54 protein-coding genes and 2 pseudogenes (1 of these 56 cut by a window edge) are annotated in these 55,597 nt (G+C 63.6%); 23 read left to right on the top strand and 33 right to left on the bottom strand.

Features of this window, described 5'->3' with window-relative positions:
• The 3 genes in view from AC1DYO_RS26800 to AC1DYO_RS26790 are tightly spaced (each overlapping or abutting the next) and all read left to right on the top strand, a layout consistent with a single transcriptional unit that may run on beyond the window.
• Positions 1-724 carry the 3' portion of an ABC transporter permease gene (locus AC1DYO_RS26800; RefSeq protein ID WP_477267453.1) on the top strand. It extends 113 nt beyond the left edge of the window, so the window shows 724 of its 837 coding nt (coding positions 114-837); the start codon falls outside the window, past its left edge; its stop codon occupies positions 722-724.
• Positions 721-1,503 (top strand): ABC transporter ATP-binding protein, encoded by a 783-nt coding sequence (locus AC1DYO_RS26795; protein ID WP_477267426.1) that lies wholly within the window; start codon positions 721-723, stop codon positions 1,501-1,503. The genes AC1DYO_RS26800 and AC1DYO_RS26795 overlap by 4 nt, the downstream gene beginning before the upstream one ends.
• Positions 1,500-2,504 carry an ABC transporter substrate-binding protein gene (locus tag AC1DYO_RS26790; protein ID WP_477267425.1) on the top strand — a complete coding sequence of 335 codons (1,005 nt, stop codon included), beginning with the start codon at positions 1,500-1,502 and terminating at the stop codon, positions 2,502-2,504. Before AC1DYO_RS26795 ends, AC1DYO_RS26790 begins: the two co-directional genes overlap by 4 nt.
• A 47-nt stretch (positions 2,505-2,551) precedes the next feature.
• Here the strand turns inward: AC1DYO_RS26790 and AC1DYO_RS26785 are convergent, their stop codons facing one another.
• Together AC1DYO_RS26785 and AC1DYO_RS26780 are read right to left on the bottom strand one after the other, a co-directional pair.
• Positions 2,552-3,499, bottom strand: a complete 948-nt coding sequence (locus tag AC1DYO_RS26785) for a tetratricopeptide repeat protein (protein ID WP_477267424.1) — start codon at positions 3,497-3,499, stop codon at positions 2,552-2,554.
• 135 nt (positions 3,500-3,634) lie between these two features.
• A complete protein-coding gene (locus AC1DYO_RS26780; protein WP_181062168.1) occupies positions 3,635-4,297 on the bottom strand; it encodes a LexA family transcriptional regulator in 663 nt (220 codons plus the stop codon).
• A gap of 79 nt (positions 4,298-4,376) precedes the next feature.
• Between AC1DYO_RS26780 and AC1DYO_RS26775 the strand changes: the two genes are divergently transcribed.
• From AC1DYO_RS26775 to AC1DYO_RS26765, 3 genes are all read left to right on the top strand, one after another.
• Entirely contained in the window at positions 4,377-4,748 is a 372-nt protein-coding gene (locus AC1DYO_RS26775) for a hypothetical protein (protein ID WP_477267423.1), read from the top strand.
• Positions 4,749-4,830: 82 nt separating this feature from the next.
• A complete protein-coding gene (locus tag AC1DYO_RS26770) occupies positions 4,831-5,508 on the top strand; it encodes a GcrA cell cycle regulator (protein WP_477267422.1) in 678 nt (225 codons plus the stop codon).
• Positions 5,509-5,791: 283 nt separating this feature from the next.
• Positions 5,792-6,391, top strand: a complete 600-nt coding sequence (locus AC1DYO_RS26765; RefSeq protein ID WP_477267421.1) for a DUF6456 domain-containing protein — start codon at positions 5,792-5,794, stop codon at positions 6,389-6,391.
• 68 nt (positions 6,392-6,459) lie between these two features.
• Here the strand turns inward: AC1DYO_RS26765 and AC1DYO_RS26760 are convergent, their stop codons facing one another.
• The 6 genes from AC1DYO_RS26760 to AC1DYO_RS26735 form a co-directional block, all read right to left on the bottom strand.
• A complete protein-coding gene (locus tag AC1DYO_RS26760) occupies positions 6,460-6,774 on the bottom strand; it encodes a hypothetical protein (protein ID WP_477267420.1) in 315 nt (104 codons plus the stop codon).
• A 300-nt stretch (positions 6,775-7,074) separates the two neighbouring features.
• Positions 7,075-8,355: a DUF763 domain-containing protein gene (locus AC1DYO_RS26755; RefSeq protein WP_477267419.1), complete on the bottom strand. Its 1,281-nt coding sequence runs from the start codon at positions 8,353-8,355 to the stop codon at positions 7,075-7,077.
• 77 nt (positions 8,356-8,432) lie between these two features.
• A complete protein-coding gene (locus AC1DYO_RS26750; RefSeq protein WP_477267418.1) occupies positions 8,433-9,197 on the bottom strand; it encodes a GIY-YIG nuclease family protein in 765 nt (254 codons plus the stop codon).
• Positions 9,194-10,375 carry a DNA cytosine methyltransferase gene (locus AC1DYO_RS26745; RefSeq protein ID WP_477267417.1) on the bottom strand — a complete coding sequence of 394 codons (1,182 nt, stop codon included), beginning with the start codon at positions 10,373-10,375 and terminating at the stop codon, positions 9,194-9,196. Before AC1DYO_RS26745 ends, AC1DYO_RS26750 begins: the two co-directional genes overlap by 4 nt.
• Before the next feature lies 1 nt (position 10,376).
• Positions 10,377-10,790, bottom strand: a complete 414-nt coding sequence (locus AC1DYO_RS26740; protein WP_477267416.1) for a very short patch repair endonuclease — start codon at positions 10,788-10,790, stop codon at positions 10,377-10,379.
• 107 nt (positions 10,791-10,897) lie between these two features.
• Positions 10,898-12,850: an acyltransferase family protein gene (locus tag AC1DYO_RS26735; RefSeq protein WP_477267415.1), complete on the bottom strand. Its 1,953-nt coding sequence runs from the start codon at positions 12,848-12,850 to the stop codon at positions 10,898-10,900.
• 403 nt (positions 12,851-13,253) lie between these two features.
• Here AC1DYO_RS26735 and AC1DYO_RS26730 point away from each other — a divergent pair, with 403 nt between their 5' ends.
• The 3 genes from AC1DYO_RS26730 (at position 13,254) to AC1DYO_RS26720 (ending at position 14,533) form a co-directional block, all read left to right on the top strand.
• Positions 13,254-13,607 carry a cupin domain-containing protein gene (locus tag AC1DYO_RS26730; RefSeq protein WP_477267414.1) on the top strand — a complete coding sequence of 118 codons (354 nt, stop codon included), beginning with the start codon at positions 13,254-13,256 and terminating at the stop codon, positions 13,605-13,607.
• A gap of 199 nt (positions 13,608-13,806) precedes the next feature.
• A complete protein-coding gene (locus AC1DYO_RS26725; protein ID WP_477267413.1) occupies positions 13,807-14,001 on the top strand; it encodes a hypothetical protein in 195 nt (64 codons plus the stop codon).
• A gap of 49 nt (positions 14,002-14,050) precedes the next feature.
• A complete protein-coding gene (locus tag AC1DYO_RS26720) occupies positions 14,051-14,533 on the top strand; it encodes a pyridoxamine 5'-phosphate oxidase family protein (RefSeq protein WP_477267412.1) in 483 nt (160 codons plus the stop codon).
• Positions 14,534-15,119: 586 nt separating this feature from the next.
• Here AC1DYO_RS26720 and AC1DYO_RS26715 read toward each other — a convergent pair.
• The 13 genes from AC1DYO_RS26715 to AC1DYO_RS26655 form a co-directional block, all read right to left on the bottom strand.
• Entirely contained in the window at positions 15,120-16,190 is a 1,071-nt protein-coding gene (locus tag AC1DYO_RS26715) for a sensor histidine kinase (RefSeq protein WP_477267411.1), read from the bottom strand.
• 773 nt (positions 16,191-16,963) lie between these two features.
• Positions 16,964-17,794: a metal ABC transporter permease gene (locus AC1DYO_RS26710; RefSeq protein WP_477267410.1), complete on the bottom strand. Its 831-nt coding sequence runs from the start codon at positions 17,792-17,794 to the stop codon at positions 16,964-16,966.
• Positions 17,778-18,572: a metal ABC transporter ATP-binding protein gene (locus tag AC1DYO_RS26705; RefSeq protein ID WP_477267409.1), complete on the bottom strand. Its 795-nt coding sequence runs from the start codon at positions 18,570-18,572 to the stop codon at positions 17,778-17,780. Before AC1DYO_RS26705 ends, AC1DYO_RS26710 begins: the two co-directional genes overlap by 17 nt.
• Positions 18,573-18,614: 42 nt before the next feature.
• A complete protein-coding gene (locus AC1DYO_RS26700) occupies positions 18,615-19,496 on the bottom strand; it encodes a metal ABC transporter solute-binding protein, Zn/Mn family (RefSeq protein WP_477267408.1) in 882 nt (293 codons plus the stop codon).
• A 418-nt stretch (positions 19,497-19,914) separates the two neighbouring features.
• Positions 19,915-20,793, bottom strand: coding sequence for an intradiol ring-cleavage dioxygenase (locus AC1DYO_RS26695; RefSeq protein ID WP_477267407.1), 879 nt, complete (start codon positions 20,791-20,793; stop codon positions 19,915-19,917).
• A gap of 5 nt (positions 20,794-20,798) precedes the next feature.
• Entirely contained in the window at positions 20,799-22,553 is a 1,755-nt protein-coding gene (locus tag AC1DYO_RS26690) for an FAD-dependent oxidoreductase (RefSeq protein ID WP_477267406.1), read from the bottom strand.
• Entirely contained in the window at positions 22,546-23,634 is a 1,089-nt protein-coding gene (locus AC1DYO_RS26685; protein WP_477267405.1) for a branched-chain amino acid ABC transporter permease, read from the bottom strand. The genes AC1DYO_RS26690 and AC1DYO_RS26685 overlap by 8 nt, the downstream gene beginning before the upstream one ends.
• Before the next feature lie 207 nt (positions 23,635-23,841).
• Positions 23,842-24,708 carry a branched-chain amino acid ABC transporter permease gene (locus AC1DYO_RS26680; protein WP_477267404.1) on the bottom strand — a complete coding sequence of 289 codons (867 nt, stop codon included), beginning with the start codon at positions 24,706-24,708 and terminating at the stop codon, positions 23,842-23,844.
• A 232-nt stretch (positions 24,709-24,940) separates the two neighbouring features.
• Complete coding sequence (locus AC1DYO_RS26675; protein WP_477267403.1) at positions 24,941-25,642, bottom strand: ABC transporter ATP-binding protein; 702 nt, start codon at positions 25,640-25,642, stop codon at positions 24,941-24,943.
• A complete protein-coding gene (locus AC1DYO_RS26670) occupies positions 25,642-26,361 on the bottom strand; it encodes an ABC transporter ATP-binding protein (RefSeq protein ID WP_477267402.1) in 720 nt (239 codons plus the stop codon). Before AC1DYO_RS26670 ends, AC1DYO_RS26675 begins: the two co-directional genes overlap by 1 nt.
• A gap of 173 nt (positions 26,362-26,534) precedes the next feature.
• Positions 26,535-27,815, bottom strand: a complete 1,281-nt coding sequence (locus AC1DYO_RS26665) for an ABC transporter substrate-binding protein (protein ID WP_477267401.1) — start codon at positions 27,813-27,815, stop codon at positions 26,535-26,537.
• 22 nt (positions 27,816-27,837) lie between these two features.
• Entirely contained in the window at positions 27,838-28,899 is a 1,062-nt protein-coding gene (locus tag AC1DYO_RS26660) for a maleylacetate reductase (RefSeq protein ID WP_477267400.1), read from the bottom strand.
• Positions 28,896-29,765: a dioxygenase family protein gene (locus AC1DYO_RS26655; RefSeq protein ID WP_477267399.1), complete on the bottom strand. Its 870-nt coding sequence runs from the start codon at positions 29,763-29,765 to the stop codon at positions 28,896-28,898. Before AC1DYO_RS26655 ends, AC1DYO_RS26660 begins: the two co-directional genes overlap by 4 nt.
• 90 nt (positions 29,766-29,855) lie before the next feature.
• Between AC1DYO_RS26655 and AC1DYO_RS26650 the strand changes: the two genes are divergently transcribed.
• The 3 genes from AC1DYO_RS26650 (at position 29,856) to AC1DYO_RS26640 (ending at position 33,423) form a co-directional block, all read left to right on the top strand.
• Positions 29,856-30,806, top strand: coding sequence for a LysR family transcriptional regulator (locus AC1DYO_RS26650; RefSeq protein WP_477267398.1), 951 nt, complete (start codon positions 29,856-29,858; stop codon positions 30,804-30,806).
• Between the two features lie 226 nt (positions 30,807-31,032).
• Positions 31,033-31,767 (top strand): class I SAM-dependent methyltransferase, encoded by a 735-nt coding sequence (locus AC1DYO_RS26645; RefSeq protein ID WP_477267397.1) that lies wholly within the window; start codon positions 31,033-31,035, stop codon positions 31,765-31,767.
• 111 nt (positions 31,768-31,878) lie between these two features.
• Entirely contained in the window at positions 31,879-33,423 is a 1,545-nt protein-coding gene (locus AC1DYO_RS26640) for a winged helix-turn-helix domain-containing protein (RefSeq protein WP_477267396.1), read from the top strand.
• A gap of 57 nt (positions 33,424-33,480) precedes the next feature.
• On the opposite strand, the gene AC1DYO_RS26635 is transcribed toward AC1DYO_RS26640, so the two are convergent.
• Positions 33,481-33,774: a hypothetical protein gene (locus tag AC1DYO_RS26635; protein WP_477267395.1), complete on the bottom strand. Its 294-nt coding sequence runs from the start codon at positions 33,772-33,774 to the stop codon at positions 33,481-33,483.
• Between the two features lie 165 nt (positions 33,775-33,939).
• Between AC1DYO_RS26635 and AC1DYO_RS26630 the strand changes: the two genes are divergently transcribed.
• The 8 genes from AC1DYO_RS26630 to AC1DYO_RS26595 all read left to right on the top strand — a co-directional run bounded on the left by AC1DYO_RS26630 (position 33,940) and on the right by AC1DYO_RS26595 (position 42,619).
• A complete protein-coding gene (locus tag AC1DYO_RS26630) occupies positions 33,940-35,487 on the top strand; it encodes a winged helix-turn-helix domain-containing tetratricopeptide repeat protein (RefSeq protein ID WP_477267394.1) in 1,548 nt (515 codons plus the stop codon).
• 231 nt (positions 35,488-35,718) lie between these two features.
• The gene (locus tag AC1DYO_RS26625; RefSeq protein ID WP_477267393.1) at positions 35,719-36,603 is read left to right on the top strand and encodes a helix-turn-helix domain-containing protein; all 885 of its coding nucleotides are present in this window, start codon (positions 35,719-35,721) and stop codon (positions 36,601-36,603) included.
• 68 nt (positions 36,604-36,671) lie between these two features.
• Positions 36,672-36,839: a hypothetical protein gene (locus AC1DYO_RS26620; RefSeq protein ID WP_477267392.1), complete on the top strand. Its 168-nt coding sequence runs from the start codon at positions 36,672-36,674 to the stop codon at positions 36,837-36,839.
• Positions 36,836-37,900 carry an ABC transporter substrate-binding protein gene (locus tag AC1DYO_RS26615; RefSeq protein WP_477267391.1) on the top strand — a complete coding sequence of 355 codons (1,065 nt, stop codon included), beginning with the start codon at positions 36,836-36,838 and terminating at the stop codon, positions 37,898-37,900. The genes AC1DYO_RS26620 and AC1DYO_RS26615 overlap by 4 nt, the downstream gene beginning before the upstream one ends.
• Positions 37,901-38,052: 152 nt before the next feature.
• Complete coding sequence (locus AC1DYO_RS26610; RefSeq protein WP_477267390.1) at positions 38,053-38,874, top strand: ATP-binding cassette domain-containing protein; 822 nt, start codon at positions 38,053-38,055, stop codon at positions 38,872-38,874.
• A complete protein-coding gene (locus tag AC1DYO_RS26605; protein WP_477267389.1) occupies positions 38,871-40,130 on the top strand; it encodes a sugar ABC transporter permease in 1,260 nt (419 codons plus the stop codon). Before AC1DYO_RS26610 ends, AC1DYO_RS26605 begins: the two co-directional genes overlap by 4 nt.
• Positions 40,131-40,158: 28 nt before the next feature.
• On the top strand, positions 40,159-40,887 hold the full coding sequence (locus AC1DYO_RS26600; protein ID WP_477267388.1) for an SDR family oxidoreductase: 729 nt from the start codon (positions 40,159-40,161) through the stop codon (positions 40,885-40,887).
• A 121-nt stretch (positions 40,888-41,008) separates the two neighbouring features.
• The gene (locus tag AC1DYO_RS26595; RefSeq protein WP_477267387.1) at positions 41,009-42,619 is read left to right on the top strand and encodes an FGGY-family carbohydrate kinase; all 1,611 of its coding nucleotides are present in this window, start codon (positions 41,009-41,011) and stop codon (positions 42,617-42,619) included.
• 27 nt (positions 42,620-42,646) lie between these two features.
• On the opposite strand, the gene AC1DYO_RS26590 is transcribed toward AC1DYO_RS26595, so the two are convergent.
• Complete coding sequence (locus tag AC1DYO_RS26590) at positions 42,647-43,930, bottom strand: cytochrome-c peroxidase (protein WP_477267386.1); 1,284 nt, start codon at positions 43,928-43,930, stop codon at positions 42,647-42,649.
• Positions 43,931-44,137: 207 nt separating this feature from the next.
• Here AC1DYO_RS26590 and AC1DYO_RS26585 point away from each other — a divergent pair, with 207 nt between their 5' ends.
• Positions 44,138-45,682 carry an acid phosphatase gene (locus tag AC1DYO_RS26585; protein WP_477267385.1) on the top strand — a complete coding sequence of 515 codons (1,545 nt, stop codon included), beginning with the start codon at positions 44,138-44,140 and terminating at the stop codon, positions 45,680-45,682.
• Between the two features lie 25 nt (positions 45,683-45,707).
• Here AC1DYO_RS26585 and AC1DYO_RS26580 read toward each other — a convergent pair.
• The 9 genes and pseudogenes from AC1DYO_RS26580 to AC1DYO_RS26540 form a co-directional block, all read right to left on the bottom strand.
• Positions 45,708-45,812: pseudogene (locus AC1DYO_RS26580) on the bottom strand (phosphatidate cytidylyltransferase); the annotation flags it as partial.
• Positions 45,813-45,869: 57 nt separating this feature from the next.
• A complete protein-coding gene (locus tag AC1DYO_RS26575; protein ID WP_477267384.1) occupies positions 45,870-46,613 on the bottom strand; it encodes a hypothetical protein in 744 nt (247 codons plus the stop codon).
• A 124-nt stretch (positions 46,614-46,737) separates the two neighbouring features.
• Entirely contained in the window at positions 46,738-47,664 is a 927-nt protein-coding gene (locus AC1DYO_RS26570; RefSeq protein WP_477267452.1) for a phosphatidate cytidylyltransferase, read from the bottom strand.
• Positions 47,665-47,704: 40 nt separating this feature from the next.
• Positions 47,705-48,373 (bottom strand): lysophospholipid acyltransferase family protein, encoded by a 669-nt coding sequence (locus AC1DYO_RS26565; protein ID WP_477267383.1) that lies wholly within the window; start codon positions 48,371-48,373, stop codon positions 47,705-47,707.
• A 3-nt stretch (positions 48,374-48,376) separates the two neighbouring features.
• On the bottom strand, positions 48,377-48,811 hold the full coding sequence (locus tag AC1DYO_RS26560) for a hypothetical protein (RefSeq protein ID WP_477267382.1): 435 nt from the start codon (positions 48,809-48,811) through the stop codon (positions 48,377-48,379).
• Between the two features lie 10 nt (positions 48,812-48,821).
• Positions 48,822-50,168, bottom strand: coding sequence for a phosphatase PAP2/dual specificity phosphatase family protein (locus AC1DYO_RS26555; protein WP_477267381.1), 1,347 nt, complete (start codon positions 50,166-50,168; stop codon positions 48,822-48,824).
• Positions 50,169-50,172: 4 nt separating this feature from the next.
• Positions 50,173-51,954, bottom strand: coding sequence for a bifunctional alpha/beta hydrolase/class I SAM-dependent methyltransferase (locus AC1DYO_RS26550; RefSeq protein WP_477267451.1), 1,782 nt, complete (start codon positions 51,952-51,954; stop codon positions 50,173-50,175).
• A gap of 41 nt (positions 51,955-51,995) precedes the next feature.
• Entirely contained in the window at positions 51,996-52,598 is a 603-nt protein-coding gene (locus AC1DYO_RS26545; RefSeq protein ID WP_477267380.1) for a CDP-alcohol phosphatidyltransferase family protein, read from the bottom strand.
• Between the two features lie 198 nt (positions 52,599-52,796).
• Positions 52,797-53,288, bottom strand: a complete 492-nt coding sequence (locus AC1DYO_RS26540) for a hypothetical protein (RefSeq protein WP_477267379.1) — start codon at positions 53,286-53,288, stop codon at positions 52,797-52,799.
• A 59-nt stretch (positions 53,289-53,347) separates the two neighbouring features.
• Between AC1DYO_RS26540 and AC1DYO_RS26535 the strand changes: the two are divergent.
• Positions 53,348-53,797: pseudogene (locus AC1DYO_RS26535) on the top strand (NADAR family protein); the annotation flags it as partial.
• Positions 53,798-53,943: 146 nt separating this feature from the next.
• On the opposite strand, the gene AC1DYO_RS26530 reads toward AC1DYO_RS26535, so the two are convergent.
• Complete coding sequence (locus AC1DYO_RS26530; protein WP_477267378.1) at positions 53,944-54,435, bottom strand: hypothetical protein; 492 nt, start codon at positions 54,433-54,435, stop codon at positions 53,944-53,946.
• 75 nt (positions 54,436-54,510) lie between these two features.
• On the opposite strand from AC1DYO_RS26530, the gene AC1DYO_RS26525 reads away from it, so the two are divergent.
• A partial coding sequence (locus AC1DYO_RS26525) for an ISAs1 family transposase (RefSeq protein WP_477267377.1) occupies positions 54,511-55,597 on the top strand: 1,087 nt, incomplete at its 3' end.

The raw sequence follows: 55,597 nt of genomic DNA, 5'->3' as shown, positions 1-55,597 counted from the left end.
CGCCCGCTATGGCGGCGTCGCCCCCACCATGCTGCCGGCGCCGTCCCGCGTGCTGCTGCAGGCCTGGGAGAATCGCGCCGCCCTTGCCGAAAACACGCTTCCCACCATCCGCGCCACATCAGCCGGCTTTGCCTGCTCGTTGGTCGCTGCCTTCGTGCTTTCGGCGCTGGTCGATTTTCTGGCCCCGCTGCGCCGCGCGCTCTTTCCGCTGCTGATCGTCAGCCAGACCTTGCCGCTGGTGGCGATCGCGCCGCTCATCGTGCTGTGGTTCGGCTTCGGGTTGATGCCAAAAATCCTGCTTGTGGCGCTCGTCACCTTCTTCCCGATGATGGTGGCGCTGGTCGAGGGTTTTGCCGCCACGAGCACGGAGATTTCGCAGATGCTCGCCGCCATGGGGGCGGGGCGCTGGCGCATTTTCTGGCTGGCGCGGCTGCCCTCGGCGCTGCCCTATTTCTTCGCCGGGCTGCGCATCTCCATCACTTACGCCGTCGTCGGCGCGATCTTCGCCGAATATGCCGGAGCGGCGAAAGGGCTGGGCATCTACATGCTCAACGCCAAGAACAATTTTCGCCCCGATTTGGTGCTCGCCGCGGTCGCCGTCAGCGCCGCGCTCACGCTCATCTTGTTCGGCATTGCCGTGCTCGTCCAGCGTCTCGCCATGCCTTGGGAAAATGCGGGGAGCGATAGCGACGACCGAAAGCGTTCGGGAGAGAGCCGCCAATGAAACGGCTCGAGCTCCGGGACATCAGCAAAAGCTTCGGCGCGCTCGAGGTGCTCGCCGGCATTTCGCTTCACGTCGCGGCCGGCGAGTTCGTCTCCATCCTCGGCCCCTCCGGCGCCGGCAAGTCGACGCTGTTCCAGCTGCTCACCGGCGCGCTGAAAGGCGGGGGAGACATGCGCTTCGACGGCGCGCCCTTGGATGGCAGCCCTTTCGCCTTCATGCCACAGCGCGACGCATTGATGCCGTGGCGGCGCGTCATCGACAATGTAACGCTGGGGCTGGAAGTCCAGGGCGTGTCGCGACGGGCCGCCCGGGAGCGAGTCGCGCCGCTGTTCGCCGAGTTCGGCCTTGCCGGTTTCGAGCGAGCCTGGCCGGCGGAACTCTCCGGCGGCATGCGCCAGCGCGCCGCGCTTCTGCGCACCGTGGTGCAGCAGCGCGACATGCTGCTGCTCGACGAGCCCTTTGGCGCGCTGGATGCGCTGACACGCGCGGCCATGCAGCGCTGGCTGGAAGGCATGTGGCGGCGTCATCGCTGGACGGCGTTGCTGATCACCCATGATGTGCGCGAAGCCGTCTATCTCTCCGACCGCATCTATCTGATGTCGGCGCGGCCGGGCCGCATCATCGGCGAGATCGCCGTGCCGCTGCCGCGACCGCGTACCACAGGCAGCGATGCCGCGCGCCAAGCCGCCGCACTCGAAGCCGAAATCCTCGACACGCTGCTCAATCCCGGTGCCGACCGAGCGTCGTTCCCGCAGACCGCTCAAAGGAGATCATCATGACTGAATTCACCCGCCGGCAAGCCTTGCTGCTGACGCTGGCTGCCGGACTGCCGCTTGCCTCGCGCGCTCATGCGGCTGTGCAAAAAATCACCGTCGCGCTCGACTGGACGGTCAACACCAACCACATCGGCCTGTTCGTTGCCCGCGAAAAAGGTTTTTACGACGAGGCCGGCCTCGACGTCGAAATCCTGCCCTATGGCGATACCGGAGCCGGCACGCTGGTTGCCAACCGCATCGCCAATTTCGGCATTGCCGGCGTCGGCCTGTTCACCCAGCGCGCCGCCGGCGCCGATCTCAAGGCGGTCTACGCCGTGGTGCAGCAGGAGACCGGCCGGCTGGTCTTCAACGCGGATCGCAGCGAGATCAAGAGCCCCAAAAATCTCGACGGTCTGACCTATGGCGGCTTCGGCAGCGCCTGGGAAAACACGCTGATTTCGACCATCATCCGCCACGATGGCGGCAAGGGCAGTTTCGAGACCGTGACGCTCGGCACCTCGGCCTATGAGGCGCTGGCCAACGGATCGGTCGACTTCACGCTAGAGGTCTCGACCTGGGAAGGCGTCGATGCCGAACTGAAGGGTATCAGGCAGCGCAACTTCCGCTATGCCGATTATGGTGTGCCCGACGAGCACACCACTGTCATCGCCTCCAGCGATACCTATCTCCAGGCAAACCCGAAAGCGGCATCGGCCTTCGTCGAGGCGACGCGGCGCGGCTATCAGTTCGCCGTCGATCATCCGCGGGAGGCTGGCGACCTGTTGATCGCTTCCAACAAGGATGCGCTGACCGACCCGGCGCTGATCCACGCCTCGCTGAAGATGCTGGTCGATGGGCACTTCCTCAGAAGCGAGGCCGGCGCCATCGGCACTATCGACAAGGGCAAGATCGAGGCGATGGGCGGCTACCTCTTCAGTGCCGGCATCCTGCTTGACGCTGATGGCAAGGCGCTGAAGGAACGGCCAGATTTCGCGGGCTATTTCAGCAATGCGTATCTGGGGTAGGGAGCAATCTCCCTGCCGCCAAAGGTGAGATGCCTGAGAGCTCAGCCTCACTTCGCCCCGAGGCTGAGCGCTTTCTTGCGATCGGCCTCGGCGCGGATGGGGTTGCCTTTTGCCTCCCAGGAGCGAGCTCGGGCGCCATAGACATCGGCATAGGCCGGATTGATGCCTGCCGCCTGATCATAGTCGATGATGGCCTGGTCGTGGTCGCCCTTGTGCGCCCAGGCGAGACCCAGTGCATAGTAGGCATCGGCCAGCTTGGGATCGAGGTTTACCGCCTTGGCGTAATCGGCGATAGCGCGGTCGTCGTCGCCCTTGTTGAACCAGGCAAGGCCCCGGCCATAATAGCCATAGGCACCTGTCGGATCGAAGCTGATTGCCTGCGTGTAGTCGGCGACGGCGCGATCGTAATCGCCGCTTTGCCCCCAGGCCGCGCCGCGGGCGTAATAGGTATCGGCCTGTTCTGGATCAATGCTGATCGCCTGGGTGTAATCAGCGATGGCGCGCTCGTAATTGCCCTTGGACGACCAGGCGGCGCCTCGGTTCTGGTAGACGTTGGCGCCGCCAAAACCGAAGCTGATCGCCTGGTTGAAGTCGGCGATAGCCCGGTCATTGTCACCCGTGTTCGACCAGAAAACGCCGCCATTGTAGTAGGCAACGGCAAATCTCGGATTGATGTCTATCGCACGCTCGTTATCGGCGATGGCGCTGGCGTAGTCGCCTTTTGCCGCCCAGGCGTAGGCGCGCTTGAAGTAAGCCATCGCCCGTTGGTCGGAGCGCCCGGCCTTGTCCTCGATGATGTGGGTGCAGGCTTCGATCCGCCGGGCTGGGTCGGCCGGATTGCCAATGCAGGCCGCATAGGTGAAGCCGGCTGCCAGGGCAAAGATGCCCCGGACATCCACGACAACGAGACCCGCCAGCAACAGCAGCAACGGTGTCCGCCATTTTCGAACCAGCCGGATCAACCGGCTCTCGGCCGCGCCTTCCGCGCCTGTCATTTGCCGGTTCTCCCCCGAAAACCATTGAGCCTCTGCCAATGGCTGGCAGCCGCTCGTCATGCAAGCAGAAATTGTCGCGTCAAGGAAGAGCAATCGCTACGATGAATGCAGCAACCCAAGTCCTGAGCCCGCCCCTCACATATCGATCATCGAGCGCTTCACCCGCCCGATGATGGTGATGGCGCCTTCCAGCGCCGGCGGCGGGATGTCCATGTAGGAGGCCGGCTGGAAGGGCGGGTTCTCGTTGGGGCGATAGCGCTTGTAGGTGGCCTGGCCGCTTTCGTCCGAAATGACGTAGCAGCCATTGGTCACCAGCCGCTTGTCCCTGAGGTTGACGAAGATGATCGAATCCGGCGGCGAGATCTTGTTCATCGACGGGCCGTCGACGCGCAACGCGATCCACTGGCCCTGCTCGAGATCGGTGGTGGGGATGGTCGGATAATCGCTGAGATTGGCCACCATGTCCTGGCTGCCGAGTTCGCCGGCGCTGATCCACGACACGATAGGCACGTCGACCGTGGCCAGCGACGGCATCGGGATCTGCCGGCCCGTTTCGTCGAAGCCGAAATGGCCGCCCGCAAGGCTGCCGCCCTCGCCATTGAACAGCAGCCAGCCGGGATCGACGCCGAACAGGCGGCCATATTTCTCGGCTGCCTTGCGCGACAGCGGCCGGTTGCCGTTCTCGTGGCTGATCAGCGTGTTCTTGTTGATATCGCGCAATGCCCGCGCGGCATCGCTCGGCGAGGCATAACCCGCCTCCGCCCGTGCCTGCTGCAATCTGTGCCTCGGTTCCTGCATCGTACAAATTGCCTGAAATTATCGTCCAATACGTACGATTTTGCTTGCGTACGTTTCGTACATATCGTACGCTTAGCGCATGATCGAACAAACCGCAAGCGTTTCCGCAGGCATCGTCAGCTTTCTCCAATCGTCCGGGCTGTCCTCCTCCCCGGTCCGGACGCAAGCCGGGGCTTTTGCCCCGGATCCGGTCGACCTCCCCCTGTCGATCGGAACGGCCGGAGCCGTTCCTCTCCCGGCTCCGGCCACCTTTTTGCCCGATGGCACCAGCGGCGCGCCGGGGGCTGCTGCCGTCGGGCAGGGCATCTCCTGCATCCGCACGGAAGACGGCACCGTCATCCTGTTCGACCGGCTGACGGGCAGGGCGGTGTCCGGCCTCACCAAAGCGGCGGCCGAAGCCGCGTTGCGGCGCCTCGCCGCCGACTCCCTGCCGGCCGCCAGCACCGCCTGACCACAGCGAACCAGACGCTTTGAACCTTTGTGCGGCCTTCGTACCGGGCCGCTTGCCTTTGCGCGCAATCAATGGATCCGACATGACTGCCTATACCGACACCGAATTGCAGGAGATCGCCGTCTGGCTCAGGGATGGCCTGTCGGCCACCAGGATCGCCGTCCGCTTTACGGCGCTGCGCGGCAGCCCGGTCTCGCGCAACGCCATCATCGGCATCGTCCACCGCAACAGCGCCCTGAAGACCATCGGCTTTGCCAATCCCAAGGGTGGCAGGTCCGGCGGGAGACCCAGGAAGAATGCCACAGGGAAGACTGCGGCCAACGAGAATACGGCCGGGAAGAATCAGCTGAGCAAGCCCGCAAGGCAGGCCGAAGTTTCGAAGCAGCCCGTCAGACCGGTCACCAAACCGACCCGTCAGCCACCGGCCAAGTCTATGCCGCCGACCCCGCCGGCGCGTTCGATCCTGGGTGAGGGGCGGCTTGTGGTGGATGGCGAAATCTACCGCTTCAAGCTGCCGGCGCCGCGCCCCGCCGCCATCGGACGCCAGCCGCATGTCGCCGCCATGCGCTTCATCGACTGCCTGTTCAACCGCTGCCGCGCGCCGCTCGACCTGACGCTGGAAGAAGACCCGGAGAAAGATGCTCCCGGCAGCCGGCCGGGGCTGGAGATGCTGTGCTGCGGCCTGCGCACAAGGGCGCTGAAGAGCTACTGCGCCTATCACCAGGCGCGCTTCCACCGGCCTGTGGTGGAGACGGTGTAAGCACTAGTGCACCGAGGCGCAACGCATCGGTGCCGGTAGACTGGCGATGAGTAGCGATAGGTCGACGGGACAGCGCCCCCTCTGTCCTGCCGGACATCTCCCCCACACGGGGGGAGATTGGCAGCCTCGCCGCAGCGCTCAGTCCTGCAGCATTCGAGATTGGCGAAAGCCGGCGCGACATCCGATCTCCCCCCTCGTGGGGGAGATGCCCGGCAGGGCAGAGGGGGGCGCGAAGGAAAGCCGGCCTTTCCAGCTCAACAATTCACCCCACAAGGATCATCCGATGAGCAAGAAAACCGCACAGAAAGCCAAACCACCAAAGCTGCCCAAGGACGAGGCCGAGCAGGTGCGCATCCGCCGCGAGATCGGCCATGATTTCGCGCTGAAGGATGATCGCTTCGGCCGCAAGCGGCTGAGCGCTGGCACGCAAGAAGCGCGTCGCGTCTATGAGGTCTCCAATGGCGGCTACACCGCCACCGGTGGCGTCGTGCGGGTGCGCAATGTCGATCCGCTGGTCGGCATCACCTCGCTGACCCGCCAGCAGCGCGAGGCCGGCCAGCGGTTTCGCGATGATTTCGAGCGCGCCTCGCGCGACGGGCTGCGGCCGATGCTGTGGGAGGAGCGCGTCGATGCCAGCCGGATCGGTGGCGGCATTCCCGACCGCGTGATCAACGCCGGCCGCGCCTATACCGGCGCCAGTGCCGCATTGGCCCACTGGGAACTTGCCGACACGGTCCGCAACATCTGCCTCGAGGGCCAGTCGGTGAAGGCGCTCGCCGAGCGTACCGGCGAGGGGCGGGATGTGGTGGTGAAGCTGCTGAAGGTCGGGCTCGACCTGCTGGCCGTGCACTACGGGATGATGCTGATGCGGAAGCCGCGATAAGGCCGGTGGTTCGCGCAGACAAAGCGGCCGGCCGACAGCTGCCGGCCGGACCGTTTCACGCTATCGGATCACCACTCGCAAACGCGGATTTCCTCAACGATCCTGTGATGATGGCGCCAGTGCTTGACCAACTCTATGCGGCAGTGGCGATGATGCCTGTGATACCGGTGATACCTGAAGCCGTTATCGTAGGCATCATACTGGTAGTACGGGCGAGGAGCGTAGTAGCGATCGCCGTAATAGTCGCGATAGCCGTCATTGTAGTAACCGTCATCGTAGCCGTTACCGATGCCGATCACGATGCGCCCGCCGGCATTCGCCGGGGCGATCATCGCCGCCGCTGCGGCGATAGCGATAGTCGAAGCAAGCAGGAGCTTTCTCATGGCTGCCTCCTGTTCAAGGTTGAGCTAATATAACTCCCGGGACACGACCTCGTTCCATAGTTCTGCAAGATGTGAACAACCCCTGCGCGAGCATTACGGGATGAGGGTAGCCAGCGTCACCGCCTGTCGGCATCAGCTCTCCATTTTTGAACCAACCACTAACCCCGCAAAACAGGCACTTAGAGAGGTTCGGTGAATCAGGCTCTGAACCGGGTGATGCCTCTGAGAGCGTCTACGCCAAGGACAGTGCCGCCCCTCATCCGCCTGCCGGACATTGAGGGGCGGCGCTGACGGACCATCTTAAACGCCTTTCTTGATCGTCCCCGTTGGCTCACCATTCTCCGGCGCCTTCTCCCACCCGAACACGCTGCGCCCGCCGAGCAGATGCGACTGGTCGAACTCGCCGGCGACGATCTCCTTCAGGCTCGGCCCGGTGACATAGCGCTCCAGCCTTCGCGCCTCGCCATCCAGCCGCTGCAGCGCGCCAAGCTCTTCCTCGCGGCCGAGCTTTGCCTTGCCGACGGCCGATTTCAGCACCGCGATCGTCTCGTCATAGACTTTCAGCGGCACCGGGAAGGGGTGCCGGTCTTTGCCGCCATGGGCGAGCGAGAAGCGCGCCGGGTCGGAGAAGCGGCAGGGCGCGCCATGCACGACTTCCGCCACCATGGCCAGCGCCCGAATTGTGCGGGCGCCGACGCCGGGCACCAGCAGCAGTTCGGGAAAATCGGCCGGCCCGCTTTCGATGGCCGCCGAGATGTTGCCGTGCAACCGGTGCATGACAATGTCGCTCTCGCGCACGTCGTGGTGTGCCGGCATCACCAGATTGGGCAGCATCGGCTGCGCGGCTGCTTTCGCAGGCGGTGCATTCGGCGGCGGCTCCAACACGACAAGCTCGTCAAGTATCCGCTCCGGGCTCATGGTCTTCAACAGGTTGAGCTGGCTGCTGCGCGATGGCTCGGCGCGGTGGTCTGTCAGGTTGACGATCTCGCCCTGGGTTTCGCCCTCGATCGCCGCATGTGGCTGGTCGACGAAGCTTGTCAGCCCTTCCGACAGCCAGTGATAGCGGCGCGCCTGGCGGCTGTCGCCATTCATGCCTTGCTGCACCACCACCCAGCGGCTGTCGTCGGTGACGATGAAACCGTGCAGATAGAGGTCGAAACCGTCCTGCACGGCCGCGCTGTCCACCTTGGCGACCAGCCGGCTGGCGGTGGCGAGCGCGGCGCCATCGATGCCGACGCGCTCGCCGATCGCGATCAGCTCCTGCGGGGTCTTGCGCGAATGCGCGCCGCGCCCGCCGCAGACATGGATGCCGAGCTCGCCGGCAAGCGGGTTCAGCCCGCGCTTCAGCGCGCCGACGACCGAGGTGGTGATGCCGGAGGAATGCCAGTCCATGCCCATGACGGCGCCGAAGGACTGGAACCAGAAGGGATGCGCCAGCCGCCGCAACAGCTCGTCGCGGCCATAGTGGTGGATGATCGCCTCGCACAGCACCGCGCCCAGCCGCGTCATGCGCTCGCCCAGCCATGTCGGAACCCGCCCGCCATGCAGCGGCAGGTCCGCACTGCCGCTTCGCTGCGTCAAAGGTTTGCCTCCGTGGATACCGGCACTACAAGACCGAAGTATAGGCAAGAGTATGCCGTATTTCCTTAGCTCGCGGCCTATGCGTTCGAAGCCGCAATTACTTCCGCGTGAGGATAGTCGCGCTCCTCTTTGTAAAGAATGATGTAGCCTGGCAATGCCGTCGCCTGCCACCCCTGCGGCAATGCCGCAACGATGTAGCGGATCACTGATCGCGGGGTCATAGGGCCGCTCAATACCGTCAGTGTTGTTCCTTCGAAATCGGCGTGTGGCGCTCTGCTGCGGCCTCCACTCCCTTGATAACGGAACGTATAGGGCAAGGCATCCTTGAGCCGCGCCAGTGCGCTCGCGGCCGTTTCGTCGTCGTCAATGGCGAAAGCCAACTCCCGATCAATATCGATCGGAAACTTGGCGTCATAGTTCTTAGGATCGACCTTGGTAGTGTCGCGCTCTCGTCCAGGATCGTTGGAGCCGAACCCGCTTCCATTCCAATCAATCGCCCTCACGCCGCCGTAGTGGCGGATGAGATCCGATTCTAAGTCTACCGCGGTAAACACAAAAATGCGCACCGCCTTGAAACTTACGCGCGCTGGATCGAGTCCGACACGATGCATGATCTTACGCGCGTGACGCGTTAGCCGCTTATGGAGCCCAGCCTCGGCGTCGGTCTTGCCAACATAGACGAGGCGACCATCAAGTAGGAGTTGGTAAACGCCCTGCTCCTCGGGGACTTCACGCAAATTTTCGGCGTTGAGAGGGGCAGTATCAAGACCATCAAGCACCTCGATCAGCCGCGCCAACAAAGCGCCTGGCAGATCGAATTCGAACTCGGTGTAAGCCTTCATTTAAGGAAGTCCGATCCCCCGAAAAGGAGATGACGTTTCACGCTGAGCGCGATGATGCTCGCTAGCTCCACTGGCACGGCATTGCCGAGCTGGCGCATAGTTTCGGACCAAGCTCCGTGAAAACGAAACCCATCCGGAAAAGTCTGTAAGCGGGCACTTTCCCGTACGGTGAAGTAACGCACGCTGCCATCTGGCCGCAGCAACATATTCTCTCCACCCGGCACACCATGGACACCCGCCTTTAAGGTCTTAGCCGGCTCGTCGAGTGGGCTTCCGGTGTGGCCGGGATAGGATCTGGCACCTGGCTGGAAGCGGTGATTGTGATACTTGGCGGCATCTCGCGACTTGTGTTCGGGATCGGGCAGGTCATCTATCGCGTCTCGCGTCGTACGCCATGGCTCTGTCCTTGGTTTGCTGTCGAGTCGCGCCTCGCGTTCCCCATGTCGATCGGCGATCTTGCGATCAGCTTGGCGAACCTTATGCCGGTCCCAATAGTTGCCCTTCGTTTGATCCCAAATCAGGGCGTCAAGGGAGTGCGTTTCCACCGGAAACGACCATTTGATGTCTAGGTCATTGCGGAAGCCAATGAACACTACACGCTCTCTGCGTTGAGGAATGCCGTAGTCCGCCGCATTCAGGACTCGATAGACGACCCTGTACTCTAGGCCGCTTGGGCCACGATGGCCGGTATGGTGCTTCTCGAGCCGTCGTAGGTGACTTTCCCAATCTCCGTCATTTTCAGAGGTCAGTTCGGGGTAGGTCATTTGCAGGACAACGTAGGAAAGGTACGTCGCGAAGCTCGCGCGAGTCAGCCCTTTTACATTCTCGAATATGAAGGCCGGCGGCTTGGTTTCGCGCACGGCGCGAACAGCTTCTGGCCACATATCGCGGGAATCCAAATGGGCGCGGTGCTTACCACCCAGCGAAAACGGCTGACAGGGCGGACCGCCAGTGACTAGATCGACCTTGCCTTCATATTCGCGGAAATCCACGCGCCGAACATCGCCCTCGATGGGCTCTGGCCAATCTCCAACCAAGCCGCGACCGTCAGCACGGTTTTCGCGAATGGTGTCGCAGCACCACCGGTCCCATTCGATGACAGCTTGTGGTGCGAAGCCGGCACGGCTGACTCCCATGCCAAGCCCGCCAGCGCCCGCGAAGAGCTCGATCGATTTCATGCTATTCCCCTACGAACTGGCGCAGTTTGTTCTCTAATTGTTCACTCTGCCGCAATTCGCATTCCCAGACAACAAGCACGTTCCAGCCGAGTCGCTTTAATGCCTCTTGATGGCGTGCATCGCGTTCGGCGTTAGCCGAAAGCTTCGGTTCCCAAAAATCCAGCCTCGACTTTGGAAGGCGAGCGAGGCGACAGGCTGGATCGCGATGACGATGCCAAAAGCATCCATGAATGAAAATCGCCTTCTTGCGTTGTCCAAAGACAATGTCGGGCTTTCCAGGCAATTCAGCTCGGTGGAGCCGATATCGATAGCCCATTCGATGAAGGAGACGACGCACGACCATCTCAGGCTTCGTATCCCTTCCATGGATACGGCCCATGCGCTCGCTGCGTTCGTGCGGCGTTAGACTGTCCATGGCCCCGTCATCTGTTGATTCGCTTGAAGAATGGTGTTTCGTTTTCCACCGATTGGAAAGAGGCTACCACACCTGCCGATGGGCCGTGATGGCAAGAGGCTTCTCCCCTACCTCACCCTCTCAACCACCGCCTTCTCCACCGCCGGCTCGAGCGTCTCCGCGAACGGCGTCGCCAGGTGGTGCTGGTCGCGATAGGCGATCTTGCCGTTGATGAAGACGTGGCACGTCCTGGCGTCGCAGAACTGGTTGGTCATGTCGATGTAGCTGGCGCCGGGCACGGTGTGCACGATGTCGCGCTCTATCGCCGCGTTCGCGTCGTTGGCGGCATAGGTTCGCTTCTGGTCGCACAGCGACGGCCTCTGCCCGCGCCACAGCGCGCGCGACACGCAGGTGTCGACGTGATCGTCGTTGAACGGCACGTCGCGGATGACGGCAACCTTCAGCCCGGCCTGGCTGAACGCGGTGAGCGTCGCGTGCAGGCCGGCGCGCCCGTCGGCCTCCTGGCTTTGGGGCGCCTGCATGCCGGCTGACATCTTGTCCAGGCTGATCAGTGCGATCTCCGAGATCACCACCAGGTTCGGCCGCGCGGCGATGATCTGCCGGATCGATTGCGCGCGCCATTGATCGCATTCGGTGTAGTTCCGCTTCAGCTTGGTCGCCCATACCGTCAGCCGCGAGGCGCGGCAGCCGGATTTGAGCCAGGTGACGACCTTGGTGTCGTTCTTCTCGGCCGCCTCGATCAGCGGCGTCGACCAGTGGTCGGCATGCGAGTCACCGAACAGCGCTATCGAGCGCCCGGCGTCCTTGTTGCCGAACACGCAGGCCTTTGGCGTCACGGTCTCATAGGAAAGAATACAGCCGGCCGCGCGCGCGGTAGAGGGGCGCGCGGCGCTGGCGGCGATGCTGCGCTGCTCTGGGTCGAGATCGCTGACGGCAAGCCTGGCATTGGCGTAGGTGGCTGCGACGCCGGTGCCGGTGAGGAGGATGGCCGGCACCAGCGCCCGCGCCGCATTGGCCATCAGCCAGCCGTTGCGGCGGATCGGGTTCTCCACGACGTGATAGGTAAGGACAGACAGCGCCAGCGCCAGCGCCAGGCAGCCGAGCCGCTGCAGCGGCGAAAGCTCGGGCACCAGCATCGAGGCATAGACGATCACCGGCCAGTGCCAGAGATAGAGCGAGTAGGAGAGCTTGCCGACCCACTGCAGGGGCGGCAGCGCCAGGACGGCACTGGAGCCATTCCCGACGCCGGCCGCTCCCGCCAGCAGCAACAGCACGGTGCCGGCCACCGGCATCAAGGCCATGAAGCCAGGGAAGGGGGCCTCCTCGTTGAAGGAGAGATAGGCGCCGGCAATCAGCGCCAGACCGAGCCATGCCAGCGGCGCGGCGAGCTGCGGGCGCTCACGCCAGAATGCCTGCGGCACCATGGTCGCCAGCCCGCCGGCGGCGAACTCCCAGGCGCGCAGCGGCGAGAAATAGAAGGCCCAGGGCTGCGCCGTGGTGGTGAGCCATGCACAGGCGGCAAACGAGATGAGGCCGGCAATGCCGATCACCAGGATTGCGCCGCGCTTGCCGGGGCGGAGCCACATGGCGAACAGCAGCAGCGCCGGCCAGGCGAGATAGAACTGTTCCTCCACCGACAGCGACCAGAAATGGATGAAAGGGTTGGTGGTCGCATCGGCCGCGAAATAGTCGAACGACCAGCGGATCAGCCACAGATTGATCATGTAGGCCGAGGCAAACATGGCGCCCCTGGAATAGAGCGACTGTTCCTCCGGCGACAGGATGAAGGCGCCGGCGACGAGCGTAGCCAGGATGACGAACAACGACGCCGGCAAAAGCCGCCGCGCGCGCCTGGCATAGAAGCGCCACAGGTTCAGCCGGCCGGTCTCGGCGATTTCGGCGAGCAGATGGCGGGTGATCAGGTAACCCGAGATGACGAAGAAGATGTCGACGCCGGTGAAGCCGCCGGGCAGTCCGCTGAAGCCGAAATGGAAGGCGATCACGCCCGCCACCGCCAGTGCACGCAACCCTTCGATATCAGGCCGGAACGATGCTGACACGATCGAAACCTCGTGTAGTTCGTTTAAAACCCACCCTGGCAAAGGGTCGACCCCATGCGCCGATATCGCAATGCAACAAATCTAACGCAGTGCAACATAAGGGGAGATTCTTCCTTCTCCCCGTTCACGGGGAGAAGGTGCCGGCAGGCGGATGAGGGGCAGCGCCGACGCTGTTCCAGTAAGGCCTGCGCCCTATTTATCCCTTGCGGAATTGGCAGAATGACGAGCGTTCGCGCCGCCCCTCATCTGGTTGCCGCCATCTTCTCCCCGTGAACGGGGAGAAGGACGCTCTCATCGCCGCTTTCGCCAAATCTCCGACATTTGCGGTCGGCCCTTGCGTTGCTCCCGCCATGCGCATCGGCTATCCAACCGGCAGCCAATGCAGTTCAAACGGAGCCATCCCATGACCAACACCACCATCCTCAAATTCGGCGCTGTCGAGCATGCCGATGGCGAAGATCTGCCGGGCTGGATCGTTGTCGAGGGCAGGCCGACCATGCAGACCGCCGTGCAGCACACCACCGCCGACGGCAAGGTGATGTCGGGCACCTGGCGGGCATCGCCCGGCACCTACCACGTCACCTACACCGACTATGAGTTCGTGCACATGATCGCCGGCCGCATCATTATCACGCCGGATGGCGGCGAGCCTGTCGAGGTCGGCCCCGGCGATGCCTTTGTCGTCGAAGCCGATTTCAAGGGCACCTGGAAGATCATCGAGCCGGTGACCAAGCACTTCGTCGTCAGGGTTGCCTGATCGGCGGTAACAGGTGGCGGCGGCAGGCTTTATCGCCCAAGATCGGCGCAGGCCTGTGCGGCGTGCGTTTCGACGCTGGTGCCAGAGACATGGCCGGCGACACCACAGTTCTACGCCTATCGGCCCATTAGCCGAGTCATTCCGCTCGCGGTGGAACCGATCGCCATCTCCGGCGGTTGTGTCCACAGGAAGGCGGCCCATGCCCCTCACGGTTCGAACCACACTCTGCGAAATCCGCGACGACCTCCATGCCTTACGCAGGACGGTGGCTGCGCGCGGCCAGATCGAGACCATCCAGGCCATCGATGCGCTGATCGGCGTCGCCGAAGGCGAGGCGATCCGCGCCATTCGGCGCATCGATCTCACGGCTCGGCGCATCGATCTCGCGGCCTGATTTTCAACGCAAACACTTTCAACGAAAACAAATATCGACGGGAAGAACAATGGACATCAGGGAGATGACGCAGCAGGAATGCACCGCCATGCTGAAATCGGCCAGGCTCGGCCGACTGGCCTGCATTCGGGACAACAGGCCTTACGTGGTGCCGATCCACTTTGCCTTCGGCGACAATTTCATCTTCAGCTTCTCGCTGCCGGGCAAGAAGGTCGAATGGATGCGTGAGAACCCGCATGTCTGCCTGCAGGTCGACGATGTCGGCAGCGTCCATGGCTGGAAGAGCGTCGTCGTCGACGGCCTGTTCGAGGATCTGCCCAAGGCGCCTGCACTCGACAGCACGATTCCCGCCAGGGATCAGCAGATCCCTGCATCCAATCATGACCGGGAATTTGCCTGGTCGCTGCTGCAGAAGCACGCCAATTGGTGGGAGCCGGGCGCGTTGAAACCGGGCGAGCAGGCCGGTTCGGGCAGCCATCTGTTCTACCAGATCAGGATCGAGACGATGTCGGGGCGGCAGGCGTATCGCTAGGCGCCACGCCCGAGATGGGCACCAGTCGCCGGCGAGGCCCTCACGGCAGTTGGAACGTCTTGGCGCTCCACCGCGTTTATGTCCATCAGGAGTATCAAAAACAAATGGCTGTTCAAACGGACTACCGAACGAATAGAGCCGACTATGCGATTGCAGCAAAGCCGAAGCTGACTGGCACTGCTGTTGCGGCTGAGGCGAAAAAGAAGGCGGTGCGACTTAACGATCAGCTCAACGATCAGCGTTCCGCCAGACTGTCAGCAAATCCATCGGATACGTCGGACAAACCCAAACCCAGATCGCGCGGTTAGTTCTCGGCGCCAAACGTGCGCCTTGAGGCCGAAACCAGTTCATCACCGAGGACTGTGAGACCGGGCCGAGCGTTGCGTCGTTCCATTTCGGACAAGACAGGAATTCCTAGGTGGAAGGCGCAAAAAAACCCGCGTCCGGAGGGGGCCAGGAGGCGGGTTCTTTAACGACCAAGCGCTTTGGGACGCTCGATGTATCTATCAACATATCAGTGCGGTTTTTGTTCCATTCGATCGAGGCGTCAGCTTGGCTGAGCTTGGGTTTCCCGAGATGGATCACGCTACGCCGCGCGCGGTATCCGCGACATAAACGTCGCCCTGGTTACCGACACGGTGGTGCCGTTGGAGTCACTGATGACATCCACCCGGGCCTCAAGCTGTTTGACCAGCGCTTCGACGATGGCTGTTCCCAGGCCGGTGGTCGGCGCGGCGCTGGCCGGCTTGCCGGTGCCATTGTCCGAGACCGTCAGTTTCCAGTCACTGCCATTGGTCTCGTAGGAGACGTGGATCAGCGCTGCGGTCTTCTCCCGGGGGAAGGCATATTTGATTGCGTTGAGCACCAGTTCGGTGACGATCAGTCCGAGGCTCACCGCCTTCTGTGAATCGATCCTGCCACCCTGCGCGGTGACCTTGACGGCGATCGGCTGCGCATCGCCGACCATCGACGAGGCCAGACTGCTGCACAGTTTCGGCAGATAGGAGCCGACGTCGATCTCGTCGATGCCGGCCGAGGTGTGGAGATGACGCTGCACTTCGGCCACCGACAGCACGCGCTGATGCGCATCTTTCAGGTGCTGGCGGGTTTCCTCGGAGGTGACCGAGCGCGCCTTCAGAAGCAGGATGCTGGCGATGATCTGCAGGCTGTTGGCAACCCGGTGCTCCATCTCGCGCAGCAGCACGTCCTTCTGCCGCAGCAGATCCTCGGTGCGGCCAAGAAGCTCTTCCTTCTCACGCTCGATGACGCGACGCGCCGTTATGTCGTTGAAGGCGAGCAGGATGGTGACGGCCGAACTGTGGTCGTAGAGGACTTTTCGCGCGTTGAGCAGCATGGTGCGCTGGCCGATATTGGGGAAATCATACTCGACCTCGAAGCCGTCCATGGCGGTCTTCTCGGGGATGATCGTCTCCAGCAGCAGGCGCAATGCGGGGATATCCCACTGGCCGTTGCCGAGCGCATAGAGCAGGGCGCCGTGCGTTTCCTCCGGGTCGACCTTGAAGGTCTGATAGAAGGAGCGGCTGGCCGCCAGCACATGAAACTTTTCGTCGAGCACGAGGAATGGCTCGACAATCGTATTGACGATCGCCTGCGCAAGCGTCTGCGCATCCTCGATATTCGCGATGGGATGGAACAAGGCACAAAGCCGATCTGGAGGCGCAGCGCCTCCGCTCAGCTTCATCTTCTACATCATTGCCGGGCTGGAGTCGCGAACTGAATCGATGTGGCCGATCTCCCGCCGCCTTGCGCAGTCGCCGGCGTCCCCCTCATTCCGTCGGGAAGAGGAGGACGCAGCGAAACGAATATCGGTTAAAGGGGGCGTCACCCGTTCGCTTCGAACCGATGCGGATCGAAGAGCTGAGACGATGGCGTCTGCGGTGCCTCGTAGATGAGGTCGCCTGCCAGGATCGCCGCACCGCTGCCGGGCGACCTTGCTGATTGTAAGCCAAGAGCGAGCGGCGCACTCTGCTGAGTGCATGCCGCCCGTCCGGCGCCGGGCCGTCAATGCTGTTGTAACGAAACCCCCCAGCCCCGTCTCAACCGCCACGACCATGGCGTGACCTATGACTTGGTATACGCATGCAACCCCGCGGTCTGTCAACGCCGCCCACAGGGGCACCGGAGTGCCGGTTTTTACCAATGTAAGAGGCTTTCCGACGCGCCACCGATGCGCTGTTCGCCGTCATAAAAATCGTTGTAAATAGCGGTTTTCCGGGCTTTCTCGCGGCTTCGGAGCGGAGCCGCCGGCGTCATACCGGTCGCGATCTAGGCGCTTGAATCGATTTGCCTTTCCCGGCTGAAACGTTTCAGGAGGCGGGTTTTCAACCTGACTTTTTTTGGGTGTAATTCCTCAACGTCCGTTTTGGGCTTTGCCATCCGGTCTGGCCGGCCCGCCATCCGGCATTGCAATCAGGGATTGCCATCCGCCAATCTCGCCCTTGGCGCCGCGGCGGAGCGCCGAGCCATGCTGCTGACGACATAGGCCGCAGCGCCCAGCGCCGTGATCCAGAAGCTTGTCGGCCAGTCGGTCAGGAAGGCGAGCGACAGGCTGATCCAGGCAATGACGACGGCAAGCGCGATCGAGGTCAGCACGCCGGCGGCGACGCCGCTGGTCAGCCTGAGCGCGGTGGCGGCGGGCGCTACCATCAGCGCAAATACCAGCAGCACGCCGACGATCTGCACCGCTTCGGATGTGGCGACGGCGACCAGCACCATGAAGAGGGTCGAGACGAGGTTGATCGGCACGCCACGCGCTTCGGCAAGTTCCGGCTGCAGGCTGGCAAACAGCAGCGGCCGCGCGATCAGCACCAGAGCCGCGAGGATCGCCACCGCCAGCACCGCCAGGACGATGACGGTGCGCAGGCTGATTCCCAGCACATTGCCGAACAGCACGTTGGTCGCCTGCGAGGCGAAGGCGGTGTAGAAATGCAGGAACAGCAAGCCAAGACCGAGCGACAGCGTCAAAACGATGCCGATGGCGACGTCGCGATGCGCGCGCTCGCCGAGCAGGCCGATGCCGATGCCGGCAACGATGGTGAACACGGTCAGGCCGAAGAACGGCGACAGCCCGATCAGTCCGGCACCGGTGGCGCCGGGGAAGCCGACATGGGCGAGAGCGTGGCCGGCGAAGGTCTGGCCCCTGAGCACGAGGAAATAGCCGACCGCGCCGGAAACGATGCCGACAATGGTGCAGGCATAGAAGGCGTTGCGCATGAATTCATAGTCAAAGATCGTGGACATGCGCTCCGCTCTCCAGTTCGACGTCGTCGGCCATGACGAAGATGCGGCCGGCGACCCGCACCACATTGATGTGGGTGCCGTAAAGTTTCGACAGCACCGGGCCGCTGATGACCTCGTCGACGGAGCCGATCGCCGCGTTGCCGTTGCCGAGATAGAGCACGCGGTCGACGGCGCGCAGCAGTGGGTTGATCTCGTGCGAGCAGAACAGCACCGCGATGCCCAGCCGCTCGCCGATCTCGTGCACCAGATCGATGATCGCGCGCTGGTGTGCTGCGTCGAGGCTGATCAGTGGTTCGTCGAGCAGAAGCAGTTGCGGATCGCCGATCAGCGATTGCGCAATCAGGATGCGCTGGCGTTCGCCGCCGGAAAGCTCGGCCAGCGGCCGCCGCGCAAGGTCGGTGGCGCCGATCGCTTCGAGCGCCTTCCAGGCGGCTTCTTTCTCAGCCGCAGAAGCAACCGGCCAGCCCCAGCGATGCCCACCGGCGGCGCTCAGCACAAAGTCGAGCCCGCTGATACCGACATCGTTGAGCGCGCGGCGCGCCTGCGGCATGTAGCCGATATCAGCATTGCCGCGCGTTGGCGGTTTGCCGAGCACCGAGATGGCGCCGCCGGCCGGCTTTATCAGGCCGAGGATGGCGCGCAGCATCGTCGTCTTGCCGGCGCCATTGGCGCCGAGCAGGCCGACAAAAGCGCCTTGCGGAATCGAAAAGGAGACGTCGGATAAAACCCGGCGTCCCCCATAGGTCAGTGTGACCTTGTCGAATTCAATTGCGTTCATTCAGTCACGTTCGTTGGCAATCAGGTTCACTGGCAGTCACGTTCATTGTGTGCGGGCTGCGAGCGCCTTCTGGACCGCGTCGATCTGGCCGCCGAACCAAGTCTGGATCGTCTGTCCCGCAGGTTCCGTTTCGGTGACGCCGATGACGGTGACCTTGTTCTGTTTTGCGATGTCGAGCAACCGTGTCGTTGCCTCGTCGGTCACCTGCGAATTGTAGAACAGAATCTTGGCCGAGCCGTCCTTCAGGCTGTTTTCGAATGCCGCCACCTGGGTGGCGCTCGGCTCGGCGTCGTTCATCAAGGCCACCTGGAAATCATAGTTCAGCATCTTGAGGCCGAGCGCTTCCGCCATGTAGCCGAAGACAGGCTCGGTGGCGGTCACTTCGGTGCCGGCATAGGTCTTCTTGACGTCGGCGATTTCCTTGTCAATGGCCTCGAGCGACGTCTGGAATGCCTTCAGGTTCGCCTCGTAGTGCGCGGCATTGGCCGGATCGCGTTTCGACAGATCGGCGGTCAGTGTCTTGGCGATGGCTGGCAGCGTCGCAGGGTCGTACCACAGATGCGGATTGTCGCCCGACTTCTTGCCGATCAGGTCGGCGGCAATGATGGTCGTGCGATCCTTGCTGGTCGAGGCCGACAGCAGCTTGTCCATCCACGGATCGTAGTCGGCGCCGTTGTAGATGATGATCTTGGCATCGGCGATGGTGCGCGCCGTCGACGGGCTGGTCTCGAACAGATGCGGATCGTCATCGGGATTGGCCAGGATGCTGGTCACGGTGACATTGCTGCCGCCGATCTGGCGGGCGAGGTCGCCATAGAAATTCTCGGCCGCCACGATGGTCAGCTTGTCTTCGGCGCGGGCAGCTGTGCCGGTCAGCAGTGGCACCGCAACCAGCAGCGCGGCGAGAAAGGGAAGGGAACGCATCCGTGGTCTCCTTGCAGTCTGGAAGGCACGTCGCCGGAGAGGCGGTGGTGTAATTGTATTACAGTAACAATATAACGTTTGCGTCGAAACTACGGCCGATGTCAATGGGTTTTTTTCGGCTGTGTGCTTTCTCGCACGCACAAACGCGTGAGCGCCCCGCGTCGGTCTGTGGGGGGCCCTGGAACGTCGAAGTCGGAGCTATTGCATAGGGCTGGCAGAGCTTTGCGCTCTACGAATACCCCCACCCTTAATCCCTCCCCACAAGGGGGAGGGAGACTTGGTAGGCGCTGATCTCCGCAAATCACCTACGTTCGACGACAAAAGGAATGGCATGCGGCAGCGTTCCCTCCCCCTTGTGGGGAGGGTTAGGGTGGGGGTCCTTCTTTGCAAGAATCTTATGCGATTGCGCTGGAGGTGATCAGCCTCTCGCCAGCACGAAATCGTGCTCGACCTCCCAGAAGGGGCCGGCGAATTCGAGCTCCTTGGCGCGCGCCGGATCGTCGACGCGTTTGAATTCCGCCAGCAGGCTTTCCTTCACGCCGAACACCGCATCCGAATTGATGTAGGGATCGTCGGGGTCGAAAATGTGCGTGGTCAGCGTCTCGAAACCGTCGGCCTTGAGGATGTAGTGCAGATGCGCCGGGCGGTAGGGGTGACGTCCCAGCGCATCGAGCAATTTGCCGACCGTGCCGTCCGCCGGGATCGGGTAGAATTTCGGCTTCACCGCGCGGAACCAGTAGCGGCCATCGGCGCCGGTGCGGAAGACGCCGCGCAGATTGAAGTCGGGCTGGATGCCCTTCTGCTGAACATCGTAAAAACCTTCATCATTAGCCTGCCAGACATCGAGCACGGCGTCAGTGATCGGTCTGCCCTCGGTGTCGAGGATGCGGCCATGGATGAACATGTCCTCACCCTTCTGGTCGAGGCAGATGTTGGCGCCCATCGGCAGTTCCGGTGCGTCGGCGATGTGGAACGGGCCGAGCACTGTCGACTCGGAAGCGCCTGAGGGTTTCCTGTTGTTGATGGCGTCGACCAGCATCGAGACCCCCAGCACGTCCGACAGGAGGATGAACTCCTGACGCCATTCGGTGGAGAGCTGGCCGGTTTTCGTCAGAAACATGATGGCCTCGAACCATTCGTCCTGCGTCGGCTCGATCTCTTTCACCGCCTCATGCAGTTTTCGCGTGATGACCTCCATCACCGTCTTCAGCCGCGCGTCCTTGGCGTTCTTGTTGCGGCCGGTGACGACCTCGACCGAATTCGCCTCGGTGAAGAAGCCTTTTTCGTGCGCTTCCATATCTCTCACCTGTCCAGGATTGATGTCAGGGCTTTGCGCAAGTCAGCTGTCGGATCGCCGCTGATCGCGTCCTTGCGCCAGCCGACATGTTGGTCCGGCCGCACCAGCAACACCCCGCTGTCGCGGATTTCGCGGGCGCGCGCCCAATCGCCGGAAAAGTCCTGCCAGGGCTGGCGCGGGCCGATGAGATGGCCGGCAATGTCGATGCCGAGTTCCTTGCCGATCGTCTTGGCGGCGTCGAGCCAGCCCTGGCCGCCAATGCCGGTCAGCACCGTGAACTTGCCGTGGCCGGTCAGGTCGAGCGTGGAGACCTTGTCACCTTTGTCGGAATGCACCCAGACATGCGGCAGCCGGGCGCCCGGCCAGCTCGTGGGCTGATGGTGCAATTCCGCGTCCTTCGCGAAGGCCGGCTCTTTCTGGCCGTCGCTGACGATGGCGTTCGAGATATAGCGCTGGTTCATCTCGACGCCATGGGCGTCGAATTCATAGACCTTGGCGGCGATGGTCTCGCGGATTTTTGCGCGCTGCGCCTCGGCGGCCGGCGTGTTGTCGCAGCGCGCGTCCATGTTCGACTGCATCTTCACCGGGTCGATGGAATCGAGCAGGCCGAGCGCCTTGAAGATCGGGCCGAATTCCTCGATCGATTTGTTGGCGCGGGTGACGATCTGCCTGGCGACCGGCGCGCGCTCCTGCGAATAGCTGTCGAGCAATTTCGGACCCGCCTTGCCCTTGATGACATGGGCAAGTTTCCAGGCGAGATTGAAGCCGTCCTGGATCGAGGTGTTGGAGCCGAGCCCGTTCGATGGCGGATGGCGATGGATCGCATCGCCCATGCAGAACACGCGGCCCTTGGAGGTCTGCGTGGCGTACATGTTGTTGACGGTCCAGGTCGACACCGACTGGACCTCGATTTCGAGGTCGGGATCGCCGACAAGGTCGCGAGCCACCTTCTTGGCGAAGGCGTCGTCGACCTTCGGCGCCGGCTGGTTGATGTCGTAGCCCCAAACGATCAGCCACTCGTTCCACGGCCGGATCATGCGTACCAGGCCCATGCCGATGCCGCCGACATCGGCACCCGGCTGCACCACCCAGTAGAGCACCGAGGGGCGATGGGCGACGTATTTCGACAGGTCAGCCTTGAACAGGATGTTCATCGAACCGCCGACGCCCATCTTGCCCTCGAAGGGCAGGCCGGCATGTTCGGCGACCAGCGAATTGCCGCCATCGGCGCCGACCAGATACTTTGAGCGGATGGTGACGTCCTTGCCGGTCAGCCGGTCGCGGCAGGTGGTGGTGACGCCGTCGGCGTCCTGCACATGCGAGAGATACTCCATCGACATCCGTGATTGCGTGCCGCGCGAGCACGCCGTCTTGAACAGCAGAGGCTCCATGAAAGTCTGCGGCAGGTCGTTCATATGCGCGGGCGAGGACAAGAGGTGCTCGGCGCGGGACAGCGGGTGCTTGCCCCAGCTGCGCATGCGGCCGATCTCCTCGCCGGCCAGCGAGGTACAGAACACGTTCTCGCCCATCAGATCCTGTTCGGTGGCGTGCATGTAGGCTTCGCCTTCCACGTCCTTGCCGAGGTCACGCAGCACCTCCATGGTGCGTTGGTTGGTGATGTGCGCGCGCGGTGTTGCGGCCAGCCAGCGATAGCGGTTGATGACCATGTTCTCGACACCGTAGGTCGAGAGCAGCGCCGCGGTCGCCGAGCCGGCCGGTCCGGTTCCGATGGTCAGCACGTCGGTAGAAATGTCAGCCATGCGGCCCTCCCTTTTTGCTTGATGTCGACGGTCCACCGGTCAATCGGCGGCGGACCGGAAAAAGCTGGATGCCGGTGCGCTCGGCAAACAGGCCCCACAGGCCGCGCGGCGCAAACAGCATGATGACGATGCCGATCAGCCCGAGGATCAAGAGATACCAAGAGCCATAATCGGCGAGCAGGTTCTGGAGGATGTAGAAGACGATGACGCCGACGATCGGTCCTTCGATGGTGCCGATGCCGCCGATGACGACGATGAAGATGACGTACGCCGTCCAGTCGACGACGGAGAAAGCGGCGTCGGGCGAAATGCGAGCCTTCTGTACATAAATCAGCGCGCCGGCGAGGCCGGTGCCGAAGGCGGCTGCGAGATAGACCAGCGTCTTCATGCGTCGCGCGTCGACGCCGACCGAGCGCGCCGCTTCCTGATTATCGCGCACGGCGGCGAGCCCCAGTCCCTGCTTCGAACGCAGCAGCCGATAGACGAGGCCGATCGTGGCGATGGCGAGCAGCAGCGCCAGCCAGTAGGTCAGGATATCGCCGGCACCTGAGGATTTGACGCCGAACAATTCGCCGACGAACTTCAGCGCCGGCATGTCGCGGGTGGCCTCGCGCGGCAGCGAGGTGCCGGTGCCGCCGCCCAGCATCTTCCACTGCGCCAGCGCCAGCCGCACCACTTCGGCGATGACCCAACTGCCGATGGCGAAATAGGCACCTTGCAGGCGAAACAGGAAGAAGGCGGTGGGGATGGCGAGCAGGGCGCTGGCGATGCCGGCAAGCAGGATCGCGATCAGCGGATCGAGCCCGCCGAGGATCACGAGAGCGAACATCGCATAGGCGCCGAAGCCGACAAAGGCCTGCTGTCCCACGGAGACCAGCCCGGCATAGCCGGCAAGCAGGTTCCAGTTCTGTGCCAGCACCAGCATGGTGAGGATGAAGAACAGGTCCTGCAGCATGCTGCGCGAGGCGAAGAGGGGTGCTGCGAAGGCGAGCAGGCTGATGAGGGTAGCGATGATGGCGAAGGTTGCCGACGCCTTGGTACGGGTCTCGACTTTCCAGGGTGTGAGCGTGACGTCGGTCATGCGCACGCTCGCATTCCTTCGCGCCCCCCTCTGTCCTGCCGGACATCTCCCCCACAAGGGGGGAGATTGGCAGTTCCAGCCCAGGCGCTCTTCTTGCGACGGTGAAGGTTGGCGAAAGCAGAGGCGAGAGCGCAATCTCCCCCCTTGTGGGGGAGATGGCCGGCAGGCCAGAGGGGGGCGCCGTAGAGCACAATCATCGCCCGCCTCCTAATCCACCGCCCGCGGGAACAGCCCGCGCGGCCGGACCAGCAGCACTACGAGGAAAGCAAGATGTCCCGCAAGAATCTGCCATTCCGGATTGATCGCAGCGCCAAAGGTCTGGGCGATGCCGATGACGATGCCGCCGGCAAGCGTGCCCCACAGCGAACCGAGGCCGCCGATGATGACTGCCTCGAAGGCGTAGATCAGCCGCGCCGGTCCGATGGTCGGATCGAAATTGGCGCGCGTGCCGAGATAGAGCGCGGCGATCGTCACCACCACCATGGCGATGCCGGTGGCTGTGGCGAAGATGCGCTTCGGCTGGATACCCATCAGCCCGGCGGTGACCGGATCGTCGGAGGTGGCGCGAAAGGCTCGGCCGAGCGAGGTGCGGTAGAACAACTGGTTGAGGCCAATGATCACGGCGATGGCCGAGGCCAGAGTGAGCACCGGCATGACGCCGACATTGATCGGGCCGAGCGCCACTGATGCCGATTCCAATCCACCAATGGAGATGCGGCGGCTGTCGGCGGAAAAACCTTCGAGCAGGCCGTTCTGGATAACGATCGACAGGCCGAAGGTGACCAGCAGTGGCGGCAGGATATCCGTGCCGAGCGTGCGGTTGAGCAGGAAGAACTGCAGTGCCCAGCCGATGGCGAACATCAGCGGCATCGCCACCAGCGCCGCGACGAACGGATTGAGCCCGAGCGCCGAGACCAGCATCAGGATCAGGAAGGCGGCGAGCACGATGAGGTCGCCATGCGCCAGATTGACCAGCCGCATGATGCCGAAGACAAGGCTCAAGCCCGCCGCGAAGAGCGCGTAGAGGCCGCCGAGCAGAATGCCCTGGATGATGGTGTCGAGGGCGCTGGTCATGGGCGCCACGCTGATCGCTGAGCGCGGCGTTCCCGCCCACCCCCCTCTGTCCTGCCGGACATCTCCCCCTCAAGGGGGGAGATTGGCAGTTTATGCTTTGCCGCATATCTTTCCACGCTGGAGATTGGCGAAGGCCAAAATGACATCCAATCTCCCCCCTTGAGGGGGAGATGTCCGGCAGGACAGAGGGGGGTGCTTGGGCTCGACGTGAACGATCTATACATCACCGCCCTCAATGCCCAAAATACGCGGCGTGAATGGCCTCGCGCGTCAACCCGCCCGGCGCGCCAGACAGCGTGATCCGCCCTTCCATCATGCAGTAGACGCGGTCGGCGACCTTAAGCGCCTGGCCGATATCCTGCTCGACCACGACGATCGAGGCGCCGGCTTGGCGGATGCGCGGAAAGGCGGCGTAGATATCCCTGATGACGACAGGCGCAAGCCCAAGGCTGATCTCGTCGCACAGAAGCACACGCGGATTGGACATCAGCGCCCGGCCGATCGCCACCATCTGCTGCTGGCCGCCGGACAGCGCTGTACCCGGGTTGTGGCGGCGGTCTTTCAGGATCGGGAAGAGATCGTAGACGGTGTCGAGGCGCCAATATCCCTCGACCGCGCGGCCGTAGCGGCCGATGAGAAGGTTCTCCTCGACGCTGAGCGAGGGAAACAGTTTGCGCCCCTCCGGCACCATGGCGATGCCGCGCGCGACGATGTCGGGGGCGGGCAGGGCGCCGATCTTCTCGCCGTCGAACAGCACCGCTTCCGGCTGGTTCGCCAATATGCCTGCGATCGAGCGCATCAGCGTCGTCTTGCCGGCGCCATTGGCGCCGATAATGGCGATGGTCTCGCCCTGATCGAGCGCGATGTCGACACCGAACAGCGCCTGGAAATCGCCATAGCGCGCAATGAGGTTTTTGGTCTCGAGCAGCGCCATCAGACTTCGATCCCAAGATAGATTTCGCGGACCTCCCGCGACGCCATGACGGCATCCGGCGCGCCCATGCCGATGACCTTGCCGAAGTTCAGAACCAGCAGCCGCTCGACCACCGAGTTCAGCGCATGCAGCACATGCTCGATCCAGATGATCGACATGCCGCCCTTGTGGATGCTTCTGATGGTGTCGACCAGCATGCCGCATTCGCCTTCGGTCAGGCCGCCGGCGATCTCATCCAGCAGCAGCAGCCTCGGTTCCGTCGCCAGGGCGCGGGCCAGCTCCAGCCGCTTGCGCTGCAAGAGGCTCAAGCCGCCGGCCGGGTGGTTGGCGCGGTCGATCAGCCCGGTCTCGACCAGGATCTTGGCGCAGCGTTCGCTGACCTCGGCTTCGGTCTTGCGCGCCCCAAAGGCGCCGGCGACCAGCAGGTTCTCGAACACGGTCAGTTTCTCGAAAGGCTGCGGGATCTGGAAGGAGCGGCCGACGCCGGCAAAGCAGCGCTGCATCGGCGGCAGTCTTGTCACGTCGCGGCCATCGAAAATGATGGTGCCGGCATCGGCCGCTATGTTGCCGGTGATCAGGTTGAACAGCGTCGACTTGCCAGCACCGTTCGGCCCGATGATGCCCAAAGCCCCGCCGTCGCCAAGCTCGAACGAAACCGCGTCGGCGACCGTGAGTGCGCCGAAGCGTTTCGAGACATTGGCGAGCGTGAGGATGGGCATGGCTTCTTACCCTCCCACTTGTGGGGAGGGTCGATCGGCAAAGCCGATCAGGGTGGGGGTGCTTCGCACCAGCATTTTTCCTTTGACCCCCACCCCGTCTCCCTCGCCTTGCTGTGCAAGGCGCGCTCGCCGACCCTCCCCACAAGGGGGAGGGTAAAGTGCCGCCGCGGCGCTCATCCGATCGCTTCCATCTTGCCGCCGGTCGGGATGTTCGGCGCGGTCTTGTTGTCGGTGATGACGAGATCGTAGCCGCCGCCATCCTTCAGCCGCCACTGGCCGCCGACCAGCGGCGTCTTGGCAATGTTCTTGGCGGCGAAGGGCGGCAGGTTGGCGCCGTCCCAGGCGATCGGCCCGACCAGCGTGTCGAGCTTGGTCGCGGCGATTGCCGCCGCCACCTTGTCGCCGTCGCCGGGCTCGCCCGCCCGCTTCATGACATCGACGGCAATCTCGAACAACGCATGGACAAAGCCGATCGGCTGCGTCCATTGCCGGCCGGTGGCTTTCGTAAAGCCCTCGGCGACCTGCGCCGAGCTTTCGCCGGTCAGCGACGATTTGAACGGATGGTTCGGCGTCCACCAGACTTCGGACGACAGATTGTGGCCGGACTTGCCGAGCGCCTCGACCGACTGCGGGAACAGGATCGCTTTGCCGATAGACGCCACTTTTGGGGTAAAACCCTGTTGCTTGGCCTGGTTCCAGAAGGTGGTGAAATCGGGCGGGATCATAACGCCGGTGATGATCTCGCAGGAGGCGCCCTTGAAGGCGTTGATCTGCGCCGAAAAGTCGTCGGTCAGGTTCTGGTAGCGGCCGGTGTCGGTTAGCCCGTAGCCGCCCTTGGCCAGCACTGGCGGGAAGCCGACCGTGCCGTCGCCCCACGCATTGCCGTCGCCATCATTGGGGAACAGGCCGCCAACCTTCTTGTTGGTCTCGACCTGCGCCCACATGTTGGTGAAGACGGCGATGACGTCTTCCAGGCCCCAGAAGAAATGGTAGGCGTAGTTGAACGGCTTCCACGAAGCCGGGTCGCCGGGATTGCCTTGCTGGCCGATGAACCAGGGCTGCCACGGCGCCACGGTCGACAGGCATGGCACTTCCTCCGCCTCGCAGGTGGTGGCGACCGGATTGGTGGTCTCCGGCGTCGAGGCGACAAGCATCAGATTGACCTTGTCGTTGACGATCAATTCCTTGGCGACTTCGGCCGCCCGGTTCGGGTTGGACTGGCTGTCCTTGACGACGACCTCATAGTTGAGGCCGGCGGCCTTGGTGGCGGCGAGGAAGCCGTCGATGATGAATTTGTCGGCCTCGGCGAAGGCTGCCAGCGGGCCGGATTGCGGGCTGACATAGCCGAGCTTGATCGGCGCGTTCTGGGCGATCGCCGGCATGGCGAGGCCCGATGTACCGGCGAGCACCCCGGTCGCGGCGCTGTTGCGGATGAATTCGCGTCTGGTAATCATTTTTGTTCCTCCCTTGTTGCCGTCAGTTCTGCGGACGTCTTCCCTCCCACGCGTCCTGCAGCAGGGCGCGGATTGCGACGCGGTCGAAAGGCCGCGGATTCCAGTATGGATTTTTGGTCGCAATCTCGGCGGCGCGGTCGAGATCGGTCTCCTTGAGCCCCAGTTCATTCAAGGTGAGCGGTGCGCCAACTGATTTGGCGAAATCATGCAGACCACCTCCGGCGCTGCCGCCAAAAATGTCGGCGACTGGCTTGAGCAGGTCAGGCACGGCGACGGCGTTGAAGCCGATCGTGTGCGGCAGCATCACCGCATGCGTCTCGGCATGCGGCATGTCGAAGGAGCCGCCGAGCGTGTGGCAGATCTTGTGGTGCAGCGCCATGCCGACCGTGCCGAGCACCGTGCCGCACAGCCAGGCGCCGTAAAGCGCATCACCGCGTGCGTCGAGATTTTTCGGCTCCTTGATCAAGACTGGCAGCGCCGTCTTCAGCGCGCGCAACCCTTCGGTCGCCATCAAGGTCGAGATCGGATTGCGGTCCTGCGCGTAGAGCGCTTCCGCCGCATGCGCCATGGCGTTGAGGCCGGAGGTGACGCTCATCGCCACCGGCAGACCGGTGGTCAGTTCCGGATCGTAGATCACCACTTCCGGCAGGATATTTGCGTCACGTACGGTGGTCTTTTCGCCGTGCTCGGTCTGGCCAAGGATCGGCGTCACTTCCGAGCCGGCATAGGTGGTCGGGATGACGATCTGCGGCAAGTCGGTGCGATAGGCGATCGCCTTGCCGAGCCCGGTGGTCGAGCCGCCGCCGAGGGCGACGACGCAGTCGGCTTTGACCTCTTGCGCCTTGCTCATGGCTGCTTCGGTGACCTCGACCGGTGTGTGCATGGCGGCGCCTGAAAACGTCCCCGCCGCCAGCGATCCAAGTCGCTTCGCCAGCGCCTCGCCATCGGCCGCCTGATGCGGCGTCGACAGCACCAGCGCGCGCTTGCAGCCGAGCTTTTCGATCCAGGTGCCGATTTCGGCAGATGCACCATTGCCGAAGACGATATGCGCCGGGCTGCCGGAATAAGTGAATGATCTTGTCATGCCGCCCGGCTCCCTTTGCGCGCCATCACCATGACAAAGCCGAAATCGAGCGACCAGCTCTCACCGCCTTTGCCGGCGTTGCACTTGAAATCGCCGACCAGTTCCGGCTTGACACCGAACAGAGCGTCCTCGTCGAGGCGCGGGTCGCCGCGCTCGAACACTTGCGTCGTCAGCGTCTCGAAATTGTCGGCGCGGATCAGGAAGTGAATGTGCGCCGGCCGGCTGAGCGGATAGTTCAACTGCCTGAGCATCTGTCCGACAGGTCCATCATCGGGCACGCCGTAACCGGCGGGCTTGACGGTTCTGTAGTTGAAGCCGCCGTCCTGGTCGGTGGTGAAGACACCGCGCAGATTGAATTCCGGCTGCAGGTCGGGCTGCTGGTTCTCGTAAAAGCCTTGCGCGTTGGCTTGCCATGTCTCGACCGTCGCGCCGGCGATCGGCAGCCCGTCGAGGTCGGTCACTCGCCCCGTCACGGTCAGCGGTTTGCCGATACCGTCGAGCGAAATGGCGGCACCGAGCGCCAGCCTTGGGGCATCGGCGCGATAGAAGGGACCGCGCCCCGTGTTGGGCGTGGCGCCGTTCGGCCGCCGCGAGTTGATCTCCTCGACCAGTGCTGTGACACCAAGCAGGTCCGACAACAACACCCATTCCTGGCGCTTGTCGTCGCTGGCATGGCCGATTTCGGTGAGGAAGGCGATGGCCTGGCGCCAGTCCGCTGCTGTCGGGCGGGTTTCCCTGACGATCTGGTGGAGATGGTCGACAACGGTGGCGAGAAAACGCGGCAACGGCCCGGCCTTCGCCTTGAGCAGGCGCTGGACAACCATCTCGGCCGAATTGGCCTCGCTGAACGACGGAATGCCGGACATGTTCCTCCCCGCTTTCATCTCAGGAAGGACATTAATGCAGGCCAAACACAATGATGATGATTTCTCCCCGATTTAATATACCATATCGTTATGAAGCTTGATGAAAGGCATCTGATCCAACTCGCCGCCGTGGTGCAGGCCGGCGGCGTTACAGAGGGCGCGGCCCTTGTCGGCCTGTCGCAGCCGGCCGTCTCCCGCACGCTGTCGATGCTGGAGAAACGCCTTGGCGAGCCGCTGTTCCTGAAAGGTCGTCGCCCATTGCAGCCGACGCCGCTTGGCCGCGCGCTGGCCGATCATGGCCAGGTCATGCTCGCGGCCTCGCGAAAAGCCTCTGACATCGTCGCCAACTTCAGCCAGGGCCGCTCCGGCGTGGTGCGGGTCGGCGGCACGCCGTTCTTCATGGATGCGCTCATCTCCGGCATGATCGCCGATTTCCAGAATGCCTATCCGGATGTGCGCGTCGACCAGAGCTATGGCTATCTCTCCGACCTGCGCGCCGCCATCAATGCCGACCGCATCGACCTTGCCGTCTGCCCGATCGACATATTGGAGGAGGGGTCCGGCATGGAGTTCCGCGAAATCCTGCCGGGCCGCAATGTCGTCGCCTGCCGCGCCACGCATCCGCTGTTGCTGCGGCGCAAGCTCAGGACCAGCGACCTGCTCGACTACCCCTGGATCGCGCCGCCGCCCGGCAGCCCGTTGCTGGAGGATCTGCGCAGCCTGCTCCTGTCGCTTGGCGCCACCGAGATCAAAATCCGCTATTCCGGGGGATCACTGACCAGCGCCGTCAACTACATGAAGGAGACCGATGCGCTGACCGTGCTGCCGCACAGCGTCGTCTTCGCCTTTCGCAAGGACAAGTCGATCACCGCACTTCCCGTTGCCATCCCGCATCCCGAGCGCGCGCTCGGCCTGCTGAGGCGCGCCGACACGCCGCGCGCGCCGGCGGTCGATGCTTTCGCCAAGCACATCCGCCAGAGCTTCGACAACCTCAAGCACCTGATCAAGCGCCATGAGCAAGCGGTGATCTGGGGCGCTTAGGCGCGGCTGGCTCTCACGCCAATTTCAGCCGAATTTCAGCCTGCGGTCAGGACGGTTGACCGGGACCCAGGCACCATGGCTGCATTCCAGATGGCTGAAGGATCACGCCATGACGGGCGCGTCATCGTGATCTCGAATGGACATCGTCGGCGCCCGGCCCCTCTTTGGCCCCGCTGTAGGAAAGCAACAGGCAGAACCACAGACTTGAAACGGGAAGAAAACCGCCATGGCAGACGCGCACATCAAACACTGGGACGAGAACCATTCCCGCAGTTTCCTGAATTACGGCCGCTATTTCGTTCCCGAGCGCGAGCGCCAGATCGAAATCATCGCCGACCTGATCCCGCCACCCCACGGCGGCGACCTGCTGGTCGAACTCTGCCCGGGCGAGGGACTGCTCAGCCACGCGCTGCTCACCCGCTTTCCCACCTGCCGCGTGCTTGCACTCGATGGCTCGGCGGACATGCGCGCGCAGACGCTGGAAACCTGCCGCGACAACGCCGATCGCCTGACCACGGCCGCGTTCGAACTGGAACATCGCGACTGGCGCGATTTTTCCGAACCGCCGCATGCCATCGTCTCCTCGCTTGCTATCCATCACCTCGACGGCGCCCAGAAACGGACGCTTTTTGCCGATCTGGCGGCGGCGCTGCGCCCTAGCGGCATCCTTGTCGTCGCCGACATCGTGCGTCCGCCGAGCGAAAGCGGGCTCGGCATCGCCGCACGGCAATGGGATGAGGCGGTGCGTGCGCGGGCACTCGCAATCGATGGCGACCTGGCAGCTTTCGCCGAGTTCAATCGCCTCGGCTGGAACTACTTCCGCAACCCCGACGGCGAGCCGATCGACAAGCCATCTTCACTGGCTGAACAGCTGGCGTGGTTCTCCGAGGCAGGTCTCGTCGGTGTCGATTGCGCCTGGCTGTTCGCCGGCCATGCTATCTTCAGCGGGCGCAAGCCTTGATGTCATGGCACAACCATGATGTTTTCGAATGTGCGAGTGCGTGCTTCTCGACAGGGTGAGTGACAGATAGCCGTCGCGTCGAAGTGGTTTGACGTCTTCTTGAAGGGCGACATGACAACGTTCGAGTTTTCCGGCCACATACTCGATCTGCGACGCGGCAGACTGCAGAAGGCCGGTGTCGACATTGACCTTCGCCCGAAATCGCTTTCGCTGCTGGTCTATCTCCTGGAGAATGCCGGCCGCGTCATCGGCAAGGACGAGCTGGTCAATGCCGTCTGGCCCAACATCGCCGTCTCCGACGATTCCCTCACGCAATGCATGAAGGACATCCGCAAGGCGCTGGGGCCGGATGCGGACGGCCTGATCCGCACCGTGATGCGGCGGGGCTATGTGATCGAAGAAGACCGCGTCCGCCGTATCGAGGATCGCGGCACGGCACCGGTTCAGGTCGAGGATCGCGCCCATGCGGACACGCCATCGATCGCCGTCCTGCCTTTCGAGAATCTGAGCGGCGACCCGGCACAGGACTATTTCGCCGACGGCATGGTCGACGAGATCATCACGGCGCTGTCGCGCATGCGCTGGCTGTTCGTCATCGCCCGCAATTCGAGTTTCGCCTACAAAGGGCAAGCCGACGGCGTGAAACTGGCCGGAGCCGACCTCGGCGTGCGCTACGTGCTGACTGGCAGCGTGCGCAAGGCCGGCGACCACATTCGCCTCACTGGACAGCTCATCGATCAGTCGTCCGGCAAGACGATCTGGGCCAACCGCTATGACGGAACCATGGCCGATGTTTTCGACCTGCAGGATCGGCTTGCGGAGAGTGTCGTTGGCGCCATCCAGCCGTCAATCCTTTCGGCTGAGATCGATCGCTCGCGGCGCAAGCGGCCCGAAAGCCTCGCCGCCTATGACTATGTGCTGCGCGCCTTTCCGCTGGTCTGGTCGCTCGACCGGATGCAGAACGAAGTTGCCGCGGCGCTGCTCGACCGGGCGATCGCGATCGAGCCTACCTATCCGCTGGCGCTGTCGCTACTCGCCTGGTGCCATGAGCAGCGCGCCGTCTACAACTGGACGGAGACGCCGGCCATTTCCAGGGATGAGGGCCTGCGCCTTGCGCAGAAGGCGGCAGCGCTATCCAGCGACGATCCGATGGTGCTTGCCGTGCTCGGGGCGGCGCACTCCTTTGCCCGCGATTACGATGTCGCCGATGTGCATCTACAGCGGGCCCGCACGCTCGATCCGAATTCCGCCTGGGTCTGGATGCGCAGTGCCTGGCTCGATGTCTATCGCGAGCGGCCCGAGGCGGCGATCGAGCAGTTCGAGCGTTTCGAACGGCTAAGCCCGCTCGACCCGATGGGCTACATGGCGCTGGTCGGTATCGGTGCGGCCCATTTCGTCGCCTCGCGCTACGACAAGGCCGTGGCCTTGACGCAGCGCGGCTTGAGCCAGCAGCCCGACGCGACATGGGCGCTGCGTTGGCTGGTGATGGCTCTGGTCCATGCCGGCCGCCGCGATGAGGCGCGGCGCGAATGCGGCAGGTTGCTGGAGCGCTATCCCGAACTGACCATCGCCAAGGTCTGCGACTCGGCGTTTTTCGGCGCAAGCACGATGGAGCGCATCGTCGCGGCGCTTCGCGAGGCCGGTCTGCCGGACTGAGCAGGCCCAGCCTTCACGATCCGCGATCCAGTTGTCGCATGACGGCTCGGTCTCCAATCAGTGTTCGCGGCGAAGGCGGCGATCTGCCACCACCTGCGCCAGGATCTCTGTCGGGTCGCGGTCGACGGGTAAGGCGAGGGCGTTCTCGACATCGCAGCCGGTGAGGCCGATATCGCGGCGCTCGCACTCGCTCATGGCGGCCAGAAATGCGAGCTGGCTACGCGCCTTCCAGAAGCGCGGCAACCACAGCAGCGTCCATTTCGCCGCCGCGTAGAGCCGGAAAAAAAGGGAGAAGGAAGGGCGCCGCGCGTAGCCGGCTTCGGCACCGATGAAATGATCGGTCGTCGTCATGGCGTTTGTCTCCGTGCTGGACATGGTTGCCTCCTGTTGCGGCTTCGGTTTCTTGCCACCTTCATCGTTGAGTGCGAGATTGCGCCTCTTCGAAACGCGTGTCCGGAAAGCGGCCTGAAAGAATGCTGACGTAGTCCTGAAAATTGCGGGGAGCAGACAGTCGCAATGAACGCCGAGCCACAGCCGATCTACCGCTTCGCAGGCTTCAGCCTCGACACGCGCGCCGGCGTGTTGCGCGACAGCTCTGGCGAGATCGCGCTGCGGCCGAAATCGCTCGATCTGTTGATTTTTCTTATCCGCAACGCCGGCCGGATGGTGTCGAAGGACGAGCTTCTGCGTGCGGTGTGGAGCGACGTGATCGTCACCGAAGATTCGCTCACCCAATGCATCAGCGACATCCGCCGCGCGCTGGGCGACAAAGCGCAGACGCTGATCCGCACCATGCCGCGCCGTGGCTACATGTTACCCGGCGAAGTACTGGAGGGATCGTCAGCTGTCGATATGCGTCCATCGCCTCAGCTCCCCGACAAGCCGTCGCTCGTCGTGCTTCCGTTCGAGAACCTGTCGTCGGACCCGGAGCAATCCTACCTCGCCGACGGCACGGTGGAGGAGATCACGGCGGCGCTGGCGCGTATTCGCGGACTGTTCGTCATGTCGCGCAACTCGGCCTTTGCCTATCGCGGCCAGGCGCTCGACCTGCCGCGCATCGGCCGCGAGCTCGGCGTGCGCTACGTGCTGGAAGGAAGCGTGCGCCGGCAACTCGATCAGCTCCGAATCTCGGCCAGGCTGGTCGAGGCAGAGACCGGCAGCTTGATCTGGGCGGAAGGCTTCAAGGGTGACATCGCGGAAGCGTTTGCGCTGCAGGACAATGTGACGGCGGGTGTCGCAGGCGCCATTCTGCCGTCGATCCAGCTGGCGGAAATCGAGCGTGTGCGCCGCAAGCGGCCGGGCGACCTGCAGACCTACGATCTCGTGATGCGCGCCCTGCCGCATGTCTGGGCGCTCGGCCGCCAGGACAACGCGATCGCCATCGAGGCGCTGGAGAAGGCTTTGCTGGGCGATCCCGACTATCCGCTGGCCCTGTCGCTGCTGTCCTGGTGCCATGCGCAGCGCAGAATCTACAGTTGGTCGACCTCGCCGGAGGCCGACCGGCGCCGTGCGCTGGAGCTGGCGGAGCGATCTGCCGAACTCAACGGTGACGATCCATTTTCCCTCGCCGTGCTCGGTGCTGCCCACACCGTGTCGAGCAATTTCGTCACTGCGGGTGCGCTGCTTGAAAAGGCGTGTTCGATCGATCCCAATTCGGCCTTCGCCTGGAACAGGAGCGGCTGGGTTGCAGCCTACAGAGACGAGGTCGAGCGGGCGGTCGAATGCTTCGAGCGGTCGTTGCGACTGGGGCCGTTCGATCCCATGGTTTATACCTGCCATTTGGGTATGGCTGTCGTGCATTTCAGCGCTCGGCGGCCCGGTCAGGCGGCGGACCTTTATCTGCGTGTCCTGGCGGAGCATCCGAATGCCTTGTGGATCCTGCGAACGCTGATCCCGGCCCTTGTCGAAGCGGGACGCCTTGACGAGGCCCAGCAGCATATGGCGCGTTGTCGCCACGAATATCCGGAGCTCACCTTGCGGGCGGTTCGCGACTCGATGCCCTTTAGAGTTGAAATTCTCGACCGACACGAAAAAGCTCTGAGAAGCCTCGGAGTGCCGGAGTAGGGGACCACTTGCCGGGGCGCAGGTGCGCCGCAGGAAACGCCGCCCTGTTCGCAACTGCGTTGCCTTGACCGCAAAAATGTCAAAAAAGTATCAGTGAGGTGGACACACCGTGGTGGCGGCGGCAAGGATTGCCGCCTAAGCTTTGATCACTGCAGAGAGCGGCAAACGCGGCCTGCGGGAGAGGGCACTGCAACTGGTCGCATGACCGGACCGGCGCCGGGAGGAACTGACGTGAATCCAGACTTGGAAGTCGTCCAGATCAGACGTGGCGAGTCGTTCAAGGCCTGGGCCCACGGCTATCCCTTCCACACCGTGCGTTGGCACTTTCATCCCGAATACGAAATCCACCATGTCGTCGCCACCACCGGTCACTATTTCGTCGGTGACTTCATCGGTGAGTTCGAGCCCGGCAACCTCGTACTCACCGGCCCGAACCTGCCGCACAACTGGGTCAGCGACGTGCCAGCCGGTACCAGCGTGCCGCTGCGTGGCCGCGTCGTGCAATTCTCGCAAGAGTTCATCGCCGACGCCACCACCGCGCTCCCCGAACTGGCCGGTTGTGAAACCATTCTCGAGCTCAGCCGCCGCGGCGCGCTGTTCTCCACTGCCACCGCTAAGCATGCCGCACCTGTGCTGGCCGAACTGGTCGAGGCGCAAGGCGTGCGCCGCATCGCGCTGTTCATGGAACTCATCGACATTCTGAGCCGCGCCGCCGATGTGCGGACCCTGACCAGCGCCAGCTATCTGCCCGATCCCTCGGGCTTCATGTCGGCCGGCGTCAACAAGGCGCTTGCCTATATCAACGCTAATCTGACCGAGCCGTTCAGCGAGAGCGATTTGGCGGCAATCGCCGGGCGCAGCCCGAGCGCGTTTTCGCGCAGCTTCCGCCGCCACACCGGCATGGCGCTGGTGCAGTATGTCAACCGGCTGCGCATCAACCTCGCCTGCCAGTTGCTGATGAGCGAGGCCGACATGCCGATCACCGAGATCTGCTACGCCGCCGGCTACAACAACATCTCGAATTTCAACCGCCAGTTCCTGACGCAGAAAGGCATGTCGCCTTCGCGCTTCAGGGCCTTGCTGGCGGAAAACATCAGTGCGGAGATTGCCGCCTAACAGGGAGGACCGGGAGGAGCTTTAGACATTTTGGGAAGAAAGGACGCGGGGTGCGTTGGAGGTGCCCCGTGCTGGAGATCGCTTGTCCTGAAATCCAGCGATATCAAGAGGATGCGCAGCACGGATCAAGTGCGGCGTCATTCCTCGCAACAGTTCGACTTGCAGTCAAGGCCCGGCGCGCCATGTGGTGGCAGGGCTTCGTGAAATCATTCCTTGAAACGGAGATATCAGAATGACCAGATTTGCTTGGAAATCAGCCGGTGCCGCAGCGCTTACGCTTTCGCTCCTCAGCGGCACCGCCGCCTTTGCAGCCCCTGTCACCGACGCCACGGTCGCCTTCCTGATGCCCGACCAGGCGTCGACCCGCTACGAGCAGCACGACTATCCCGGCTTTGCCGCCGAGATGAAAAAGCTCTGCCCCGGCTGCAAGGTGATCTACCAGAACGCCGATGCCGACGCCTCGCGCCAGCAGCAGCAGTTCAATTCGGTGATCTCGCAGGGCGCCAAGGCGATCGTGCTCGACCCTGTCGACTCGACCGCCGCCGCCTCGCTGGTCAAGCTGGCGCAGAGCCAGGGCGTCAAGGTCATCGCCTATGACCGCCCGATCCCGACAGCACCGGCCGACTTCTACGTCTCGTTCAACAATGAAGGCATCGGCAAGGCCATTGCCGACTCGCTGATCGAGCATCTCAAGGGGCTGAAGGTCGATCCCGCCAGCGGCGGCCTGCTGCAGATCAACGGCTCGCCGACCGACGCGGCAGCCGGGCTGATCAAGAAGGGCATTCATTCGAGCCTCGACAACAGCGGCTACAAGATCCTGGCCGAATACGACACGCCGGAATGGGCGCCGCCGAAGGCGCAGCAATGGGCAAGCGGCCAGATCACACGCTTCTCCACGCAGATCGTCGGCGTCGTTGCCGCCAATGACGGCACTGGCGGCGGCGCCATCGCCGCCTTCAAGGCAGCCGGCGTCGATCCGGTGCCGCCGGTCACCGGCAATGATGCGACGATTGCCGCACTGCAGCTGATCATCGCCGGCGACCAGTACAACACCATCTCCAAGCCGAGCGAGATCGTTGCGGCCGCTGCCGCCAACGTCGCCGTCCAGCTTCTGTCGGGCGAGACGCCGAAGGCTGAAATGACCCTCTACGACACCCCCTCGCAGCTGTTCACGCCGGCGGTGGTGACGCAGGAAAACCTCAAGGCCGAGATCATCGACAAGAAGATCAACACCGCCGAAGAGCTTTGCGTCGACCGTTACGCCGAAGGCTGCAAGAAGCTCGGCATCACCAACTGAACAATGCATGCCGCCCAAAAGTGCGCAGCGGTTTTGGGATAACGACATGCATAAAAGGAAGACGTAGATCCTGATCCGGCCTTCCGGCCGCCTTTGCGGCGGCCGGAAGTTCGCAGTCACTCTTGACCGGTCATCCGGAAAGGTTTGCCACAATGTCTGACATCTCTGACGGACCGGTTTCGGCAGGCGAGCTGGTGCTCAGCCTGCGCGGCATTTCGAAGAATTTCGGCGCCGTTTCGGCGCTCACCGATATCGATCTCGATGTCCATGCCGGCGAGGTGGTGGCGCTGGTCGGCGACAATGGCGCCGGCAAGTCGACGCTGGTCAAGATCCTGGCCGGCGTCCATCAGCCGAGTTCGGGCACCATCAATTTCCGCGGCAAGCAAGTGACCATGCCCGACCCGAGTGCGGCGCTGACGCTCGGCATCGCCACCGTCTTCCAGGATCTGGCGCTGTGCGAGAACCTCGATGTCGTCGCCAACATCTTTCTCGGCAAGGAGCTCAACCCGCTGCGGCTGGACGAGGTGGCGATGGAGATCCGCGCCTGGACGCTGCTCAACGAATTGTCGGCGCGCATTCCAAGCGTCCGCGAGGCGGTTGCCTCGCTGTCCGGCGGCCAGCGCCAGACCGTGGCGATCGCCCGCTCGCTGCTGCTCGATCCCAAGGTCATCCTGCTCGATGAGCCGACCGCCGCCCTTGGCGTCGCCCAGACGGCGGAAGTGCTGAACCTCATCGACCGGGTCCGCGAACGCGGCCTCGGCGTGCTGATGATCAGCCACAATATGGAAGACGTGCGCGCCGTCGCCGACCGCATTGTCGTGCTCAGACTCGGCCGCAACAACGGCGTCTTCGAACCCGACGCCTCGAACCAGGAACTGGTCAGCGCCATCACCGGCGCCGCCAACAATGCGGTGTCGCGCCGCGCCGAACGGCGCAAGGCGGCACAGGCGCAATCACAGGAGCAGCGGCCATGAGCGCAGAGCCCAAGCAGGACACCTCCGCGTCGACGGCACTCGATCGCAGCGACGTGCGCGTCAAGCACCAGGCCGGCGTCGGTGGCGCGATCAGCGCCTTCTTCGACCGCGTCCGCTCCGGTGACCTCGGCTCGCTGCCGGTGATCGTTGGATTGGTCATCATCTGGAGCGTGTTCACTGCGCTTAATCCGGTGTTCGTCTCGTCGAGCAATCTCGTCAATCTGCTGTTCGACTGCTCGACTGTCGGCGTTATCGCACTCGGCATCGTCTGTGTGCTGATGGTCGGCGAGATCGACCTGTCGGTCGGCTCGATCAGCGGCTTTGCCTCCGCCATGGTCGGCACGCTGTGGGTCAACCAGGGCTGGCCGGTGGCGCTGGCCATCCTCGCCGCGCTCGCCGTCGGTGGCTTCATCGGCGCGCTCTATGCCTTGCTGTTCAACCGGCTCGGCATGCCGAGCTTCGTCTCAACGCTGGCCGGCCTGCTCGCCGTGCTCGGCCTGCAGCTGTACATCCTAGGCTCCACTGGTTCGATCAATCTGCCCTATGGCTCGAACCTGGTGAATTTCGGCCAGCTGCTGGTCATGCCGGACTGGCTGTCCTATGCGCTGGCGGCACTGCCCGGCATCGTCATGCTGATCACCGGCCTGCGCACGGTCAGCCGCCGCCGCGCCGTGAACCTGTCGGCGCCGTCGGTCGGCGGTCTCATCGTGCGCGTCGCCGCCCTGACCATCCTGCTCGAGCTGATCGTCGGTTATCTCAACCAGGCGCGCGGCATACCGTGGATGTTCGGCCTGTTCGTCGGCCTGGTGGTAGCGATGAACTATGCGCTGACCCGCACACAATGGGGCCGCTCGATGACGGCCGTCGGCGGCAACCGCGAAGCCGCACGTCGCGCCGGTATCAAGGTGCGCTCGATCTATCTCAGCGCCTTCGTCATGTGTTCGATGTTCGCGGCCCTTGGCGGCGTGCTGTCGGCGGCGCGGCTGGCCTCTGCCAGCCAGCAGGCCGGCACCGGCGACGTCAACCTCAACGCCATCGCGGCGGCAGTCATCGGCGGCACCAGCCTGTTCGGCGGTCGCGGCAGCGCATACTCCGCGCTGCTCGGCATCATCGTCATCCAGTCGATCGCCAGTGGGCTGACCTTGCTCGATCTGTCATCGTCACTTCGCTACATGATCACCGGCGCCGTTCTGGCGATCGCGGTCATCGTCGACTCTCTGGCACGCCGCTCGCGGGTTTCCCACGGCCGCGCCTGAACCAACTGACAATACGAGGACAAAGAGAATGGCTCAGGATTTGAGTGGAAAGGTCGCGGCGATCACCGGCGCGGCGTCGGGCATCGGGCTGGAATGCGCCCGAGCGCTGATTGCCGCCAGTGTGCGCGTCGTGCTCGTCGATCGCGCCGAAGACGCCTTGAAGAGCGTCTGCGCCGAACTCGGCCCCAACGCGATCCCGTTGGTGATCGATCTGATGAAGCCGTCCAGCGTCGCCACGATGATGCCGCAAATCCTGGAGAGGGCCGGCCAGCTCGACATCTTCCACGCCAATGCCGGCGCCTATGTCGGCGGTCCGGTGCTCGACGGCGATCCCGATACATGGGACCGCGTGCTGAACCTCAACATCAACGCGGTGTTCCGCTCCATACACGCCGTGCTGCCGCATATGGTCGGACGCAAGACCGGTGACATCATCGTCACAAGCTCGATCGCCGGGCTGGTGCCGGTGGTCTGGGAGCCGATCTACACCGCGTCCAAACATGCCGTGCAGGCCTTCGTCCACACGGTGCGCCGGCAGGTCGCCCCGTACGGCCTGCGCGTCGGCGCGGTGCAGCCGGGGCCAGTGGTGACAGCGCTGATCAGCGACTGGCCGAAGGATAAGCTCGATGATGAACTGGCCAAGGGCGGCCTGATTCAGCCGGTCGAGGTCGCCGAAGCCGTGATGTTCATGCTGACGCGGCCGAGGAACGTCACCATTCGCGATCTGGTGATTCTGCCGCAGAGCAATGATTTGTAAAAGAGCGAATAGGGAGTAGCGAGTAGCGAATAGGGGGCGCAATTTCTATTCGCTATTCGCTATTCGCTATTCGCTATTCGCTATTCGCTATTCGCTATTCGCTAATTCCTTGAGGTTCCAAATGCCTTCCCACTTCCTCGGCATCGACGTCGGCACCGGCAGCGCCAGGGCAGGGGTGTTCGATATCAACGGCACGATGCTCGCCTCGGCCAAGCGCGACATCGCGCTGTTCCTCGAGCCCGGTGAAATCGCCGAGCAGTCGAGCGAGGACATCTGGCGCGCGGTCTGCGCCAGCGTGCGCGAGGCGGTGACGAAGTCAGGGCTCGCCGGGCGCGACATTGCCGGCATCGGCTTCGACGCCACCTGTTCGCTGGTCGTCGTCGGGCAGGGTGGCGCGCCTTTGCCGGTCGGCCGTTCCGGCGACGCCCAGCGCAACATCATCGTCTGGATGGACCACCGTGCACTCGACCAGACGCAGCGGATCAATGCCGGCAAGCACGCCGTGCTCGACTATGTCGGCGGCACGATTTCGCCGGAGATGGAAACGCCGAAGCTTTTGTGGTTGCGGGAAAACCTGCCCGATACCTTCGACGCGGCCGAGCATTTCTTCGACCTGACCGACTATCTGAGCTGGCGCTCTACCGGCAGCCTGGCACGCTCGATCTGCACGCTGACTTGCAAATGGACCTATCTCGGCCATGAGCGGCGCTGGGACGACGCCTATTTCCGCGCCATTGGCCTCGGCGTGCTCGCCGACGAAGGCTTTGCCCGCATCGGCACGGAAGTGGTCGAGGGCGGCACCGCGCTGGCGAAGGGCCTGACCGAAGCGGCCGCGGCCAATCTCGGCCTGCTGCCGGGAACACCGGTCGCAGCCGGCCTGATCGACGCCCATGCCGGCGGTGTCGGCACCGTCGGCGGCACCGGTTCGGTCGGCACGCTGCAGTCGCGCATGGCCTATGTCTTCGGCACCTCGGCCTGCACCATGGCCAGCACCAGCGAGCCGTCCTTCGTGCCCGGTGTCTGGGGGCCGTATTTCTCCTCGATGGTGCCGGGGCTCTGGCTCAACGAAGGCGGTCAGTCGGCGGCGGGCGCGGCGATCGATCATCTCATCGGCTTGCATCCGGCTGCGGCAGAGGCAGCCGCAAGAGCCAAGGCGGAAGGGCTCAGCCTCGCGGCCTGGCTGGGCCGGCAGGCGGCAACGCAAGCCGCCGATCTGTCCTCGGCGGCGCGCCTTGCCGAAGGACTGCATGTCGTGCCGGAATTCCTCGGCAATCGCTCGCCCTTCGCCGACCCCGAGGCCAAGGCGCTCATCGCCGGGCTGGGCATGGACACGTCGCCCGACAGTCTCGTCGCGCTCTATGTCGCCGGCCTGCTGGGCATCGGCTATGGCGTGCGCCAGATCCTGGCGGCGATGGCCAACAAAGGCATCGCCATCGATACCATCGTTGTCAGCGGCGGCGCTGCGCAAAGCGAATTGGTGCGCCAACTGCTGGCTGACACCACAGGGCTGACCGTCGCCGGCTCGACCTCGCCGGAGCCGGTGCTGCTCGGCTCGGCCGTATTGGCCGCGGTGGCGGCCGGAACCTATCCGGATGTGATTGCCGCGATGACCGGTATGTCGCGCATCGGCGATATCTATCGCCCGGCTGGCGGCGATCTCATGCCCTGGCACGACAAGCGCTACGCCGCTTTTGAACTGCTGCAGCAGGCGGGCCGCGCGATCCGCGACTGACCACGAGGCGAGGCCGGCAATCGAGGCTTAATGCGTCCGCGCAGCACCCGCCAGTTGGTCGGCATCGGTCAATGTCTGCAGAAAGGCGACGATGTCGTCGATTTCGGGATCGGTCAGCGCCGGCTTGCCGCCGGGCTTCCGGCCGAAGGGCGGGTCCTGGTTGAGATTGGCCCAGTAAGCCTTCGGCAGATCGTCATTTTGCCGGACCGTACCGTCGGCATTCCTCGGGTACCAGCGGCCGGGATCGCTGTCGCGGCTGGCATAGAAGGCGACCGCCCCGCGCAGTGTGTGGAAATAGCCATTGTGGAAGAAGCTCTTCTTCAGCGCTACGTTGCGCAGCGTCGGCGTGCGAAACAGGCCGCAATACTCCCTCCGGCCCTTGAGATCGGTCCTCAGCGGACCGCACAGGCCGAGGTCGAAATAGGTCGGATCGGCATTGGCCGGGATGGCCGGATTGCGCGGCACGCCGATGCCGAGGAAACCGAAATCGGTGAATTGCGGCGGCTCGCCGTCATTGGCCGGTTCGCTGAGATGGCAGCTGGCACAATTGCCCTTGGTCTCGTCCTCGAACAGGGAGCGCCCGTGCAATTCCTGTGCGCTCAGCGTCGCCTTGCCGGCAAGGAAGGCGTCGTAGCGGCTGGAGTACGGATAGAAATCTGTAGCACTCTGCTCGAATGTGCCGAGCGCCTCGACGGCGGCCTCGAAAGCATCGTCCGGACGGTCGAAGACAGTCTCGCCAAAGACCACCTTGATCTCGCCTGCATAGGCGGCCTTGCGCAAGGCAGCGGCGACGGCATCGCCATCCATGTTGGCCATCTCGAACGGCGACAAAAGCGGGATCCGCGCCTGGTCCTTGCCGTGGTCGGCGCGGCCGTCCCAGGTCAGGCCGCCGGTGGCACCATTGTCGACGCTCTCGTCGCCCTCGTCCTCGGAATCGTAGAAATGCTCGCTGAACGCCGGAACCGCCTGCAGATAGCGCAGCGACGGCACGGCGCGCAGTCCCGGCTGGTCCATCTCCGGTCCGCCCATCTCGACCGGTCCCGCTGAAGCCGGGCCAAAGGCGTGATGCGGATCATGGCAGGACGAGCAAGCCTGCAGGCCCGACGCGGACAGCGACGTATCGAAGAACATCTTGCGGCCGAGCGCGGTCAGTGCCGCCGCCCTGGCATAGGCGTCGCTGCGCGACATCGGCCCGGGATGGGCGCCGTCGGCGCCTGCCGCACGTGCTGGCGCCGCAAGACTGAGCAGCGCTGCCGCGCCGATGGCGATCGCCCGGCTTTTCCCCCACCTTGCCCAGTGTTGCGCCGTCATCTCATTCGGTCCGGTTTCGTCCGGGCTTAAAACCGCACTGCTACGGATTGATGACCGCGCCGCCTGCTCACGCAACCGTGTTCGCCGGCTTGGAAAACGTCACAAAGGTGACAAGGCGGTGGCCCTAATTTGGCGTGCCGCGCGAAAAGGTCCGGTTTTGTCGCGCTGCTCCTCCAGCCATTGTTCCAAGCCACGAGGTTTTCCATCATGACGAGGCTCAAGCTCCTCACTTCCCTCTATCTAGCCGGCTCGGCCCTTGCCCCCCTTGTCGCGGCAGGCGCCGTTCATGCCGCGCCCGCCGGCTATGACAAGATCGATACGGTCGTCGTCATCTATGCCGAGAACCGCAGCTTCGATAACCTCTATGGCGGCTTTCCCGGCGCCAACGGCCTGTCGAATGTGACGGCCAGCCAGGCGCGCCAGCTCGACCGCGACGGCCAACCGCTGACCGAATTGCCGCCGGCCTGGGGTGGACTCACCGGCAAGGGCGTGACGCCGGCGGTGACGGAAGCACAGACCGCGCATCTCGCCAATGCCGTCTTCGCCATCGACGATCCCAAGGGTTTTAACGAGAATACCGGGGTCATCACCCATGATCTTTGGCATCGCTTCTACCAGGAGCAGATGCAGATCGACGGCGGCAAGAACGACAAGTTCGTCGCCTGGGCCGATTCCGGCGGTCTCGTCATGGGCCATTATGACGGCTCGGTGCTGCCGATGTGGGCGGTCGGCAAGAAATACGTGCTGGCCGACAATTTCTTCCAGGGCGCCTTTGGCGGTTCCTTCCTCAACCATTTCATGCTCGCCTGCGCCTGCGTGCCGGTCTATCCCAACGCCGACAAGAGCCCGGTCAAGGACCAGATCGCCGTCGTCGACGCCGATGGCAAGACGCTCAAGATCGCCGACAATTCGCCGCCTTCGGCACTCGGCGGCGTGCCGAAATTCGTCAGTGACGGCGCCATCACACCCGATTTCTACGCCGTCAACACCATGCAGCCGCCCTACCAGCCGAGCAACAACAAGCCGGTCGCAGGCGGTGACGCAGCACTTGCCGACCCGGCGCAGCCGACCACGCTGCCGCCACAGCACGACATCACCATCGGTGACCTGCTGTCGCTAAAGGGCGTCGACTGGGCCTGGTATGCCGGCGCCTGGCAGGCCACACTCGACGGCAAGAATGCGACGCCGGTGCCGAACTTCCAGTTCCATCACCAGCCCTTCAACTATTTCGCGGCTTATGCGCCGGGCACGGCCGCCCGCGCCGAACACCTGAGAGACGGCGGCCTTGGCGGCACCGAGTTCATCAAGGCGATCGACGACGGCAAGCTGCCCGCCGTGTCCTTCTACAAGCCGCAGGGCAACCTCAACGAGCACAGCGGCTATGCCGATGTCACCTCAGGCGACCAGCATCTGGCCGACCTCGTCGCGCATCTCGAGAAGAGCCCGCAATGGCCGCATATGCTGGTTGTCGTCACCTATGACGAGAATGGCGGCTTCTGGGATCATGTCGCGCCGCCCAAGGCCGACCGCTGGGGCCCGGGCAACCGCATCCCGGCCTTCATCATCTCGCCCTATGCCAGGATGGGCATGGTCGATCACACGCAATACGACACCACGTCGATTCTGCGCTTCATCACCGCGCGTTACGATCTGCCGGTGCTGCCCGGCATCGTCGCCCGCGACAAGGCGCTGCGCAACAACGACCAGCCGCCGATGGGCGATCTGAGCGCGGCGCTCGATCTTAGTCGGTAGGCCAATCCAGACCGGACCTGTTCTTTCACACCGTCCAGAAATAGCGGACGATGTGAAAGAACACGGGCGCGGCGAAGACCAGGCTGTCGGCGCGATCCATCATGCCGCCATGGCCTTCGACGAGATGGCCCGGCTTGGTCGCACTTGACGGCCGGCCCACCAGCTTGCCAGAGAAAATTGGCCAACCCTATTCAGCCACCTTGGCCGTGATGCAATCTAGCGAAGGAAGTGGCGCCAAACCATCCTTGGTTCTTTCTTCTGGCTCCGGAGTTCCGTCTACTTCTTCGGCAGCACATTTGTAAATCGCTTCAATCACCAAGCCCCGAATCGTCGCATCAGGAAGTGTCAGGTAATCGAAGTACCTATCCCTCGTCGGAAAGCCCTGCAAATAATCAAGCGCGGTGTGGACGCAACCATCAAGCATTGCCTCCGCTTTTTCGCGGAAGATGGCCTCGTCTATGAGGATGACTCCTACGGAAGCCCAGGTGCCTCTGCTAAGAAATTTATATGCGGTACATCCGTTTTGGCCAACCTTCGCTGTTGCAACGAAGTCCTTGTAGGATGGCAGCAGGGCGGAGTTGGCTAAGGCTGACGTTATATCGTTTTGCCAGTTTGCGCCGTCGGCAGCGATTATGGAAATTTGGGCCGTACCGAAGGCCGGGAAAAGACCATTTAGATCGCCCCTGAGGACTTTATATCGCTCGATCGAACTGCTTACGTTCAGATGAGCCGCTACAACTTCGTATGGCCGACGCCATGTTGGCCAAACGTAGATTTTCCCGTCGTGCGGCAGCGATCGTAGATAGCCAAGAGCTGCGTCTTTGGCGGCCGGCTCACGACTACCATTTTTTTCAGCTGACCACGCGGGGTTGCTCAACAACGCCAACGAGAGCGCCGCGCAAAACCATATCTGGCGCGCCTTGTAAGTCATCACTCCCACCCGCCAAGCAAAGCGCCAGCAATCTCCAGTGCACGAGGCTTAGCAGAGCTTAGAGTGAAATCGCCAGTCAAATCTGTATTAAGGTTTAGGCATAGAGGCGTCTAAGTGCTCCCCCTCACACCGTCCAGAAATAGCGGACGATGTGGAAGAACACGGGGGCGGCAAAGACCAGGCTGTCGGCGCGGTCCATCATGCCGCCATGGCCCTCGATCAAATGGCCCCAGTCCTTGACCCCCTGGTCGCGCTTGATGGCCGACGCGACCAGCCCGCCGAGAAATCCCATCAGGCAGGCGATGAAGGCGACGCCTGCCGCCGCCAGCGGCGAGAACGGCGTCAGGAACGACAACAACGCACCGAGCAGGCTCGACGCGACCAGTCCGCCGATCAGCCCTTCCCAGGTCTTTGACGGCGAGACGGAGGGCGACAGCAGATGTCGGCCGAACAGCTTGCCGAAAATGTATTGCAGCACGTCGCTGCCTTGCACGGTGATGATCAGGAAGGCGATGAGCAGGAGATTGCGACCTTCGGGCACGTTGAGCGTCAGCAGCGCCGGAACATGGCTGACGCAGTAGACCGAGATCATGACCGCCCATTGCTGCGCCGACACGCGCTCGAGGAAGCGCTCGGTGTCGCCGTTGAGCGCCGTGATCGCCGGCATCAAGAGGAAGCAGTAGACCGGGATGAAGATGGTGAACAGCCCATACCAGGCGGTCCACACCAGCCAGTACTGGAAGGGGATGATGATGCCGAACATGCCGAGCAACACCCAGTGGTCGCTGCGCCGGCTGTGCGTCAGCGTCACGAATTCGCGCAGCGCCGCAAACGAAATCAGCGCAAACAGGATGGTCATGCCGGTGCGGCCGAAGAAGAAGGCAACGGTGATCGCCACCACCATCACCCACCAGGCATTGATGCGCTGGTTGAGGTTGACGAGCGTCGAGGGCAGCGGCTTCGGCGCCCGCCACGACAGGGTGCCGGCAACGATGCTCGCCGTGGTCAGCACGCAGATCAGGCCGACCAGCAGGATGACCGTCTCATGCATTGGCGGCAGGGTCATGCGAAGTCTCTTTGGCTGGTCATGGCTAGTCGTCCCGATCGGGGCGCGGGTCGAGCGACAGCAGCGTCTGGCGCGCGCGCTCAAGGAAGGCGCGGCGCTCTTCGCCAGGACCTATCGCCACCGGCGGACCGAAGACGACGCGGCACAGAAGCGGCACCGGCAGGAACTGGCCCTTGGGCAGCACGCGCGACATGTTCTCGATCCAGCACGGGATGAGTTCGACATCGGGCCGCGCCATCGACAGATTGTAGAGACCGGAGCGGAACGGCAGCAGATCCGCCTTCGTCGTGTTGCGTGTGCCCTCCGGAAACAGGATCAGCGAATGGCCATCATCGAGCACCGACAGCATGATCGAGATCGGGTTCTGCGTCTCGTCGGTCCATTGCCGGTGGATGAGCACGGAAGACAGCATGTCCTCGGCAATGAAGCGGCGCAGCCGCGACTTGCCCCAATATTCGGCCGCAGCGACGGCATGCGTGCGAGCGCGCACCTTTTCGCTGAGACAGGCCGACAGCAGGATGAAGTCGCCATGGCTGGCATGGTTGGCAAAGTAGATGCGCTGGCGCTCCGACGGCTGGCTGCCGTTCCAGATCGGCCGCACACCGGTCACCACCCAGGCCGCCGCCGACAGGCCGACCGAGGTCACCGTCTGCAGCAAGGTGAAGGTGTTGGCGCGAAGGTGAAGTTTTGTCATGGCTCAAACAAACGCTGCGAAAAGGGATGCCGCCGCAAACACGGCGAGCGCCATGCGCTGCCTTGTCAGCAGGCGGCGTGTGCCTGCCATGCGATGGTCGAGCGACCGGCCGCCGGCAGGGGTGGGCTTCAGGCGCATGCGCGCCAGTACATCGTCGACCACGGCGCCGCCGGCGGCCTCGCTGGCGTGGCTGGCCATCAGCCGGAACAGCAGCGCGTCGAATAAAAGCAAGGCCGAAAGAGCCAGCGTGCTCACGGCACTCGCCGCCGCGACCAGCCAGGCCGCCGCCGACAGCGCGGTCGCCTGCGGCCCGGCCACCAGGCCGATGATCGGCGCCGCCATTACGGCGGCCACCACCAGCAGGATCGGCCACACCGCCTGCACCATCAGCCCGGCGGCGAAAGCCTCTGCCTTGTCGTGATAGGCCTCGTCGTTCATGCCGGTCCACTCATGTCGGTTCTTCCAGCCCGCTGTGAAGATGCACGGGCCTGCCCGACGCGGCGAGTTTGTTGCGCGCCTGTGCGGCTGTGTGCGAGCGGCCGGTCACCACCAGCCAGTCGGCGACGATTGCCGCACTGCGCTGGAAGCCGAGCGCGCAGCAGACCAGTACGGTGCCGCGCCGGCGCGCCAGCTCGATCGCCGCCACCGCTCGCTCCAGCCTGTCATGCGGCGGCTCCACGAGGTCGAGCGTGGCGTAGCTGATCCAACGGCAGGTGACGCCGCGTGGCCGTTCCATCTCGCCGGCAAGATCGATCACCGTGCCGAAGCGGTTGGCCTCTCCGGCGGTGGGAAACCGGCCGAAGAAAACGCCGTCGGTGATCTCCGCTTGCGGCATCAACTGGCGGGTCCACGCCCACACATTGATCCGGGCGCCAAGCCGGTAGGGCAGGAGCAGGATGCGACTGGCAAGCGAGACGCCGCCATCGGCTGCCTTCTGGAACACTTTGGCGCCGGCCCCGGCATAGGCGAACGCGACGATGGCCAACGCGAGCGACGGCCACAACAGGATGAACGAGACGGCGGAGAAGGAGGCGCCCGCGGCAGCGGCCGCCAGGGCGAGGGCGGCACCGAGCGCATAATATCCCGCCAGTCGCCGCGCCTTTGGGTCGGTGCTCGGTCGGAAGCCCCAGAACGGCAATTCGCCTTTCGCAGGAAACAGCCACAGCGCAAAGAGGCCGAGCAGCGCGCCGGTCGGAATGTCGATGAAATGATGCTGCCATGTCGTCAGCACCGAAGCGCCGATGAGGAAGCACCAGACGTGCCAGACGGGTCCGAGAATGGCGCCGAGACGGTGGCGTGCGATAACGTGACGCCAGTGATCCCAGATGATCACCAGGAGCGCGATGTGCAGGGATGGCGCCTGGTTGAACGGTTTGTCGAAACCGCCGAGCACCGCGAAGAGAAAACCCGGCAGGCCGGTGGTTGTCGGCCGCACGAAGGTCGCCGTCAGCGGAAACAGGACGAAGCAGGAGACGGCAATGATCTGCGCCGTGAGATAGCGGCCGGCGAGACGGTCGGCGCCGCGCCTGCTCGTGTTGAGCAGCAGCGACAGGCCGTAGAACAGATTGATCGACCAGTAGGGCACGATCGTCCAGGCGAGGAAGGGAATGGCGTGTTCCCAGGCAAAAACGATGCTGCCGACATGGTCGCGCCGCGATGCCAGCCAGTTGGCGAAGCCATAGGTCGAATAGAAGAACGGCGCCAGCAGGGCCAGCCAGAGGGCGGCCCTCAGCACGATACCGGAATAGGGTTCCCGCGCCGGGGCAGGGGCAGGGTCGGTGGCAGCCAGCGCCATCGTTTCAGACGCGCCGTGCGACTGAAACGGTGAAGATGCCCCATTGGTCGATGCGCTGGTCGATCTTCTCGAAACCGGCCGCCATCACCAGCTGGTCCATCTCGCCTTGCGTGCGCCGCCGCATCACCCAGGCCTGGCCGCCGCGATGCGAGGTCAGGCTGCGCGCGATCATCTCCAGCTGCGGATGCCATGGCTGGTTGGTGTAGATCAGCAGGCTGCCGGGCTGCATGGTGCTGGCCAACCCGCCGAGCGAGCGCGAAATCATCGCATTGTCGGCGAACAATTCGTAGAGGCCGGAGACGATGGCGAGGTCCGGCGCCGGTTCTAGCCCGGCCAGCATTTTGGCATCGAAGGCATCGGCCTGGTGGAAGGTAACGCTGGTCGGCAGATTCCGCTCTGCGATCAGCTTCGAGCCGAGCCCGACATTGAGCTCGGAATAGTCCTGTAGCCGCACGCTTGCCGGTGGCTCGGTGCATTTGGCCACGGCATCGAGCACATAGCGACCGTGACCTGCGGCGATGTCGAGCATGTGGACGGGGCGGCCTGCGGCCTTCAGGCTGGCGACAGCGTTGCCGATCAATTCTTCGAGATGCAGCTTGCGCTGGCGGATGCCGCGCCAGCCGATGGCGTCGAGGAAGGTGCGGTCGATCATGCGGCCGATGAAGCCGGTGCCGCGCGCGTCGTTCTCGTAGACATAGTCGAGCGTCGAGCCGGAATCGAAGCCGGTGGCAATGCCTGTCTTCATCCCCGACGACAGCCAGGCGCCCATGCGGATCGAGGCACGGCTCATCGCCCAGTAAAGGCCTTTTGGCGACAGCAGCGCCAGCGGCGAGGCCAGCTTCTCGGCCTCGTCGCGGGTGTAGCCGACGCGGTCGGCTGAGGTCAGGTCGATCGTCTTCTCCGGCGCTGCGAACTGCTTTTCGAGGAACGGCCGGATCAGGTCGAGCGCCTGCTTGCGGCCGCGCTCGCCCAGCGTGTCGTGGAAGAAGCCGGGCAGCACATGCCGCTCCTTGGCGCTGCTGCCGAGATTGACGAAGAACTCGTGCTGCGGTCCATGCCGCACCACCCAGTCGGCGCCGGAGATCAGGAGCTGCGTCGGCACGGTGATGGCGCGGGCGTCCGAGACGATGCGGGCGGCATGGTCGTAGAGTTCGACCAGGATGTTGGACGCGATCGGCCGGGTGATCAGCTGATCGGCGTCGAAGGAGGCGATGCGCTCGGCATCATGAGTCAGGAACTTCGCCTTGACGTAGGAATTGACGAAGAAGCGGCCCTTGAGCTTCTGCCACAGCGCAATGCCCTCCTTGGCGAAGGGTACGTAAAGCTTGACTGAAAAGGCCGGCGAGGCAACCACCAGCGCGCGGATGTCGGGCGCATAGTCATGCACCCAGGCGGCGGCGAGAACCGCGCCGAAGGATTGCGCGATCAGTGCGATGTCGTGCTGGCCAAAACCGTCTTTGCCCATCTCGCGGACCAGGCAGTCGATGTCGCGCACCAGGGCGGCAAAGGAGGGGGCATAGCCGCGCTCGCCGGCCGAGCGGCCATTGCCGCGCGCGTCCCAGGCGTAGAAGGCATGGTCGGGCATGGCGAGCTCGTCGACCAGATGCGCCATGCGTCCGCCATGCTCGTGGCCGCGATGGAACAGCAGGATCGCGCCCTTGGGAGTCGGCCCGACGGCCGGCCAGTCGCGGTAGAAGATCTCGGTGCCGTCGTGAGTTTTGAAGGTGCGCTCCTGCGCCACGCGCTCGAGGCTTGCCGGTGCTGCTGCGGCGATGGTCTGGTGGATCATGGTTTCTCCCTGGCGGTCGGGCTGCTGACGCTTGGGCATCAGGTGCCGTCCGCTCTAAGGCCGCCGCGTATCCGGTTGATGGCGGTTACCACAGTCAGTGTAGCCAAGACCGGAAACACAAAGGGCGCGATCGTCTCGACCCACAGGCCGCAGGCGATGAGGAACGCGATGACGCCGAGCGCCAGCGCCCGGTCGCTCTTGCCGAACGGCCCGGCATAGTTGCGCCCGCTGCCGGCGGCGACACCGAGCACGCCGGCGAACTCGGCAAGCATGGCCGCGATGGCGAAGGCGACGACACCCCAGGCCGGAAACAAGGTGGCAAAGGCCAGGATCAGCGCTAGGTCGGAGACGACGTCGCAGAGTTCGTTGAGATACATGCCGAGCTTTGAGGCCTGTGCATGTTCCCTGGCCAGCATCCCGTCGATGGCGTTGAGCGCCATGCGCACGAACAGCACCACCGGCATCAAAAGGAAAACCAAGGGATAGCTGGCAAGGACGACGACCACTAGGCTGGTGGCGATGGACAGCGCGGCGGCGAGAAGCGTGATCTGGTTGGCGGTGACGCCGGCGCCGGCCAGCCGGTCGGCCAGCGGCCGCAACCTGGCCTGAAAGGCCGGTTTCAGTGCATAGAGCGTAGGCATATGCGATCCCCCCGACCGCGGCTCATGACAGTGTCGGCGAGATTGGTCAATCGCGGGGTAAGACGCAAGGGGCGGGGAGGGGTTCTACACCGGCGAACGAACTCCCTCAGTGCTTCCGCTGCCGGTGCAACGGCGTTTCGCAGGGCGAGGTGGCGCCTTCAAATCCGATCTACACAGCTTGATGAATTGGGGCCAAGGTCACACGCTTTGACTTTGCTGCTCTTGATCTGCCTGCCAGAAAGTCAGCTGATAGTCATACAGATCTTCGGAATCGGGCAGGTCTTCGGAATCGGGAGTGAAAAACTCGACGACAAACCTTCGGTTCGGAAACTGCCACTGCAGCTTGGCCTGGTAGATCTCCTTGAGGATCGAGCCGAGGAACACCAGCTTGTCGCGCGAGATGTCGGCGGCGGCGTAGGCCTGAATGTCGGCTATGTGCAGGTGGTTCATCACCGCTTCGACGGATTCTCGTGTGGCCTTGGGGTTGTGTTCGAAACTTCTCAGACCCTCCTCGCTGAACCCTTTCATCAGCACGTAGCCTTCGAACTCTGTGAACTCCGGCCAGAAGACGGTGCTGTATCCTACCGCGAGCGCAAATCGGCCTTCGCAGCAAACCCAGCCTTGCAAATCGATGCCGTCGCCATTGTTCCAGGCTCCCAGCTCGGCCTTCATGCTGTCCGGAATGTCCATTCTGTTGTATCCAGATTTCTCGTCAGACTCGATTTTAGCGAATTCGATTGGTCGCGGACATGGGTCAAATATCCGAGGACTCAAAGGGCGTTCCCATGACCTACGATCGTTCGTGGCTCGAAGCAGCCTTCCGCGCAAAATCCCGCGCGAAGCTGCTGTTCTTCTGGGGACACCAGCCGTCGAAGGACGGACGCATCACCACGTCCTGCCTCAGCCAGTGGTGGCCGGCGCCGTTCAGCGTCGGCGGCCTGACCTATCCGACCGCCGAGCACTGGATGATGGCCGGCAAGGCGCGCCTGTTCGGCGACGATCAGACGGCAACGCAGATCCTCAGCGCGGGCAGCCCCAGGCAGGCCAAGCAGCTCGGACGGCAAGTCAGCCGCTTCGATGCGGCGCGGTGGGATGCGGAGAAATACCGCCTCGTCACCGAGGGGAGTTTTGAGAAATTCCGGCAGCACAAGGCGCTCAGCGCGTTTCTGCTGTCGACCGGCGATCAGGTTCCGGTCGAGGCAAGCCCGGTCGACCGGATCTGGGGCATTGGCCTGGCCGCCGATGACGAGCGCCGGCAACCCGCTGTTGTGGCGCGGCGAAAACCTGCTTGGCTTCGCCCTGATGGAGGCGAGGGACAGGCTGCGCGGTCGAAAGTAGAGGAGGCTCAGTCTGCGTCGCCGGCTGAACCTTTGCCACACTGCGCCAGCACCTTGCCGATGGCGGCACTCGAGCCGGTCAGCGGAAAACTGTTCTCGCCATATTTGTCGGCCGTAACCGTGACGTCGCCCTTGCCGCGCAGCAAGGCAAGCAGGGGGTCGCCCTTGCTCAGTTCGGTCGTGAAATAATTGTACATCGCCTCGAGGTCGAGTTTCTTCGTCACGCTCTTGTCGCCGCCCTTGAAGGTGAAGGAGCCGCTGATGCCGGGCTCCAGCTGCTGGCCAGCGGTGCCGAGATCGTAGCTCAGCACCGGCTTGTCGAAACAGACCAGCATCAGATGCGCATCGGCCTTCGGCCCGCCGCACACCGAAGCCGTCAGCACGCTGCCGCCTTCATCCTCCTCCATTTCTGCGGTCCAGTTGCACGGCGCCGCAAATGCCGGCTGCATGGCCTGCAGTGCCGCGACGGCCACGATGAATTTCGTCAATCCGCTTCTCATGACTGCCCCTCCCAGGCCATCGAGGCATCCGCAGCCCGGAACACGAGAGGCTTTCTCGAAGCAGAGGAGGCCGCAGTGCCGTTGGTTTTGTCGATCCTGCGAGAAGTACGCGATCCGCGCGACATCAATGCACGGCATAATCTTGCGGAGGTTCTGTTTGTGGCGTTGGCGGCAACGCTGTGCGGAGCCAAAAGCTGCGTAGATATTGCAGAGTTCGTGGAGGGTCGGGAAGACGAACTCAAAGAGATCGTCGAGTTGAAGCATGGGTGTCCGAGCCACGATACGTTCAGCCGGGTGTTCCGACTGATTGATCCCGAGGAGTTGTCGGCGGCGCTGAGCGCTTTCGTTTTGGCGCTGCGGCGCGAGCTTGGGCTTGGTCCGTCGCGTGGCGTGGTGGCCATCGACGGCAAGGCGCTCAGGCGCGGCTACGAGAAGGGCCGTGCTTTCATGCCGCCACTGATGGTGAGCGTCTGGGATGCCGAGACCAGGGTGGCGATTGCGGCAATGCGAGCGCCGGCCTCCAACGAAGTCGCCGCGACGCTGGCGCTGCTGAAGAGCCTGGATCTCAAGGGCTGCACGGTCACGGCCGACGCCTTGCATTGCCGACCCGAGACGGCCAAGGCGCTGATTGCGAAGAAGGCGCACTACGCCCTTGGGCTGAAGGCCAACCGAGGCCGCTTGTTTGCAGCGGCTGAGAGAAGCTTCGCGCAGGCCGATGCGGTTGACTGCTTCGAGACACGTGAGAGCGCTCAYGGCCGCACCGAAGTGCGCCGCGCCAGTGTGTTGCCGCTTGCCGGGCTTAGCGAGCCGCCGGCCTTTCCCGGCCTCAAGGCCATCGGCCGCATAGAGGCGCTGCGCACTCCCGCCGATGGCAAGACGGCCGCATCGGTCCGCTATATCGCGCTCTCCAAGGTGCTGACGCCTAGGAAATTGGCTGAGACGGTTCGTGCCCACTGGACGATCGAAAACCAGTTGCACTGGAGCCTCGATGTCGTCTTCCACGAGGACGACGCCCGTACCCGTAAGGACAATGCGCCACAAAACCTGGCCGTCATCCGCAGGCTCGCGCAAAACATCTTGACGGCTCATCCACTCGACAAACCTATCGCCAGCAAAATGCGACGGGCAAACTGGAGCAAAGATTTCTTCTATGAGCTCTTTA

This window comes from Mesorhizobium sp. P2_F5 (assembly GCF_056403715.1).
This window is presented reverse-complemented; position numbering and strand designations above follow the sequence as displayed.

What these genes read in the sequence shown, in the direction of transcription:
- AC1DYO_RS26740 (WP_477267416.1), bottom strand. Translation starts at nt 10,790, where the DNA reads ATGGACAGTCTAACGCCGCACGAACGCAGCGAGCGCATGGGCCGTATC.
- AC1DYO_RS26765 (WP_477267421.1), top strand. Translation starts at nt 5,792, where the DNA reads ATGAGCAAGAAAACCGCACAGAAAGCCAAACCACCAAAGCTGCCCAAG.
- AC1DYO_RS26725 (WP_477267413.1), top strand. Translation starts at nt 13,807, where the DNA reads ATGCCCCTCACGGTTCGAACCACACTCTGCGAAATCCGCGACGACCTC.
- AC1DYO_RS26665 (WP_477267401.1), bottom strand. Translation starts at nt 27,815, where the DNA reads ATGATTACCAGACGCGAATTCATCCGCAACAGCGCCGCGACCGGGGTG.
- AC1DYO_RS26775 (WP_477267423.1), top strand. Translation starts at nt 4,377, where the DNA reads ATGATCGAACAAACCGCAAGCGTTTCCGCAGGCATCGTCAGCTTTCTC.
- AC1DYO_RS26635 (WP_477267395.1), bottom strand. Translation starts at nt 33,774, where the DNA reads ATGACGACGACCGATCATTTCATCGGTGCCGAAGCCGGCTACGCGCGG.
- AC1DYO_RS26695 (WP_477267407.1), bottom strand. Translation starts at nt 20,793, where the DNA reads ATGGAAGCGCACGAAAAAGGCTTCTTCACCGAGGCGAATTCGGTCGAG.
- AC1DYO_RS26705 (WP_477267409.1), bottom strand. Translation starts at nt 18,572, where the DNA reads ATGAACGCAATTGAATTCGACAAGGTCACACTGACCTATGGGGGACGC.
- AC1DYO_RS26670 (WP_477267402.1), bottom strand. Translation starts at nt 26,361, where the DNA reads ATGCCCATCCTCACGCTCGCCAATGTCTCGAAACGCTTCGGCGCACTC.
- AC1DYO_RS26605 (WP_477267389.1), top strand. Translation starts at nt 38,871, where the DNA reads ATGAGCGCAGAGCCCAAGCAGGACACCTCCGCGTCGACGGCACTCGAT.
- AC1DYO_RS26750 (WP_477267418.1), bottom strand. Translation starts at nt 9,197, where the DNA reads ATGAAGGCTTACACCGAGTTCGAATTCGATCTGCCAGGCGCTTTGTTG.
- AC1DYO_RS26555 (WP_477267381.1), bottom strand. Translation starts at nt 50,168, where the DNA reads ATGGCGCTGGCTGCCACCGACCCTGCCCCTGCCCCGGCGCGGGAACCC.
- AC1DYO_RS26530 (WP_477267378.1), bottom strand. Translation starts at nt 54,435, where the DNA reads ATGAGAAGCGGATTGACGAAATTCATCGTGGCCGTCGCGGCACTGCAG.
- AC1DYO_RS26540 (WP_477267379.1), bottom strand. Translation starts at nt 53,288, where the DNA reads ATGGACATTCCGGACAGCATGAAGGCCGAGCTGGGAGCCTGGAACAAT.
- AC1DYO_RS26685 (WP_477267405.1), bottom strand. Translation starts at nt 23,634, where the DNA reads ATGACCGACGTCACGCTCACACCCTGGAAAGTCGAGACCCGTACCAAG.
- AC1DYO_RS26675 (WP_477267403.1), bottom strand. Translation starts at nt 25,642, where the DNA reads ATGGCGCTGCTCGAGACCAAAAACCTCATTGCGCGCTATGGCGATTTC.
- AC1DYO_RS26770 (WP_477267422.1), top strand. Translation starts at nt 4,831, where the DNA reads ATGACTGCCTATACCGACACCGAATTGCAGGAGATCGCCGTCTGGCTC.
- AC1DYO_RS26630 (WP_477267394.1), top strand. Translation starts at nt 33,940, where the DNA reads ATGAACGCCGAGCCACAGCCGATCTACCGCTTCGCAGGCTTCAGCCTC.
- AC1DYO_RS26680 (WP_477267404.1), bottom strand. Translation starts at nt 24,708, where the DNA reads ATGACCAGCGCCCTCGACACCATCATCCAGGGCATTCTGCTCGGCGGC.
- AC1DYO_RS26785 (WP_477267424.1), bottom strand. Translation starts at nt 3,499, where the DNA reads ATGACAGGCGCGGAAGGCGCGGCCGAGAGCCGGTTGATCCGGCTGGTT.
- AC1DYO_RS26545 (WP_477267380.1), bottom strand. Translation starts at nt 52,598, where the DNA reads ATGCCTACGCTCTATGCACTGAAACCGGCCTTTCAGGCCAGGTTGCGG.
- AC1DYO_RS26645 (WP_477267397.1), top strand. Translation starts at nt 31,033, where the DNA reads ATGGCAGACGCGCACATCAAACACTGGGACGAGAACCATTCCCGCAGT.
- AC1DYO_RS26700 (WP_477267408.1), bottom strand. Translation starts at nt 19,496, where the DNA reads ATGCGTTCCCTTCCCTTTCTCGCCGCGCTGCTGGTTGCGGTGCCACTG.
- AC1DYO_RS26780 (WP_181062168.1), bottom strand. Translation starts at nt 4,297, where the DNA reads ATGCAGGAACCGAGGCACAGATTGCAGCAGGCACGGGCGGAGGCGGGT.
- AC1DYO_RS26720 (WP_477267412.1), top strand. Translation starts at nt 14,051, where the DNA reads ATGGACATCAGGGAGATGACGCAGCAGGAATGCACCGCCATGCTGAAA.
- AC1DYO_RS26585 (WP_477267385.1), top strand. Translation starts at nt 44,138, where the DNA reads ATGACGAGGCTCAAGCTCCTCACTTCCCTCTATCTAGCCGGCTCGGCC.
- AC1DYO_RS26730 (WP_477267414.1), top strand. Translation starts at nt 13,254, where the DNA reads ATGACCAACACCACCATCCTCAAATTCGGCGCTGTCGAGCATGCCGAT.
- AC1DYO_RS26600 (WP_477267388.1), top strand. Translation starts at nt 40,159, where the DNA reads ATGGCTCAGGATTTGAGTGGAAAGGTCGCGGCGATCACCGGCGCGGCG.
- AC1DYO_RS26660 (WP_477267400.1), bottom strand. Translation starts at nt 28,899, where the DNA reads ATGACAAGATCATTCACTTATTCCGGCAGCCCGGCGCATATCGTCTTC.
- AC1DYO_RS26575 (WP_477267384.1), bottom strand. Translation starts at nt 46,613, where the DNA reads ATGACTTACAAGGCGCGCCAGATATGGTTTTGCGCGGCGCTCTCGTTG.
- AC1DYO_RS26790 (WP_477267425.1), top strand. Translation starts at nt 1,500, where the DNA reads ATGACTGAATTCACCCGCCGGCAAGCCTTGCTGCTGACGCTGGCTGCC.
- AC1DYO_RS26565 (WP_477267383.1), bottom strand. Translation starts at nt 48,373, where the DNA reads ATGACAAAACTTCACCTTCGCGCCAACACCTTCACCTTGCTGCAGACG.
- AC1DYO_RS26745 (WP_477267417.1), bottom strand. Translation starts at nt 10,375, where the DNA reads ATGAAATCGATCGAGCTCTTCGCGGGCGCTGGCGGGCTTGGCATGGGA.
- AC1DYO_RS26640 (WP_477267396.1), top strand. Translation starts at nt 31,879, where the DNA reads ATGACAACGTTCGAGTTTTCCGGCCACATACTCGATCTGCGACGCGGC.
- AC1DYO_RS26710 (WP_477267410.1), bottom strand. Translation starts at nt 17,794, where the DNA reads ATGTCCACGATCTTTGACTATGAATTCATGCGCAACGCCTTCTATGCC.
- AC1DYO_RS26590 (WP_477267386.1), bottom strand. Translation starts at nt 43,930, where the DNA reads ATGACGGCGCAACACTGGGCAAGGTGGGGGAAAAGCCGGGCGATCGCC.
- AC1DYO_RS26595 (WP_477267387.1), top strand. Translation starts at nt 41,009, where the DNA reads ATGCCTTCCCACTTCCTCGGCATCGACGTCGGCACCGGCAGCGCCAGG.
- AC1DYO_RS26570 (WP_477267452.1), bottom strand. Translation starts at nt 47,664, where the DNA reads ATGCATGAGACGGTCATCCTGCTGGTCGGCCTGATCTGCGTGCTGACC.
- AC1DYO_RS26760 (WP_477267420.1), bottom strand. Translation starts at nt 6,774, where the DNA reads ATGAGAAAGCTCCTGCTTGCTTCGACTATCGCTATCGCCGCAGCGGCG.
- AC1DYO_RS26610 (WP_477267390.1), top strand. Translation starts at nt 38,053, where the DNA reads ATGTCTGACATCTCTGACGGACCGGTTTCGGCAGGCGAGCTGGTGCTC.
- AC1DYO_RS26560 (WP_477267382.1), bottom strand. Translation starts at nt 48,811, where the DNA reads ATGAACGACGAGGCCTATCACGACAAGGCAGAGGCTTTCGCCGCCGGG.
- AC1DYO_RS26690 (WP_477267406.1), bottom strand. Translation starts at nt 22,553, where the DNA reads ATGGCTGACATTTCTACCGACGTGCTGACCATCGGAACCGGACCGGCC.
- AC1DYO_RS26650 (WP_477267398.1), top strand. Translation starts at nt 29,856, where the DNA reads ATGAAGCTTGATGAAAGGCATCTGATCCAACTCGCCGCCGTGGTGCAG.
- AC1DYO_RS26615 (WP_477267391.1), top strand. Translation starts at nt 36,836, where the DNA reads ATGACCAGATTTGCTTGGAAATCAGCCGGTGCCGCAGCGCTTACGCTT.
- AC1DYO_RS26655 (WP_477267399.1), bottom strand. Translation starts at nt 29,765, where the DNA reads ATGTCCGGCATTCCGTCGTTCAGCGAGGCCAATTCGGCCGAGATGGTT.
- AC1DYO_RS26795 (WP_477267426.1), top strand. Translation starts at nt 721, where the DNA reads ATGAAACGGCTCGAGCTCCGGGACATCAGCAAAAGCTTCGGCGCGCTC.